General features: G+C 73.3%; 48 protein-coding genes and 1 pseudogene (1 of these 49 running past the window's edge). 20 read left to right on the plus strand and 29 right to left on the minus strand.

Going from position 1 to position 56,366, the window contains the following annotated elements; all coding sequences use genetic code 11:
* Positions 1–555: 555 nt before the first annotated feature.
* Positions 556–1,581, plus strand: coding sequence for a tryptophan--tRNA ligase (gene trpS / locus ACH4F6_RS36195; RefSeq protein ID WP_397964650.1), 1,026 nt, complete (start codon positions 556–558; stop codon positions 1,579–1,581).
* Here the strand turns inward: trpS and ACH4F6_RS36200 are convergent.
* Positions 1,521–2,528 (minus strand): GlxA family transcriptional regulator, encoded by a 1,008-nt coding sequence (locus ACH4F6_RS36200; protein ID WP_397964651.1) that lies wholly within the window; start codon positions 2,526–2,528, stop codon positions 1,521–1,523. The genes trpS and ACH4F6_RS36200 overlap by 61 nt on opposite strands.
* A 75-nt stretch (positions 2,529–2,603) precedes the next feature.
* Between ACH4F6_RS36200 and ACH4F6_RS36205 the strand changes: the two genes are divergently transcribed.
* Positions 2,604–3,188, plus strand: coding sequence for a cysteine hydrolase family protein (locus ACH4F6_RS36205; RefSeq protein WP_397964652.1), 585 nt, complete (start codon positions 2,604–2,606; stop codon positions 3,186–3,188).
* A gap of 19 nt (positions 3,189–3,207) precedes the next feature.
* On the opposite strand, the gene proC is transcribed toward ACH4F6_RS36205, so the two are convergent.
* From proC to ACH4F6_RS36225, 4 genes are all read right to left on the minus strand, one after another.
* Entirely contained in the window at positions 3,208–4,020 is an 813-nt protein-coding gene (proC, locus tag ACH4F6_RS36210; protein ID WP_397964653.1) for a pyrroline-5-carboxylate reductase, read from the minus strand.
* A gap of 202 nt (positions 4,021–4,222) precedes the next feature.
* Positions 4,223–4,993: a class I SAM-dependent methyltransferase gene (locus ACH4F6_RS36215; RefSeq protein ID WP_397964654.1), complete on the minus strand. Its 771-nt coding sequence runs from the start codon at positions 4,991–4,993 to the stop codon at positions 4,223–4,225.
* 183 nt (positions 4,994–5,176) lie between these two features.
* On the minus strand, positions 5,177–5,698 hold the full coding sequence (locus ACH4F6_RS36220) for an EamA/RhaT family transporter (RefSeq protein ID WP_397964655.1): 522 nt from the start codon (positions 5,696–5,698) through the stop codon (positions 5,177–5,179).
* Positions 5,699–5,744: 46 nt separating this feature from the next.
* A complete protein-coding gene (locus ACH4F6_RS36225) occupies positions 5,745–6,059 on the minus strand; it encodes an SH3 domain-containing protein (RefSeq protein ID WP_397964656.1) in 315 nt (104 codons plus the stop codon).
* A gap of 184 nt (positions 6,060–6,243) precedes the next feature.
* Between ACH4F6_RS36225 and ACH4F6_RS36230 the strand changes: the two genes are divergently transcribed.
* Entirely contained in the window at positions 6,244–8,427 is a 2,184-nt protein-coding gene (locus tag ACH4F6_RS36230) for a serine/threonine-protein kinase (RefSeq protein WP_397964657.1), read from the plus strand.
* 150 nt (positions 8,428–8,577) lie between these two features.
* On the opposite strand, the gene ilvD is transcribed toward ACH4F6_RS36230, so the two are convergent.
* The 3 genes from ilvD to ACH4F6_RS36245 all read right to left on the minus strand — a co-directional run bounded on the left by ilvD (position 8,578) and on the right by ACH4F6_RS36245 (position 12,844).
* Positions 8,578–10,431, minus strand: coding sequence for a dihydroxy-acid dehydratase (ilvD, locus tag ACH4F6_RS36235; protein WP_397964658.1), 1,854 nt, complete (start codon positions 10,429–10,431; stop codon positions 8,578–8,580).
* A 316-nt stretch (positions 10,432–10,747) separates the two neighbouring features.
* On the minus strand, positions 10,748–11,572 hold the full coding sequence (locus ACH4F6_RS36240; protein WP_397964659.1) for a sugar phosphate isomerase/epimerase family protein: 825 nt from the start codon (positions 11,570–11,572) through the stop codon (positions 10,748–10,750).
* Positions 11,573–11,911: 339 nt separating this feature from the next.
* The gene (locus ACH4F6_RS36245; RefSeq protein ID WP_397964660.1) at positions 11,912–12,844 is read right to left on the minus strand and encodes a Ppx/GppA family phosphatase; all 933 of its coding nucleotides are present in this window, start codon (positions 12,842–12,844) and stop codon (positions 11,912–11,914) included.
* A gap of 95 nt (positions 12,845–12,939) precedes the next feature.
* Here ACH4F6_RS36245 and ACH4F6_RS36250 point away from each other — a divergent pair.
* Positions 12,940–13,803, plus strand: a pseudogene (locus ACH4F6_RS36250) (hypothetical protein); the annotation flags it as partial.
* A 244-nt stretch (positions 13,804–14,047) separates the two neighbouring features.
* Here the strand turns inward: ACH4F6_RS36250 and ACH4F6_RS36255 are convergent.
* Positions 14,048–15,805 carry a hypothetical protein gene (locus ACH4F6_RS36255; RefSeq protein WP_397964662.1) on the minus strand — a complete coding sequence of 586 codons (1,758 nt, stop codon included), beginning with the start codon at positions 15,803–15,805 and terminating at the stop codon, positions 14,048–14,050.
* A gap of 249 nt (positions 15,806–16,054) precedes the next feature.
* Here ACH4F6_RS36255 and radA point away from each other — a divergent pair, with 249 nt between their 5' ends.
* Together radA and disA are read left to right on the plus strand one after the other, a co-directional pair.
* Entirely contained in the window at positions 16,055–17,464 is a 1,410-nt protein-coding gene (gene radA, locus ACH4F6_RS36260; RefSeq protein ID WP_397964663.1) for a DNA repair protein RadA, read from the plus strand.
* 81 nt (positions 17,465–17,545) lie between these two features.
* Entirely contained in the window at positions 17,546–18,670 is a 1,125-nt protein-coding gene (gene disA, locus ACH4F6_RS36265) for a DNA integrity scanning diadenylate cyclase DisA (RefSeq protein WP_397964664.1), read from the plus strand.
* 215 nt (positions 18,671–18,885) lie between these two features.
* Here disA and ACH4F6_RS36270 read toward each other — a convergent pair whose 3' ends face one another.
* On the minus strand, positions 18,886–19,731 hold the full coding sequence (locus ACH4F6_RS36270) for a hypothetical protein (protein ID WP_397964666.1): 846 nt from the start codon (positions 19,729–19,731) through the stop codon (positions 18,886–18,888).
* Positions 19,732–20,044: 313 nt separating this feature from the next.
* On the opposite strand from ACH4F6_RS36270, the gene ACH4F6_RS36275 reads away from it, so the two are divergent.
* From ACH4F6_RS36275 to cseC, 5 genes are all read left to right on the plus strand, one after another.
* Entirely contained in the window at positions 20,045–21,034 is a 990-nt protein-coding gene (locus ACH4F6_RS36275) for an A/G-specific adenine glycosylase (protein WP_397964667.1), read from the plus strand.
* Positions 21,035–21,336: 302 nt separating this feature from the next.
* On the plus strand, positions 21,337–21,879 hold the full coding sequence (locus ACH4F6_RS36280) for a SigE family RNA polymerase sigma factor (RefSeq protein ID WP_397964668.1): 543 nt from the start codon (positions 21,337–21,339) through the stop codon (positions 21,877–21,879).
* Positions 21,864–22,526, plus strand: a complete 663-nt coding sequence (locus ACH4F6_RS36285; RefSeq protein WP_397964669.1) for a hypothetical protein — start codon at positions 21,864–21,866, stop codon at positions 22,524–22,526. Before ACH4F6_RS36280 ends, ACH4F6_RS36285 begins: the two co-directional genes overlap by 16 nt.
* Positions 22,527–22,756: 230 nt before the next feature.
* Positions 22,757–23,458 (plus strand): two-component system response regulator CseB, encoded by a 702-nt coding sequence (gene cseB / locus ACH4F6_RS36290; protein WP_397964671.1) that lies wholly within the window; start codon positions 22,757–22,759, stop codon positions 23,456–23,458.
* Positions 23,459–23,470: 12 nt separating this feature from the next.
* Entirely contained in the window at positions 23,471–24,826 is a 1,356-nt protein-coding gene (gene cseC / locus ACH4F6_RS36295; protein WP_397964672.1) for a two-component system sensor histidine kinase CseC, read from the plus strand.
* A 314-nt stretch (positions 24,827–25,140) separates the two neighbouring features.
* Here the strand turns inward: cseC and ACH4F6_RS36300 are convergent, their stop codons facing one another.
* Positions 25,141–26,745 carry an MDR family MFS transporter gene (locus ACH4F6_RS36300; protein WP_397964674.1) on the minus strand — a complete coding sequence of 535 codons (1,605 nt, stop codon included), beginning with the start codon at positions 26,743–26,745 and terminating at the stop codon, positions 25,141–25,143.
* 184 nt (positions 26,746–26,929) lie between these two features.
* Between ACH4F6_RS36300 and ACH4F6_RS36305 the strand changes: the two genes are divergently transcribed.
* Complete coding sequence (locus ACH4F6_RS36305) at positions 26,930–27,511, plus strand: TetR/AcrR family transcriptional regulator (protein ID WP_397964675.1); 582 nt, start codon at positions 26,930–26,932, stop codon at positions 27,509–27,511.
* Positions 27,512–27,573: 62 nt separating this feature from the next.
* On the opposite strand, the gene ACH4F6_RS36310 is transcribed toward ACH4F6_RS36305, so the two are convergent.
* Positions 27,574–28,158 (minus strand): M23 family metallopeptidase, encoded by a 585-nt coding sequence (locus ACH4F6_RS36310; RefSeq protein WP_397964676.1) that lies wholly within the window; start codon positions 28,156–28,158, stop codon positions 27,574–27,576.
* Positions 28,159–28,670: 512 nt separating this feature from the next.
* On the opposite strand from ACH4F6_RS36310, the gene ACH4F6_RS36315 reads away from it, so the two are divergent.
* A complete protein-coding gene (locus ACH4F6_RS36315; protein WP_397964678.1) occupies positions 28,671–29,330 on the plus strand; it encodes an HAD family acid phosphatase in 660 nt (219 codons plus the stop codon).
* 120 nt (positions 29,331–29,450) lie between these two features.
* Here the strand turns inward: ACH4F6_RS36315 and ACH4F6_RS36320 are convergent, their stop codons facing one another.
* Complete coding sequence (locus ACH4F6_RS36320; protein WP_397964679.1) at positions 29,451–31,976, minus strand: ATP-dependent Clp protease ATP-binding subunit; 2,526 nt, start codon at positions 31,974–31,976, stop codon at positions 29,451–29,453.
* Positions 31,977–32,408: 432 nt separating this feature from the next.
* Between ACH4F6_RS36320 and ACH4F6_RS36325 the strand changes: the two genes are divergently transcribed.
* Positions 32,409–33,032, plus strand: coding sequence for an SCO3374 family protein (locus tag ACH4F6_RS36325; protein WP_397964680.1), 624 nt, complete (start codon positions 32,409–32,411; stop codon positions 33,030–33,032).
* Here ACH4F6_RS36325 and ACH4F6_RS36330 read toward each other — a convergent pair.
* From ACH4F6_RS36330 to ACH4F6_RS36375, 10 genes are all read right to left on the minus strand, one after another.
* A complete protein-coding gene (locus tag ACH4F6_RS36330) occupies positions 33,011–33,346 on the minus strand; it encodes an Lsr2 family protein (RefSeq protein WP_397964682.1) in 336 nt (111 codons plus the stop codon). The two genes, ACH4F6_RS36325 and ACH4F6_RS36330, sit on opposite strands and share 22 nt — an antisense overlap.
* Positions 33,347–33,571: 225 nt before the next feature.
* Positions 33,572–34,105 carry an amino-acid N-acetyltransferase gene (locus ACH4F6_RS36335; protein ID WP_397964683.1) on the minus strand — a complete coding sequence of 178 codons (534 nt, stop codon included), beginning with the start codon at positions 34,103–34,105 and terminating at the stop codon, positions 33,572–33,574.
* A gap of 9 nt (positions 34,106–34,114) precedes the next feature.
* Complete coding sequence (locus ACH4F6_RS36340; RefSeq protein ID WP_397964684.1) at positions 34,115–34,537, minus strand: BlaI/MecI/CopY family transcriptional regulator; 423 nt, start codon at positions 34,535–34,537, stop codon at positions 34,115–34,117.
* Between the two features lie 192 nt (positions 34,538–34,729).
* Positions 34,730–34,909 carry a hypothetical protein gene (locus ACH4F6_RS36345; protein ID WP_397964685.1) on the minus strand — a complete coding sequence of 60 codons (180 nt, stop codon included), beginning with the start codon at positions 34,907–34,909 and terminating at the stop codon, positions 34,730–34,732.
* Positions 34,910–34,984: 75 nt separating this feature from the next.
* A complete protein-coding gene (locus ACH4F6_RS36350) occupies positions 34,985–35,695 on the minus strand; it encodes a hypothetical protein (RefSeq protein WP_397964767.1) in 711 nt (236 codons plus the stop codon).
* A gap of 318 nt (positions 35,696–36,013) precedes the next feature.
* Entirely contained in the window at positions 36,014–36,811 is a 798-nt protein-coding gene (locus tag ACH4F6_RS36355) for a type III pantothenate kinase (protein ID WP_397964686.1), read from the minus strand.
* A 14-nt stretch (positions 36,812–36,825) separates the two neighbouring features.
* The gene (gene nadC / locus ACH4F6_RS36360; protein WP_397964687.1) at positions 36,826–37,818 is read right to left on the minus strand and encodes a carboxylating nicotinate-nucleotide diphosphorylase; all 993 of its coding nucleotides are present in this window, start codon (positions 37,816–37,818) and stop codon (positions 36,826–36,828) included.
* Positions 37,819–37,823: 5 nt separating this feature from the next.
* Entirely contained in the window at positions 37,824–39,539 is a 1,716-nt protein-coding gene (locus ACH4F6_RS36365; RefSeq protein ID WP_397964689.1) for an L-aspartate oxidase, read from the minus strand.
* Entirely contained in the window at positions 39,536–40,528 is a 993-nt protein-coding gene (gene panC / locus ACH4F6_RS36370) for a pantoate--beta-alanine ligase (RefSeq protein ID WP_397964691.1), read from the minus strand. The genes ACH4F6_RS36365 and panC overlap by 4 nt, the downstream gene beginning before the upstream one ends.
* Entirely contained in the window at positions 40,525–41,454 is a 930-nt protein-coding gene (locus ACH4F6_RS36375) for a Rossmann-like and DUF2520 domain-containing protein (RefSeq protein ID WP_397964692.1), read from the minus strand. The genes panC and ACH4F6_RS36375 overlap by 4 nt, the downstream gene beginning before the upstream one ends.
* A gap of 291 nt (positions 41,455–41,745) precedes the next feature.
* On the opposite strand from ACH4F6_RS36375, the gene ACH4F6_RS36380 reads away from it, so the two are divergent.
* Positions 41,746–43,026: a threonine aldolase family protein gene (locus tag ACH4F6_RS36380; RefSeq protein WP_397964693.1), complete on the plus strand. Its 1,281-nt coding sequence runs from the start codon at positions 41,746–41,748 to the stop codon at positions 43,024–43,026.
* Between the two features lie 48 nt (positions 43,027–43,074).
* Positions 43,075–44,181: a DUF5937 family protein gene (locus ACH4F6_RS36385; protein ID WP_397964694.1), complete on the plus strand. Its 1,107-nt coding sequence runs from the start codon at positions 43,075–43,077 to the stop codon at positions 44,179–44,181.
* Positions 44,182–44,229: 48 nt separating this feature from the next.
* Here ACH4F6_RS36385 and ACH4F6_RS36390 read toward each other — a convergent pair whose 3' ends face one another.
* From ACH4F6_RS36390 to ACH4F6_RS36400, 3 genes are all read right to left on the minus strand, one after another.
* Positions 44,230–44,862, minus strand: a complete 633-nt coding sequence (locus tag ACH4F6_RS36390) for an AAA family ATPase (protein WP_397964695.1) — start codon at positions 44,860–44,862, stop codon at positions 44,230–44,232.
* 50 nt (positions 44,863–44,912) lie between these two features.
* Positions 44,913–45,581 (minus strand): response regulator, encoded by a 669-nt coding sequence (locus ACH4F6_RS36395; RefSeq protein ID WP_397964696.1) that lies wholly within the window; start codon positions 45,579–45,581, stop codon positions 44,913–44,915.
* Between the two features lie 101 nt (positions 45,582–45,682).
* A complete protein-coding gene (locus tag ACH4F6_RS36400) occupies positions 45,683–46,885 on the minus strand; it encodes a sensor histidine kinase (protein ID WP_397964698.1) in 1,203 nt (400 codons plus the stop codon).
* 117 nt (positions 46,886–47,002) lie between these two features.
* Between ACH4F6_RS36400 and ACH4F6_RS36405 the strand changes: the two genes are divergently transcribed.
* Positions 47,003–48,067, plus strand: coding sequence for an SAM-dependent methyltransferase (locus ACH4F6_RS36405; protein ID WP_397964699.1), 1,065 nt, complete (start codon positions 47,003–47,005; stop codon positions 48,065–48,067).
* A gap of 65 nt (positions 48,068–48,132) precedes the next feature.
* Here the strand turns inward: ACH4F6_RS36405 and ACH4F6_RS36410 are convergent, their stop codons facing one another.
* Complete coding sequence (locus ACH4F6_RS36410) at positions 48,133–49,284, minus strand: NADH-quinone oxidoreductase subunit D (RefSeq protein WP_397964701.1); 1,152 nt, start codon at positions 49,282–49,284, stop codon at positions 48,133–48,135.
* 31 nt (positions 49,285–49,315) lie between these two features.
* Here ACH4F6_RS36410 and ACH4F6_RS36415 point away from each other — a divergent pair, with 31 nt between their 5' ends.
* Both ACH4F6_RS36415 and ACH4F6_RS36420 read left to right on the plus strand, forming a co-directional pair.
* Entirely contained in the window at positions 49,316–49,819 is a 504-nt protein-coding gene (locus ACH4F6_RS36415; RefSeq protein WP_397964702.1) for a PH domain-containing protein, read from the plus strand.
* A gap of 113 nt (positions 49,820–49,932) precedes the next feature.
* Positions 49,933–51,207, plus strand: coding sequence for a PH domain-containing protein (locus ACH4F6_RS36420; protein WP_397964768.1), 1,275 nt, complete (start codon positions 49,933–49,935; stop codon positions 51,205–51,207).
* Positions 51,208–51,844: 637 nt separating this feature from the next.
* Here the strand turns inward: ACH4F6_RS36420 and ACH4F6_RS36425 are convergent.
* Together ACH4F6_RS36425 and ACH4F6_RS36430 are read right to left on the minus strand one after the other, a co-directional pair.
* Positions 51,845–53,503, minus strand: coding sequence for a hypothetical protein (locus ACH4F6_RS36425; RefSeq protein WP_397964704.1), 1,659 nt, complete (start codon positions 53,501–53,503; stop codon positions 51,845–51,847).
* Positions 53,504–53,656: 153 nt separating this feature from the next.
* Positions 53,657–54,781: an alpha/beta hydrolase gene (locus ACH4F6_RS36430; protein ID WP_397964706.1), complete on the minus strand. Its 1,125-nt coding sequence runs from the start codon at positions 54,779–54,781 to the stop codon at positions 53,657–53,659.
* 233 nt (positions 54,782–55,014) lie between these two features.
* Between ACH4F6_RS36430 and ACH4F6_RS36435 the strand changes: the two genes are divergently transcribed.
* On the plus strand, positions 55,015–56,366 hold the 5' portion of the coding sequence (locus ACH4F6_RS36435; RefSeq protein WP_397964708.1) for a phosphatidylglycerol lysyltransferase domain-containing protein. 472 nt of this gene lie beyond the right edge of the window; only the first 1,352 of its 1,824 coding nucleotides appear in the window; the start codon lies at positions 55,015–55,017; its stop codon lies beyond the right edge, outside the window.

Genomic DNA, 56,366 nt, shown 5'->3' on the forward strand with positions numbered 1-56,366 from the left:
CGGCGCTTTCCAGGTTCCCGCTTTTGACTCGCGGTTTCCTTTCCGGCGGTTCCGACTCTATCAGATCCTTTCGGGCCTGATTCCCGGTCGGCGGGAGTCGTCTTCCCGGCCGTTGGGCCGTTCCGACGAGTGAGACTTTAGCGGATTCCCGGCTCCCGAAGCCAATCGGGGCCTGCGTCCTTTCGAACGCGGATTCCTCATTTCGCGAATACGCACGCCAATGACACGACGACAGTGCAATCGACTGTTCGTCGAGGAGTGGGTGGTACTTGCGGAATGGCTGTCCGGGGACCGACCGGAGTCGGCGCTCACGTCGGACAACCCGGAGAACACTACGGATCCGCCCGGGGCGTGTCAACTCACGCCCCGAGGGCACCCCCGAGGCGTACTCTGGTGCGCATGACTACGCGTACGTGCACCCAGCAGTGGTGGGCCGCCTGACGGCGGCCGGACTCACGTATGCACTCAACGGCCGCCGCCTCGGCGGCCGTTTCCGTATCTCCCTCCTGAGGGGCGGCCGGCCGGGCGCGGCGGCCTCGACCAGGAGGTGGAGAGATGAAGCGGGTCTTCAGCGGGGTCAAGCCGACCGGGCACCTGACGCTGGGCAACTACCTGGGGGCCATGCGGCAGTGGGCCGCGGTCGACCAGCACCGGGCGGACGCGCTGTTCTGCGTCGTCGATCTGCACGCGCTGACCGTCGACCACGACCCGGCGCGCGTGCGCCGGCTCAGTCGGCAGACGGCCACGCTGCTGCTGGCGGCGGGGCTGGACCCGCAGCTGTGCACGCTGTTCGTGCAGAGTCATGTGGACGAGCACGCGCGGCTGTCGTACCTGCTGGAGTGCGTGGCCACCGACGGCGAGATGCGGCGGATGATCCAGTACAGGGAGAAGGCCGCGCGGGAGCGCGCGCGGGGCGGGAGCGTACGGCTGTCGCTGCTGACGTACCCGGTGCTGATGGCGGCGGACATCCTGGCGTACGGGACGGACGAGGTCCCCGTGGGGGACGACCAGGCCCAGCACGTGGAGCTGACCCGGGATCTGGCGCTGCGGTTCAACCAGCGGTACGGGCACACGTTCGTGGTGCCCCGCGCCACGGTGCCGGCGGTGGCCGCGCGGGTGATGAACCTGCAGGATCCGGTGTCGAAGATGGGGAAGAGCGACGACTCCGGGCCGGGGATCGTCTATCTGCTGGACGAGCCGGACGTCGTGCGGAGGAAGGTCATGCGGGCGGTGACCGACAGCGGGCGCGAGGTCGCGTACGACCGGGAGGGACGGCCGGGGGTCGCGAACCTGCTGGAGATCCTCGCGGCCTGTACGGGTGGGGACCCGCAGGCCCTGGGCGGTGCGTACGAGTCCTACGGAGCGCTGAAGAAGGACACCGCCGAGGCCGTGGTGGAGGTTCTCCGTCCGCTGCGGGCCAGACATCAGGAGCTGTGCGCCGACCCCGCGTATGTGGAGGGGGTGCTGCGGGAGGGCGCGGAGAAGGCTCGCGGCATGGCCCGGCCGGTGGTGGACACCGCCTATCGCGCCATCGGGCTGCTGCCGCCGGTGGCGGAGCCGGCGCTGAACGCGGCCCGGTAGGCGCGGGGGCTGGTGGCGAGGCGCGACGCGAAGTGCTGGCGCATCGTGACCTCGCTGCCGAAGCCGGCCCGGCGGGCGACCTCCGGCATGGGGAGGTCGGTGCGTTCGAGGAGCTTCTGGGCCGCGGCGAGGCGCTGGTCGAGGAGCCAGCGCAGCGGGGTGGTGCCGGTCTCGGCGGTGAAGTGGCGGGCGAAGCTGCGCGGGGACATGCCGGCGTGGGCCGCCAGGCCGGCGACGGTGAGGGGTTCGTGCAGGTGCCGCAGGGCGTGCTCGCGGACGGCGGCGAGGGTGTCGGCGTCGCGGTCCGTGTGCGGGGTGGGGCGCTCGATGAACTGGGCCTGGGTGCCGGTGCGGAAGGGGGCGGTGACCATCGAGCGGGCGATGGTGGCGGCCGCCTCGGCGCCGTGCGCGGTGCGCACGAGGTGCAGGCAGAGGTCGATGCCGGCCGCGGTGCCGGCGGCGGTCCAGATGTTGTCGTCCTCGACGAAGAGGGCGTCGGGGACCACGGTGACGTGCGGGTGGTGCGTGCGCAGGAGGTCGATGAGGTTCCAGTGGGTGATCGCGCGGCGGCCGTCGAGGAGGCCGGCCTGGGCGAGGGTGAAGGCGCCGCCGCAGAGGGCGGCGATGGGGGTGCCGCGGGAGTGGACGCGGCGCAGGGCGTCCAGGACGGGGGCGGGTGCGGGGGTGAGGTGGTCGTCGAGGCCGGGGACCAGGACGAGGTCGGCGCGGGAGAGCCAGGCGAGGGTGCGGTCGGGGTGGAGGGCGAGTCCGCCGCGCATCGGGACGGGGGCGGAGTCGGTGGCCACGCGGCGGAGGTCGAAGGCGGGGGCGCCGCGGTCGGTGCGGTCGGGGCCCCAGACCTCGGTGATGACGGAGACGTCGAAGGCGCGGACGCCGGGGAAGGCCAGGAGGGCCACGCGGTAGGGCTGCTCGGCGGACGCCTTCATGGCTGGCAGTAAACCATCGATCGCTGTCTTCCCGCCCTCTGGGGCGGGTGCCGGTCCGGCGGCACGATCGTGGGCATGGAGATTTCACAGAACGCCGCGCTGCTGGTCGTGGACGTGCAGAAGGGCTTCGACGAGGCCGGTTTCTGGGGGCCGCGGAACAACCCGGGGGCCGATGACCACATCGCCGCGCTCATCGACGTGTGGCAGGGGTCGGGGCGGCCGGTCGTCTTCGTGCGGCATGACTCGTCGAAGCCGGAGTCGCCGTTGCGGACGGGACACGAGGGCAACGGCTTCAAGGACTACGTGGAGGAGCGGCGCGGGAGGGGGACGGGGCCGGAGCTGTTCGTCACGAAGACGGTGAACTCGGCGTTCTACGGGTCGCCGGACCTGGACGCCTGGTTGAAGGCGGAGGGGATCGCGCAGGTCGTGGTGGCCGGGATCCAGACCAACATGTGCGTGGAGACGACCGCGCGGATGGGCGGGAACCTGGGGTACGACGTCCTGGTCGCGTACGACGCCACGTACACCTTCGACCTGGTGGGGCCGTTCGGCTGGCGGCTGGGTGCGGAGGAGGTGGCGCGGGCGTCGGCGGTGTCGCTGCACGGCGGCGGGTTCGCGCGGGTGGTGACGACCGGGGAGGTCGTGGCCGCGGCGGGGTGACCGGCCGCGGCCGCGGGGGTCAGTCCTTCTTGCCGGAGGCGAGTTCGCGGCTGCGGTCGCGGGCGGCTTCGAGGGCGGCGATGAGGGCGGCCCGTACGCCGTGGTTCTCGAGTTCGCGGATGGCGTTGATGGTGGTGCCGGCGGGCGAGGTGACGTTCTCGCGGAGCTTGACGGGGTGTTCGCCGCTGTCGCGGAGCATGGTGGCCGCGCCGATCGCGGACTGGACGATGAGGTCGTGGGCCTTGTCGCGGGGCAGGCCGAGCAGGATGCCGGCGTCCGTCATGGCTTCGACCAGGTAGAAGAAGTACGCCGGGCCGGAGCCGGAGAGGGCGGTGCAGGCGTCCTGCTGGGACTCGGGGACGCGGAGGGTCTTGCCCACGGAGCCGAAGATCTCCTCGGTGTGGGCGAGGTCGGCCTCGCTGGCATGGGTGCCTGCGGAGATGACGGACATGGCCTCGTCGACGAGGGCGGGGGTGTTCGTCATGACGCGGACGACGGGGGTGCCGGCGGCGAGGCGCTCCTCGAAGAAGGAGGTGGGGATGCCGGCGGCGCCGCTGATGACCAGGCGGTCGGCGGGGACGTGGGGGGCGAGTTCGTCGAGGAGGGTGCCCATGTCCTGCGGCTTGACCGTGAGGATGAGGGTGTCCGCGGTCTTGGCGGCTTCGGCGTTGGTCACCGGGGTGACGCCGTAGCGGGCGCGGAGTTCCTCGGCGCGGTCGGCGCGGCGGGCGGTGACGAGGAGGTCGGCGGGGGGCCAGCCGCCGCGGAGCATTCCGCTGAGCAGGGCTTCGCCGATCTTGCCGGTGCCGAGGACTGCGACTTTCTGGGGCATGACGGGGTCCTCCGGGGGTGTGCGTCGTCCTGGGCCATCCTCGCACCGGCGGGTCGGGGTGCGGGTCGGGTGTCCGGTGGGCGGACCTCCGGGTCACGCCGTCCTGCGCCGCGGGGCCGCCGCTCCGAGGTCCGTGGAGGTGAGGACCTCGTTCGTGCCGTCGACGGCGCAGGGGACGGGGAGCGTGTCGGAGGCGGCTTCGTCAGGGGCGGGTGGCCAGCAGCAGTTCCACGTCGTAGGTCTCCTCGACGGTGCCGTCGGGGAAGGCGGCGTGGAGGTGGCGGCGCTCCTCGGCGAGGAAGGCGGCGGTGCTCTCCTCCCCGTGCACCAGGAAGATCGAGTGGCTGCTGACGTTGGCCAGGTGGGCGTCGACGGGGACGCGGCGGCTCCAGCGGACCCGGTGGCGGGCGACTTCGAGCCGTCCGGCGAGGGCGTCCAGGGCGGTGTGGGTGCCGTCGCCGTTCCTCCGGACGACCCGGTCGAGGCCGAAGTGGCGCTGGACGCGGTCCGTCTGCGCGTCGATCCACGGCACGTCGAGGGCGCTGGTGTTCCACCACAGCGCCAGCGCGCCGCCCGGCCGCAGCACGCGCAGGGCCTCCGGGACCGACCGTTCCGGGTCGGTCCAGTGCCAGGACTGGGCGTAGGTGAGGAAGTCGAGGGAGGCGGTGGCGAGGGGGAGGCGGTTTCCGTCGCCGCGGACGATCGGCACACCGGGCAGCTCGCGGCGGAACTGCGCCGTCATGCCCTCCCCGGGTTCGACGGCGATCACGTCGGCGCCGCGGGCCCGCAGCAGGGCGGTCGCGATGCCCGTCCCCGCGCCGACGTCGGCGACCCGGGCGCCGGCGAGGGGGTGGCCCGCCATGTCCTCGACCGCGTCGAAGAGGGCGCTCGGGTAGGAGGGGCGGTGGGCGGCGTACCGGGCCGCGGCGGAGTCGAAGGAACGGGCCCGGGCGGTGTGGGAGGGAGCCGTCATGCGGCCATGGTGACGCGGCGCGGATCGGGAGGGGAACGGCCTGGGGAGGTCCGGCCGGGCGGAGCGTGGGGTCCGCGGCTCGGGACACGGGTCGCGGACCCTCGGCGGGCGCCGGTGCGGGGCGGATCCCGGAGGGGACGGCGCCTCTTCGGCGGGCGCCGTGCCGCGCGGCCCCCGGAGGGGTCAGGAGCGGCGGCGCTTCTTCGACGGGTTGCCGGTGCGGCGGGTGGTGCGGCGCTCGTGCCCGGCGCGGGCCGTCTCGTACTCCTGGCGGTGGAGTGCCTCGCCGGGCGCCTCGGTGAGGGAGCGGAAGAAGTAGGCGAGCAGGGAGCCGACGAAGCCGATGGCCAGCAGGCCGCGCAGGGAGGCCTGGCGGTCCGGGTCGGGGCGCTTGCGGAAGCTCTCCCAGGTGTGTCCGAAGGCCAGGGCGCTGCACACCGCGAACATCACGACGACCAGCAGGGTCACGAAGCTGCCGGTGTCGGCGAGGGAGAGTCCCTCGTAGGCGAAGCGCAGGACGAGGCAGGAGACGGCGGCGGCGAGCAGCGATCCGGCGGCCGCGGCGATCCGGCGGGCCGTGTAGCCGTGGCCGTGCTCCACCCAGGTCGTGCCGAAGAAGCGGAGGGGCTCGGGGCGGGGACCTGCGGGGGCGCCCGGGTCCGGGGAGCCCGCCGGGGTCTGCGGGGTGCCGTTCTCGTCGCTCACGGGACGATTATGGCTCCGGGCGGCGGCGGGCTCCCCGGCGGGTGCGTCAGGCGCAGCGCGGCGCGATGTAGCCGTCGCTGCCCGTCCTCACGTACGCGTCCGAGACGAACTGGCTGTCGGCGATGTTGTCCCAGATGCTCGTCGTGCCGTAGGGGCCGGTCACCCTGGTGCCCGGGGTCTGGCAGAAGATCGGGACCTTGGTGCCCTCGGCCAGGACCTTGATGATCGGGTAGCTGGTGCCGGGGCCGCTGCGGACGTTCAGCTGGACGCCGGGCGCGATCGGGTAGTACGTCAGGGCGGCCGCCGCGACGGCCTCGGCCTCGTCGCCGCTCCGGACCTCGTCGACACGGTCTGCAGACATGGAAATTCCTCCCCCGTTGAGCCCCATGACTGCCATGGGGACACGTTGATTCCCCCGAATCACGACATGAAACACATGTGCGCAACTCGCACGCGGAGGCTAGCAAGCCTCCTCGGTCTCGTACGAGTCATCGACTAGGCTCCGTGCGTCGCGCGCGCGGCCGAAACAGCACGGGGGTTGTCCATTGACGCCACAGCGCAACACCGGGGCGGGGACGGAAGCGGAACTTCCGGAGTACGCCGGCCACTACCGCCTGGAGTCCCGCCTGGGCTCCGGCGGCATGGGCGTGGTCCACCTGGCCCGCAGCACCTCCGGGATGAAGCTCGCGGTGAAGGTCGTCCATGCCGAGTTCGCGAGGGACCCCGAGTTCAGGGGGCGGTTCCGGCAGGAGGTGGCGGCCGCCAGGAGGGTCAGCGGCGCCTTCACCGCGCCCGTCGTCGATGCCGACCCGGAGGCCGAACGGCCCTGGATGGCCACGTTGTTCATTCCGGGTCCGACCCTGTCGGATCACGTGAAGCGGAACGGGCTGATGGGGACGGGCGAGTTGCGGCGGCTGATGGCCGGACTCGCGGAGGCGCTGCGCGACATCCACCGGGTCGGGGTGGTGCACCGGGACCTGAAGCCCAGCAACGTGCTGCTCGCCGAGGACGGCCCGAAGGTCATCGACTTCGGCATCTCCCGGCCGAAGGACAGCGAACTGCGCACCGAGACCGGCAAGTTGATCGGCACGCCGCCGTTCATGGCGCCGGAGCAGTTCCGCCGGCCGCGGGAGGTCGGGCCCGCCGCCGACATCTTCGCGCTCGGGTCGGTGCTGGTGCACGCGGCGACCGGGCGGGGGCCGTTCGACTCCGACAGCCCCTACGTCGTCGCCTACCAGGTCGTGCACGACGAGCCCGACCTGACCGGCGTACCGGAGAACCTCGCTCCGCTGGTGCGGCGCTGTCTCGCCAAGGAGCCCGAGGAACGGCCCACGCCCGACGAGTTGATGCGCGAGCTGCGGTCGGTGGCGGCCTCGTACGACACGCAGGCGTTCATACCGGCGCAGCGGTCGACGGCCGCGCCGGAGGCGGACGAGGGGGAGCCCGGGGAGCGGGAGCCGGAGGAGCCGGAAGCCCCTGCGGCTTCGGCGGCCTCGGAGGGAGCGGAGGGCGGCGGCACCGGCTCGGCGGCGGCGGGCGCGCGCCGGCGCGGACGCCGACGGGTCGCCCTCGCCGTCGGCGCCCTGGTCCTGCTCGCGAGCGGGGGGATCGCCTCCGTCGCCCTGTTCGGCAGCGCCACGGACGGTGACGGCCGGGGACCGGGCGGTGCGCAGCCGGCCTCGGGCGGCTTCCGCCCCTGGGCGACACGGCCGGTCACCGGGGACGCGGGCGGCGGCATGCCCCGTTGCGCGTACGACGCCCAGCGGCTGGTCTGCGCCCAGTCGGGGCAGGTGTCCGCGCTCGACGCGTCGCGCGGGCGGGTGCTGTGGCGGCACCCCCTCTCCCCCGGCGACGGGCAAGGCGAGGCGCCGGTGCTCGTCGGCGGGCTGGTGCAGGTGGTCACGGACTCGGGCAAGCGCGTGGAGGCGCTCGACCCGGCGTCGGGCGCGGTGCGCTGGCAGCGGGACGTGTCGGCGTACGCGGGCGTCCGCCACGCCGGCGGCACGCTGCTGCTGACCGCCGCCGACGGCACGGTGACCGGCGTCGACGCCGCGACCGGCCGGACCGGGTGGAGCCGGCGGATCACGGGGGTGAGCCAGCCGTACTTCGTGTCGTTCCCCGGCGATCCGCTGGCGTACGCGACGAGCGCGTCGGGTGCGGGGCGCACCCGGATCACGGCCGTCGATCCCGCCACCGGTGACGTGCGCTGGGACGAGCGGCTGGACGGCACGCTGACGCCGGTGGGAACCGCGCGCGGCGATCTCGTGCTGCTGTCCGGCGGCGGGGAGTACGGCAAGGTCGACGCCGTCGTCCGGTTCTCCCCCGGGACCGGGGTGTCGCGGCGCGTCGCGCTGACGGTGTCCCTGCAGCAGGCCAGCGCGGCCGTGCACGGGGACCGTGTCCACCTGCTGACCTACGACGGGTCCCTCGTGGCCGTGGACACCCTCGCCGGGAAGCGGCTGTGGTCGCTGCAGACGGCCGTCAGCCGGGGCTCGGTGCCCACGGCCGACGGTGAGCACGTGTACTTCAGCGCCCCCGACGGCCGGCTGCTCGCCGTGGACGCCGACGCGGGCAAGCTCATCGGGCAGACGTCGCTGCGGCTCGGGGCGAACTCCGACGAGGTCGTCGCCACGCTGCCCGCGCCGGGGGTGGCCGGCGGCCGTGTCTACGCCGGCGCCCCCGACGGGACGGTGTTCGCCGTGGACGGGAGCGATCCCTCCGGCTGGTGAGCCGGCGGCCCGGGGCCACGACGAGGGGCCGCCCCCTGGGAGGCGGCCCCTACGGCGGTGGTGGCGCTGCGGGCCCGGCCGAAGCGGAACTCCGCCCGCGCGCCGGTGGTGTCGACGTGCTGCCCGCCGGGCCCCGACGACCGCGAGGCGTCAGCCCAGCTTCGACACGTCCCGGACCGCGCCCTTGTCGGCGCTGGTGGCCATCGCCGCGTAGGCGCGCAGGGCGGCGGAGACCTTGCGTTCGCGGTTCTTCGGGGCGTACACGCCGTTCGACGCCTGCTCGCGGCGCGCGAGTTCCGCGTCGTCGACGAGCAGCTCGATCGTGCGGCCGGGGATGTCGATGCGGATGCGGTCGCCGTCCTCGACGAGCGCGATCGTGCCGCCGGCGGCCGCCTCAGGGGAGGCGTGGCCGATGGACAGGCCCGAGGTGCCGCCGGAGAAGCGGCCGTCGGTGACCAGCGCGCAGGCCTTGCCCAGGCCGCGGCCCTTCAGGTACGAGGTCGGGTAGAGCATCTCCTGCATGCCGGGGCCGCCCTTGGGGCCCTCGTAGCGGATGACGACCACGTCGCCCTCCTTCACCTGCTGGGTGAGGATCTTCTGGACGGCCTCCTCCTGCGACTCGCAGACGACCGCCGGACCCTCGAAGGTCCAGATCGACTCGTCGACGCCGGCCGTCTTCACGACGCAGCCGTCGACGGCGAGGTTGCCCTTGAGGACCGCCAGTCCGCCGTCCTTGGAGTAGGCGTGCTCGGCGGAGCGGATGCAGCCGCCCTCGGCGTCCTCGTCCAGGGCCTCCCAGCGCTCCGACTGGGAGAACGCCTCGGCGGAGCGGACGCAGCCGGGGGCCGCGTGCCACAGCTCGACCGCCTCGGGGGACGGGGAGCCGCCGCGGACGTCCCACGTCTTCAGCCAGTCCGCCAGGGACGGGCTGTGCACCGCGTGCACGTCCTCGTTGAGCAGGCCGGCGCGGTGCAGCTCGCCGAGGAGGGCGGGGATGCCGCCGGCGCGGTGCACGTCCTCCATGTAGTACGTGCGGTCCTTGGCGACGTTCGGGGCCACCTTCGCCAGGCACGGGACCCGGCGCGAGACCGCGTCGATCTCGTTCAGGCCGAAGGGGACGCCCGCCTCCTGGGCCGCCGCCAGCAGGTGCAGGATCGTGTTGGTGGAGCCGCCCATCGCGATGTCCAGCGCCATCGCGTTCTCGAACGCGGAGAAGGTGGCGACGTTGCGCGGCAGGACCGTCTCGTCGTCCTGCTCGTAGTAGCGGCGGGTGATGTCCATGACCGTGCGCGCGGCGTCGACGTACAGCCGCTTGCGCGCGGTGTGGGTGGCCAGGACCGAGCCGTTGCCCGGGAGGGAGAGGCCGATGGCCTCGGTCAGGCAGTTCATCGAGTTGGCGGTGAACATGCCGGAGCAGCTGCCGCAGGTCGGACAGGCGTTCTCCTCGATGCGGAGGATGTCCTCGTCCGAGATCCTGTCGTTCACGGCGTCGGAGATCGCGTCGACCAGGTCGAGGGTGCGGACCGTGCCGTCGACGAGGGTGGCGCGGCCGGACTCCATGGGGCCGCCGGAGACGAAGACCGTGGGGATGTTGAGCCGCAGCGCGGCGTTCAGCATGCCCGGGGTGATCTTGTCGCAGTTGGAGATGCAGACCAGGGCGTCGGCGCAGTGCGCCTCGACCATGTACTCCACGCTGTCCGCGATCAGGTCGCGGGAGGGCAGGCTGTACAGCATGCCGCCGTGGCCCATCGCGATGCCGTCGTCGACGGCGATCGTGTTGAACTCGCGCGGGATGCCGCCGGCCTCCCTGATCGCCTCGCTGACGATGCGGCCCACCGGCTGCAGGTGCGTGTGGCCCGGCACGAACTCCGTGAAGCTGTTGGCGACCGCGATGATCGGCTTCCGGCCGATGTCCGCACCGGGTACACCGGAGGCGCGCATAAGGGCGCGGGCGCCCGCCATGTTGCGGCCGTGGGTGACTGTGCGGGACCTCAGCTCGGGCATCGTCGCTCGCTCCTTGAGACTGCTAGGGCTGCTATCAGACAGATAGGGCTGCTACCGAGCGTACGCCGGTCATCCAGGGGGCGGGACGAGGTGTCCGGAATGCGGGACGGGTGTCTCGTGTGGGGCGGGCGGCCGAGGTGCCCGTCCGGGGGGCGTCAGGGGGACGCCGGGGTGCGGTGGGGCGTCCCCGCGCCACCGGCGCCCGCCGCGCGACGGCCCGCTCTCCGTCCGCCGGCGCCGACGGCTCCGGCCCGGTCACGGCGCGCGGCGCGGGCGCGAACGCTCGTGCCGGGGCGGCGGCGGGCGCCGGTCCCGGTCACCGGCGGGGCACCCTCGCCGCCGAGGCGAGGTGCAGACGGGTGAAGGCCAGGGCCTCCGCGAGATCGGCCTCACGTTCGGCGCTGGACATCGCACGCCGTGTGTTGACCTCGATGACGACGTGCCCGTCGAAGCCGCTCAGCGCGAGCCGCTCCAGCAGTTCGGCGCAGGGCTGGGAGCCGCGGCCGGGGACGAGGTGCTCGTCCTTGGCCGAGCCGTTGCCGTCGGCGAGGTGGACGTGCCCGAGGCGGTCGCCCATGCGGTCGAGCATGTGGATCGCGTCCGTGCGGGCCGTCGAGGCGTGGCTGAGGTCGATCGTGAAGTGCCGGTAGTCGTCCTTCGTCACGTCCCAGTCCGGCGCGTACGCGAGCATCTCGCGGTCGCGGTAGCGCCAGGGGTACATGTTCTCGACGGCGAACCGCACATCCGTCTCGTTCGCCATCCGCCAGATCCCCTGGACGAAGTCACGGGCGTACTGGCGCTGCCAGCGGAAGGGCGGGTGGACGACGACGGTGGTCGCGCCGAGCTTCTCGGCCGCGGCGCGCGCCCGCTGGAGCTTCACCCACGGGTCGGTCGACCACACCCGCTGGGTGATGAGCAGGCAGGGCGCGTGGACGGCCAGGATCGGCACCTGGTGGTAGTCGCTGAGCCGGCGCAGCGCGTCGATGTCCTGACTGACCGGGTCGTTCCACACCATGACCTCGACCCCGTCGTACCCGAGGCGCGCGGCGATCTCGAAGGCCGTCGCCGTCGACTCCGGATAGACCGAGGCCGTCGACAGGGCGACCTTCGCATCCGGGATGCGCACCACTGGTTCTGCCACGAAGGACAGCGTACGGTCCCGCGCTTCGGGCCGGGGAGCGGGCCGCCGCGCCGGCCGTGCGGGGGCCGGCCACGCGCGGGTGCGGCGTCGTGCGGGGCGGAGCGGGCCTGAGGAGCGGTTTGGCGGCCGGGAGCGGGTGCGCGGCACGGGGGCGGGAGCGGGGGGACGGACGGCCCGGGGGTGGCGGGATTCACACGGGGGCGGTGTCCGGGGGGCCGGGGCGGAGGGGAGTGCGGGGCCAGGCGGAAGGGGGTGCGGCGCCGGGGCCCCGGCCGGCCTCGGGGGTCCGGCCGGCCTCGGGGGCCCGGTCGGCTTCGGGGCCCGGCGGCCCGCGTCCGCTCAGTCCGTCGGCAGGTGGTCCAGCCGCCGCAGGATCACGCCCTCGCGCAGCGCCCAGGGGCAGATCTCCAGCGTCTCGATCCCGAACAGGTCCATCGCGCCCTCGGCGACCAGGGCGCCGGCCAGCAGCTGGCTCGCGCGGCCCTCGGAGACGCCCGGAAGCTCCCCGCGCTGGGCCTCGGTCATGCCGGCCAGGCGCGGGACCCAGGCCTCCAGGGACTCCCGCTTGAGCTCGCGCTGGACGTACACGCCCTCCGCGGAGCGCGCGGCGCCGGCGATGCGGGCGAGCTGCTTGAACGTCTTCGACGTGGCGACGACGTGGTCCGGCGGGCCGAAGCGGCTGAACTCGCCCACCGTGCGGGCTATCTCCGCGCGCGCGTGCCGCCGCAGCGCCCGCACGGCCTCCGCGTCCGGCGGGTCCCCGGGCAGCCAGCCGGCCGTGAGACGGCCCGCGCCGAGCGGGAGGGAGACGGCTGCGTCGGGCTCCTCGTCGATGCCGTACGCGATCTCCAGGGAGCCGCCGCCGATGTCGAGGACCAGCAGCTTGCCGGCCGACCAGCCGAACCAGCGCCGGGCGGCGAGGAACGTGAGCCGCGCCTCCTCCTCGCCGGTGAGGACCCGCAGCTCGACGCCGGTCTCGGCCTGCACGCGCGCGAGGACCTCGTCCGCGTTGGTCGCCTCGCGCACCGCGGAGGTCGCGAACGGCAGCACCTCCTCGACGCCCTTGTCCTCGGCGGCCTGGAGGGCGTCCTGGACGACCGCGACCAGTTTGTCGACGCCCTCGGGGCCGATCGCCCCGGCCCCGTCGAGGAGTTGGGCGAGGCGCAGCTCCGTCTTGTGCGAGTGCGCGGGCTGCGGGCACGCGCCGGGGTGTGCGTCCACCACCAGCAGGTGGACCGTGTTCGATCCCACGTCGAGGACACCGAGTCTCATGTAGGGCACGCTACTGCCAGCCGTCCCGTCCTCAGCCCCTGGTGCGCATCCTGAGACGGTGCTGTGAGCAGGTCCGGGCGACTTACCCTGGACACGTGCCAAAGACGAAAAAGGCGAAGGACGAAAAGGCCGACAAAGCGCCCGGGGCGGCCGAATCCACCAAGGGCTCCGTGCGGCGGCCGACGTCATCGAAGCCGTCGGGGAAGACCCCCGTCGCGGACGAGAAGGGCCTCGACTTCGCGCGCGCGTGGGTGGAGTTTCCTGATCCGGCGGACGACGAGCAGGTGTTCCGCTGCGATCTGACATGGCTGACCTCTCGCTGGAACTGCATCTTCGGCAGCGGCTGCCAGGGCATCCAGGCGGGCCGCGCGGACGACGGCTGCTGCACGCTGGGCGCCCACTTCTCCGACGAGGACGACGAGAAGCGGGTCGCGGAGCACGTGGCGCGGCTCACGCCCGACATCTGGCAGCACCACGCCGAGGGCACCCGGGACGGCTGGGTCTCGGAGGACGAGGAGGGCTCCCGCCAGACCCGCCCGTTCGAGGGCTCGTGCATCTTCCAGAACCGCCCCGGTTTCGCGGGCGGCGCCGGCTGCTCGCTGCACATCCTGGCGCTCAGGGAAGGCCGCGAGCCGCTGGAGACCAAGCCGGACGTCTGCTGGCAGCTGCCGATCCGGCGCACGTACGACTGGATCGACCGGCCCGACGACACGCGCGTGCTCCAGGTGTCGATCGGCGAGTACGACCGCCGCGGCTGGGGTCCGGGCGGTCACGACCTGCACTGGTGGTGCACGTCGGCGACCTCGGCGCACGGCGCGGGCGAGCCGGTGTACGTCTCCTACCGGGCCGAGCTGACCGAGCTGATGGGCAAGGCCGGCTACGACCGGCTGGCCGAGCTGTGCGAGCAGCGGCTCGCGTCCCGGCTTCCGCTGGTGGCGCCGCATCCGGCGGATCCGGCCCGCGCCGGTGACGCGGCCGACGGCGCCGGTGCGGCCGGCGCCGCTGACGCCGTCGCCCCGGTCGGCCCCGCCGACCCGGTCGTCGCCGTCGACCTCCTCGGCCCCGACGCGCCGGTCGCCTGACGGTCCGGAGCGGCCCGCGGGACCGCAGGACACACCAGGCATGTGGGACGTGAGGGACGCGTGGGGTGCGTCAGGGCCCCCGGCCCCTGAGGTGTGTCCCCGGCTGCGGCCCACGGGACGCTCAGGGCGTCGCCGGGTCCGGGCCGCCGGTGTCGCCGGGCGGCGGCGCCGTGTCGTCCGGGCCGGACGGCGACGTGTCGGTGGGGGTCGGCTCCGGGTCGGACGAGGGCGGCGGGTCGCTCGGCGCGGGGTCGGTGGAGGGCGAGGGCGTGGGGGTCGGCTCCGGGTCCGGGCCGGGGCCCGCGGAGGTGGGCGACGGGTCGGGGGCGGCGGGGGTGGGCGCGGTGCCGTGGCCGTCGATGGAGACGACGGCGCCCGCGGGGGCGACCGCCACGCGCGCGTGCCAGGGGCCGGAGGGCTCGCGCAGGCGGTCGACGTACACCTTGATCGTCACCGACCGGCCGGGGCCGAGCGTGCCGGAGGAACGGCTCAGGCGGAGCCAGGAGGCGCCGGTCGTCGCCGACCAGCGGACCGGGTCGTGCGCGTCCGCGGACGCGGTGAGGGTGATCAGCGTGGTGTCGCCGCTGTTGCCGGCGGTCACGGAGAGGCTCGTCGCGCCCTTCCCGCCGAGTCCCGTGACGCTGACGACCTCGACGGAGACGTCCGGCTCGTCGTCCTCGGCGGAGCCGGAGCCCGGCCGGGCGCCGACGTTCCCGGCGTTCCGGTGGCCGCCGGCCGGCTCGCTGCCCAGGACGCCGGGATCCTGCGCCTCGCTCGCCGTGGCCGCGGGGCCGGAGGCCTCCTCCGCGGTCACCGTGCCCCGGTAGGCGGCCCACAGGGCGAGCACGGGCGCGGCGACGACGGTGGCGACGACCGTCGTCGTGACGGCCCGCGCGCGCAGCCGGTCCCGGCGGGCGGCGCGGTCCTTGGGGTCCATCGGGAAGCCGCGCCGGTCGAAGCGGGGCGCCGCGGCGCCCCGCGCGCGCGGGAGGTGCGCCAGGACGGCGTGCAGCTCCGGGCGGGGCGCCTCCAGGACGGGCAGTTCGGCGGGCGTGACGCCGGCGCCGGGCCACCGGCCGGGGACCGCGCGTTCGGCGGTCCGGCGGCAGCGCGGGCAGTCGTCGACGTGGCGGACGAGTTCGCGGCGCAGCGCGGCGCTGAGCACGAGCTGCCGGTCGCCGGTGAGACGGGCCACACCGGGGCAGCCGCCGGTCTCGACGACGGCGAGGGCCGCACGCGTGCGTTCGACCTCGCAGGCGGCGGAGGCGATCAGCTCACGGGCGGCCGCGTGGTCCAGGCCGAGGACGGCGGCGATCTCGTGGGCGGCGAGGTGGTGGCGTACGGCGAGCTCGAGCGCCTCACGCTGCTCCGGGGTGGTGCCGGCCGCTTCCGGCCAGGCGAGCCGGGAGAGTTCGCGCCGTCGCCGTTCCTGGTCCTCGCCGGACGGAGGAGCGGCGGCGACGGGTGCGGCGCCGGCGCTCCGGGGGCCGCCGGCGCGCCGGGAACCACCGGTGCGCCGGGACCCGCCGTGGCGTCCCGCCGCACGGGTGGCCTGACGTTTCTGCTTGGCTTCGGCCAGCTTGCGCAGACACGCCCAGCGGGCCAGCGCGTACAGCCAGGCCCTGCGGTCCCCGGCGGCGTCCGGGACGCGCTGTCCGCGCCGCTCGGCGAGCGCGAGGGCGTCCGCGAGCGCCGCCGTGGCCGCGTCGTGGTCGCACAGCACGGACAGGCAGTAGGTGAACAGGCCGTCCAGGTGGGGCTCGTAGCGCGCGGACGGCCGCTGCGCCAGCGTGCGCGCCGCAGCGCGGTCGCGCCCCTCCCGGTGCGCCCGGTGTGCGCCGGTCATGCGGATCGAAGTCTCCGGACTGCTGCTCATCACCCGTGCGACCGTAGGCGGCGCGGAACACCCACTTCTGCCCCCTGGAGTCCTTTTAATCCGTACGGGTGAAACGATCCCTCATAAGAGGAGCAGGCGGAGGGGTCCCGTGGCTCGTTCGCGAGGGGGTGGCCGATACGCAGGGGGCGCGTGCGCCCCGCCGGGCGTCCCGGCCCCGGTGCGCCCGCACGGGCCGGACCGCGACCCGAACCGGCAGGACCCGCTGTCAGTGGCGGCGGTTACGGTTTCCCCATGGCTGCCCGTACGAAGACCACCAAGGACCGCCCGTCCTACCGCTGCACCGAATGCGGCTGGCAGACGGCCAAGTGGCTCGGCCGCTGCCCCGAATGCCAGGCGTGGGGCACGATCGAGGAGTACGGCGCGCCCGCGGTCCGTACGACGGCGCCGGGGCGCGTCACCACCTCCGCCCTGCCCATCGGCCAGGTCGACGGCCGTCAGGCCACCGCCCGCCCCACCGGCGTGCCCGAGCTGGACCGCGTCCTGGGCGGCGGGCTGGTTCCCGGCGCGGTCGTCCTCCTCGCCGGCGAGCCGGGCGTCGGCAAGTCCACGCTCCTGCTCGACGTGGCCGCCAAGTCGGCGAGCGACGAGCACCGCACGCTCTACGTCACGGGCGAGGAGTCCGCGAGCCAGGTCCGCCTGCGCGCCGACCGCATCGGCGCCATCGACGACCACCTGTACCTCGCCGCCGAGACCGACCTGGCGGCCGTCCTCGGTCACTTGGACGCGGTGAAGCCGTCGCTGCTGATCCTCGACTCGGTGCAGACGGTGGCCTCACCGGAGATCGACGGGGCGCCCGGCGGCATGGCCCAGGTCCGGGAGGTCGCCGGCGCCCTGATCCGCGCCTCCAAGGAACGCGGCATGTCCACGCTGCTGGTGGGCCACGTCACCAAGGACGGCGCGATCGCCGGCCCCCGCCTCCTCGAGCACCTGGTGGACGTCGTCCTGCACTTCGAGGGCGACCGACACGCGCGCCTGCGTCTCGTGCGGGGCGTCAAGAACCGCTACGGCGCGACCGACGAGGTCGGCTGCTTCGAACTGCACGACGAGGGCATCACGGGCCTCGCCGACCCGAGCGGACTCTTCCTGACCCGTCGCGACGAACCGGTGCCCGGCACCTGTCTGACCGTCACGCTGGAGGGCCGCCGCCCGCTCGTCGCCGAAGTGCAGGCGCTCACCGTCGACTCGCAGATCCCCTCCCCCCGCCGGACGACGTCCGGTCTGGAGACGTCCCGCGTCTCCATGATGCTCGCGGTCCTGGAGCAGCGCGGCAGGATCAGCGCGCTCGGCAAGCGGGACATCTACTCCGCGACGGTCGGCGGCGTGAAGCTCTCGGAGCCCGCGGCGGACCTGGCGATCGCCCTCGCGCTGGCCTCCGCGGCGAGTGACACCCCGCTGCCCAAGAACCTCGTCGCGATCGGCGAAGTCGGCCTCGCGGGTGAGGTCAGACGGGTCACGGGCGTCCAGCGCAGGCTCGCCGAGGCCCACCGTCTGGGCTTCACGCACGCGCTCGTGCCGGGTGACCCCGGCAAGGTCCCGTCCGGGATGAAGGTGCTGGAAGTCGCGGACATGGGGGACGCGCTGCGGGTCCTGCCGCGCTCCCGTCGCCGAGACGCCCCACGGGACGAGGAGGACCGCCGGTAGACTTTGCCCTGGTCTCGCCCGTCCGTACGAACCGAGTGCGCGAAACGGGAGCGCCTCAGAACCTGCGACCGGAGGAGTGCAGTGGCAGCCAACGACCGGGCGGCAGCTCCCGGAAAGTCCGGTGGGAGTTCCGGTGCCGACGGCCTGATGCGCGCCTCGCTGAGCGCGGTGGCTCCCGGCACGGCGCTGCGCGACGGCCTCGAGCGGGTGCTCCGCGGCAACACCGGCGGCCTCATCGTTCTGGGCTCCGACAAGACGGTCGAGGCGATGTGCACGGGCGGCTTCGTCCTGGACGTCGAGTTCACGGCGACGCGCCTGCGCGAGCTGTGCAAGCTCGACGGCGGCATCGTGCTCTCGTCCGATCTGTCGAAGATCCTGCGGGCCGGTGTCCAGCTGCTGCCGGACCCCGCGATCCCGACGGAGGAGACGGGCACCCGCCACCGCACGGCGGACCGCGTCAGCAAGCAGGTCGGCTTCCCCGTCGTCTCCGTCTCCCAGTCCATGCGCCTGATCGCCCTCTACGTCGACGGCCAGCGCCGCGTCCTGGAGGACTCGGCGGCGATCCTGTCCCGCGCGAACCAGGCGCTGGCGACCCTGGAGCGCTACAAGCTCCGCCTGGACGAGGTCGCGGGGACGCTGTCGGCGCTGGAGATCGAGGACCTGGTCACGGTCCGGGACGTCTCCGCGGTGGCGCAGCGCCTGGAGATGGTGCGCCGCATCGCCACCGAGATCGCCGAGTACGTGGTCGAGCTGGGCACCGACGGCCGCCTCCTCGCCCTCCAGCTGGACGAGTTGATCGCGGGCGTGGAGCCGGAGCGCGGACTGGTCGTCCGGGACTACGTCCCCGAGCCGACGGCCAAGCGCTCCCGCACGGTCGACGAGGCGCTGCACGAGCTGGACGTCCTCACCCACGCCGAACTCCTCGAACTGTCCACGGTCGCCCGCGCACTGGGCTACACCGGCTCTCCGGAGGCACTCGACTCGGCGGTCTCCCCCCGCGGCTTCCGGCTCCTGGCCAAGGTCCCGCGGCTGCCCGGCGCGATCATCGACCGCCTGGTGGAGCACTTCGGCAGCCTCCAGAAGCTGCTCGCCGCGAGCGTGGACGACCTGCAGACGGTGGACGGCGTGGGCGAGGCGCGGGCGCGCAGCGTCCGCGAGGGACTGTCCCGGCTGGCCGAGTCGTCGATCCTGGAGCGGTACGTCTGACCGGGAGGTGCGGTCCTGGGGCCGAGCCGGGGACAGCGACAGGGCGACGCCCCCGTGAGCCTCGGAAGCCGACCGGTACCTCGTCGGCTCCGTGAGGCCTCAGACGTCGCCCGAGGACAACCGACGCCTCGTGGGGCGCCCCCGCCCCGGTCTCAGGGGCCCCGGCCGTTCCGGTCGTCTCTGCCGCCCCAGCCGTGTCCGTGACCTCAGCGGTCTCAGTCGTTCTTCAGCACGAAGGACGACTGCGCCTTCGCGAATCCCGGAGCCTTGGCCTCCAGCAGGTACGTCCCGGCTCCGGCCACCCCCGCCGGGGGCGTGGCGCACTCCGCCGCGCTGGGCCTGCGGTCCCACTTCAGCGTGTAGGTGAAGGTGCCGCCGGCCGGCACGCGGTACAGCAGGCTGCCGGACGCCTTCGGACAGTCCGCCGACGACCAGTAGTCGTCCGTGCCACCCGCCTGAGTGATCGTCAGCACCGTGACGCGGGGCCCGAGATCGACCTTGCAGTCGCTCCCCGAGGAGTTCTTCGCCGTCAGTTGGAACGTCGGCGTCTGGTCGGGGGAGTAGGTGTTGCGGACGCTGCGCAGGCTCAACGTCACCACGCTGGCGGTGCAGTCGGGCAGGGTGGTCCCCGCCGGCAGCGTCGCCGCCGAACCGCTCCCGCTGGTACCGCCACCGCCGCCGCCGACGCCCTCCGAGCCGCCCCCGCCGCCCGTGCCGCCCGCTGCGGAGCCGCCGCCCGAGCCCGAACCCTCGTCCGCGCCGGAGCCCGCGTCCGCGCCCGAACTCGATCCCGAACCGCCGGAGTCCCCGTCGTCCGACTCGTCGCGCCCGCCCGGGTGTTCACTGATCGCGGGCCCGGATCCGGACGGCCCCGGCGTGATGGAGGACGCCGGGTTCTTGCCGTCGCCCCCGTCCGCGCCGTTCTTGCCGCCGCCTCCGCCCGAGGTGACGATCCATGTGATCAGCAGCGCCAACAGGGCGACCACAGACACGAGTACGACCCTCCGTCGCCAGTAGATGGAGGAGGGAAGCGGCCCGACCGGATTGCGCAGAGATCCCACGGCGCAAACTGTACGAGAGATCGCCGCGTTCCCCGGCCCCACCCGCCGCCAGGACGACAACTTTTCCGGATCATCATCCCGGATACGGCTTCCAGGCCCCCGACTTGTGCCTCCCCCACACACGCACCGTCGCAGGACGTGACGACGCCGCCCGCACCGCACACCGTCCGTAACCGTGATCACCTTTCGCATTCGCGTGCCTTGCACCTCTGGCCATGGCTCGGGTGCGCACTCCGGGGACACTCCGGCGTCCCACGCCGCCGGGCGGCGGTACGCGCGCGTGCCCGGGTGCGCATGGCAGGATCGAAGAGTCATGACTGCGCCCACGAAGCCCCCCCACAGCAGCCCCGCCGACGCCGCCTCCGGCCCCCGCCACGGAGAGCGGCCGTCCTGCGCACCCGCCCACGGAACCCCCGCCGGGGAGATCTCCGGCATCCACCTGCACTCCCCCGTCATCGACTGGTTCGACGACCACGCCCGCGACCTGCCCTGGCGACGCCCCGAGGCCGGCGCCTGGGGTGTGATGGTCAGCGAGTTCATGCTCCAGCAGACGCCGGTCAGCCGGGTCCTGCCGGTCTACGAGGAGTGGCTCGCACGCTGGCCCCGCCCCGCCGACCTGGCCGCGGAGGCCCCCGGTGAGGCCGTCCGCGCCTGGGGCCGGCTCGGCTACCCGCGGCGCGCCCTGCGGCTGCACGGCGCCGCGGTGGCCATAACGGAACGGCACGGCGGCGACGTGCCCTCGGACCACGCGCAGCTGCTGGCGCTGCCCGGCATCGGCGAGTACACGGCCGCCGCCGTCGCGTCCTTCGCGTACGGCCAGCGGCACGCCGTCCTGGACACCAACGTGCGCCGCGTCTTCGCGCGCGCGGTGACCGGCGTGCAGTACCCGCCGAACGCCACCACGGCCGCCGAGCGCAAACTGGCCCGCGCGCTGCTCCCCGAGGACGAGGGGACGGCCGCCCGCTGGGCCGCCGCCTCCATGGAGCTCGGCGCGCTCGTGTGCACGGCCAGGAACGAGAGCTGTCACCGGTGCCCGATCGCCGCGCAGTGCGCCTGGCGGGTCGCGGGCAAGCCGGAGCACGACGGCCCGCCCCGGCGGGGCCAGACGTACGCGGGCACGGACCGGCAGGTGCGCGGCAAGCTGCTCGCCGTCCTGCGGGACGCGCACGCGCCCGTGCCCCAGGCGGCCCTCGACCGGGTGTGGCACGAGCCGGTGCAGCGCGCGCGGGCGCTGGACGGTCTCGTCGCGGACGGTCTGGTGGAGCCGTTGCCGGGCGGTCTGTACCGCCTGCCGCTGACCTGACCGACAGTCACCTCACAGGAACATGGGCCCTTTTCCCGGCCCCCGCCGGGCCTTCGTCACGTCCACCCGCCGGACACACCACGTCAAACCATCACCATTCGGCTCGATCCTTTACCCCGAACCCCCTTCCGTTACACAACCGACGGACAGCCGAGGGCTAGCCGCAGGCTGCCTCGGACAGTGCCGTGACAACACCTCCGTAGCTTCTTCTGCGTGGCCGACAGCGGCACGAGGGCCACGGACCACAGGCGGTGAACCGGCGGCGGCAGCCGCTCGGAACGGGGACACGGAGGCGGTTGACCATGGCGCAGGGCGAGGTGCTCGAGTTCGAGGAGTACGTCCGCACCCGGCAGGACGCGCTGCTGCGCAGCGCCCGCCGGCTGGTGCCGGACCCGGTCGACGCGCAGGACCTGCTCCAGACGGCGCTGGCGCGGACCTACGGCCGCTGGGAGGGCATCGCGGACAAGCGCCTGGCCGACGCCTACCTGCGCCGCGTCATGATCAACACCCGGACCGAGTGGTGGCGGGCCCGCAAGCTGGAGGAGGTGCCCACCGAGCAGCTCCCGGACGCCTCCGTGGAGGACTCCACCGAGCAGCACGCGGACCGTGCCCTGCTGATGGACGCGATGAAGGTGCTCGCTCCGAAGCAGCGCAGCGTCGTGGTGCTGCGACACTGGGAGCAGATGTCCACGGAGGAGACGGCCGCCGCCCTCGGCATGTCGGCCGGAACGGTCAAGAGCACGCTGCACCGGGCGCTCGCCCGGCTCCGCGAGGAGCTGGAAGCCCGCGATCTGGACGCACGCGCGCTGGAGCGTGAGGAGCGGGAGCGTTGCGCGGCGGCCTGACCGAGGCAGGGCCCACAGCGGCCCGGGGGTCCCTCCAGGCGGTGATCACGGCGGCGGCCGTGCTCGCCGCCCTCGCCCTTTTCACCTCCGCCTGCGCCACCGGCGGCACCGGCGCCCGCGACGAGGGGCCGGCCCACTCCGACGCGGCGGCCGGCGCCGCCACGGCCTCGCCGTCGGCCGCCTCCACCGACACCCCCGACCGTGTGGACGCGGTCCGGCTCGTCAAGGAGGACCCCGCGGTCTCGGCGGAGGTCAAGCGGGGGCTGAAGCCGTGCGTCGGCGACGAGTACCCGGTCGACGTGTCCTACGGCGACCTCACCGACGGCTCCCGCAGCGACGTCGTGGTGAACGTGCTGACCTGCGGTGACGCCGTAGGGGTCGGCTCGTACGTGTACCGGCGCGAGGACGGCCGGTACGAGAACGTGTTCCGGACCGAGGAGCCCCCGGTGTACGCGGAGATCGACCGCGGCGACCTCGTGGTCACCAAGCAGGTGTACGAGAAGGGCGACCCCGTCTCCAGCCCGTCGGGGGAGAACGTGATCACCTACCGCTGGGCCGACGACCGCTTCGTCAAGGAGTACAGCTGGCACAACGACTACAGCAGCGTCGTCGGCGAGGACGCGTCGCCGGAGCCGGAGGACGGCTGAGTCCGGAGGATCCCGGAGGGAAATCCCCCGGCGCGTGAACCGTTCGGGCCGCCCGGACCGATGAGTGAGTGAACGCACCGAGCGCTCCGGACGTCCCACCAAGGGGCGGCCCGACAGCGAACCGACAGCCGGTTCACAGCGCCGCGGCCGACAAAGGGGCCGGCGGGCGGCCGGCAGACGCACGACCGACAGACACACGCACGACACCCACGAGGACTGAGAGCACCGGGATGGCAGACCAGACCCACGTCCTGTTCGTCGAGGACGACGACGTCATCCGCGAGGCCACCCAGCTCGCACTGGAGCGGGACGGCTTCGTGGTCACCGCGATGCCCGACGGCCTGTCCGGCCTGGAGGCGTTCCGGGCCGACCGCCCCGACATCGCGCTGCTGGACGTCATGGTGCCCGGCCTGGACGGGGTGAGCCTGTGCCGGCGCATCCGGGACGAGTCCACCGTGCCGGTGATCATGCTCTCCGCGCGCGCCGACTCCATCGACGTCGTCCTCGGTCTGGAGGCCGGCGCCGACGACTACGTGACCAAACCGTTCGACGGCGCCGTCCTGGTCGCCCGCATCCGCGCCGTCCTGCGCCGCTTCGGCCACGCGGGCGGCGGCGACCGGACCGAGCCGGACGCCTCCCCGGCGGGCGGCGTGCTGACCTTCGGCGACCTGGCGATCGACACCGAGGGCATGGAGGTGCGCCGTGCCGGACAGCCCGTGGCCCTCACCCCGACCGAGATGCGGCTGCTGCTGGAGTTCTCCTCCGCCCCGGGCACGGTGCTGTCGCGGGACAAGCTGCTGGAGCGCGTGTGGGACTACGGCTGGGGCGGTGACACCCGTGTGGTCGACGTCCATGTGCAGCGGCTGCGCACGAAGATCGGCCAGGACCGCATCGAGACGGTCCGTGGCTTCGGCTACAAGCTGAAGGCCTGAGCGGGCAGGGGTATGCGGGGGATGTTGCGGCACCTGGTTCCGGCCCGTGTGGAGCGTGCGGGCATGCGCACCGGCCTGCGGTGGAAGCTGAGCGCGGCCATCGCCCTGGTCGGCGCGCTGGTGGCGATCGCGCTCAGCCTGGTCGTGCACAACGCGGCCCGGGTGTCCATGCTGGACAACGCGCGCGACCTCGCCGACGAGCGCGTCCAGATCGCCCAGCGCAACTACGACGCGTCCGGGCGCGCGAACTTCCCCAGCATCAAGATCGACGACCCTGATCTGCCGTCGGAGCTGCGAAGGAAGGTCGGGGAGGGCCGCCGGGCGACCTTCGTCTCCGACCGCGCGGGCGGTGTGCCGGACATCTGGGCGGCCGTACCGGTCAAGGGCGGCCACGTGCTCTCCCTGCACACCGGCTTCACCGACCGCAGCACCGACATCCTCAACGACCTCGACCAGGCCCTGGTGATCGGCTCCATCGCGGTCGTCTTCGGCGGCAGCGCGCTCGGCGTGCTCATCGGCGGGCAGTTGTCCCGCCGGCTGCGCAAGGCGGCGGCCGCCGCCAACCAGGTCGCCAAGGGCGAGCCGGACGTGCGGGTGCGGGACGCCATCGGCGGGGTCGTGCGGGACGAGACCGACGACCTGGCGAGCGCGGTGGACGCCATGGCCGACGCGCTCCAGCAGCGGCTGGAGGCCGAGCGCAGGGTCACCGCCGACATCGCGCACGAGCTGCGCACGCCCGTGACGGGGCTGCTCACGGCCGCCGAGCTGCTGCCGCCCGGCCGGCCCACGGAACTGGTCCTGGACCGGGCCAAGGCGATGCGCACCCTCGTCGAGGACGTGCTGGAGGTGGCCCGCCTCGACGGCGCCTCGGAGCGCGCGGAGTTGCAGGACATCCTGCTGGGCGAGTTCGTCACCCGGCGCGTCGCGGCCAAGGACCCGCAGGCCGAGGTCCGGGTGGTGCACGAGTCGATGGTCACCACCGACCCCAGGCGCCTGGAGCGCGTGCTGTTCAACCTGCTCGCCAACGCCGGCCGGCACGGCAGACCGCCGATCCAGGTCACCGTCGAGGGCCGGGTCATCCGCGTCCGCGACCACGGCCCCGGTTTCCCCGGGGACCTGCTCGCCGACGGTCCGAGTCGCTTCCGCACCGGCAGCAGCGACCGCGCCGGTCGCGGCCATGGACTCGGTCTGACCATCGCCGCGGGCCAGGCCCGCGTCCTGGGCGCCCGGCTGACGTTCCGCAACGTACGGCCGGCCGGGGCGCCGGAGCACCTACCCGCCGAGGGCGCCGTCGCCGTCCTGTGGCTGCCGGAGCACGCGCCGACGAACACGGGAAGCTATCCGATGCTGCCGCTGCCGGGGCAGTAGCGGCCGGATCCCGGTGTCGCGGGCGGCCGGGCCCGGCCCCGGCAGGCGTCCCCGGAGACGCCGGTTCCCCGCCGCGACCGGTCGGCGAGGGCGGGGTGCCGTCGTCGTCACGGAAGACCGCCTCGATGCGGCAGGGGCGCGCCCGCGGCGGCTCCTGGACGGACTCCGCGCCACGCGCCCCGAGGGTCTCGCGGCCGCCACGGCGTCGTCCGCGCGGAAGGCCCCCGGGGCGGACACCGCCGGGGGCCTTGGGTCGCGGATCGGGGTGGGCCTCCGCGCTCAGCGGCGGAAGGCGGCTCTCCCTGACGGCCGGGTCAGACCGCCTCCACCACGGGCATCTTGGGCGCGTCGGCCTCCTCCGTGGTGCCCTCCGCCTTCGGGCCGGCTCCCCGCAGCGGGACCTCCTTGACGAACAGGGAGGCCACGAACGCGATCACGGCCACCACCGATCCGAGGAGGAACGCCCCGTGGGTGCCGTCGGAGACCGCGTACTGGTACGCCTCCCGGGCCGCCGCCGGAAGCTTGGCGAGGCTGGCCGCGTCCAGTTGCGCGGACTGCTCGGTGATCTTCGAGCCCAGCGCGCCGGCCCGCTCGGACATGACGTCCTGGACACGGCTGTTGAACAGCGCACCCATGATCGCCACGCCGAAGGACGAGCCGAGCGTCCGGAACAGGGTGGTCGACGAGGAGGCGACGCCCATGTCCTTCATCTCCACGCTGTTCTGCGCGACCAGCATGGTGACCTGCATCAGGCAGCCCATGCCGAGGCCGACGACGGCCATGAAGACACCGGAGGTGAAACGGGAGGTGCCGGTGTCCATCGTGGACATCAGGTACAGCCCGACGATCATCAGGGCGCCGCCGACGATCGGGAAGACCTTGTAGCGGCCGCTGCCGGTGGTGATCCGGCCCGCGACCATCGAGGTGACGAGCATCGCGCCGAGCATCGGCAGGAGCAGCAGACCCGAGTTGGTGGCGGACGCGCCCTGCACGGCCTGCTGGTACAGCGGCAGGAAGAGCGTCGCGCCGAACATCACGAAGCCGGTGATGAAGCCGATGACGGACATCAGGGTGAAGTTGCGGCTGCGGAAGATGTGCAGCGGCACGATCGGCTCGGCGGCCCTGGTCTGCCAGAACACGAACCCGATCAGCGCGGCGACGCCGATCCCGATCAGCTCCATGATCCGCGCGGAGCCCCAGGCGTACTCGGTGCCGCCCCACGTGGTGACGAGCACGATCGAGGTGATGCCGACGGTCAGCAGCGCGGCGCCCAGGTAGTCGATGCGCGCTTCGGCCCGCTTCTTCGGCAGGTGCAGCACGGCGGTGATCAGACCCAGGGCCATCACGCCGAGCGGCAGGTTGATGTAGAAGGCCCAGCGCCAGCCCCAGTGGTCGGTGATGGTGCCGCCGACCAGCGGTCCGCCGATCATGGCGATGGCCATCACGCCGGCCATCATGCCCTGGTACCTGCCGCGCTCCCGCGGCGGCACGAGGTCGCCGATGATCGCCATGACACCGACCATCAGACCGCCGGCGCCCAGGCCCTGGACGGCGCGGAAGGCGATCAGCTGGCCCATGTCCTGCGCCATCCCGCTCAGCGCCGAACCGGCCAGGAAGATCACGATCGAGCTGAGGAAGGCGCCCTTGCGCCCGTACATGTCACCGAGCTTGCCCCAGATCGGGGTGGAGGCGGCGGTCGCCAGGGTGTACGACGTCACCACCCAGGACAGGTGCTCCAGGCCTCCGAGCTCACCGACGATCGTCGGCATCGCCGTGCCCACGATCATGTTGTCGAGCATCGCGAGCATCATCGTGATCATCAGCGCGAGCATGACGACCCGTACGCTCTTGGGTTCCCGTACGTCCGGTGCGTCCGGCGCGCCGCCGGCACCCGTTCGCACAGCTGTTGTGTCCGCCATCGTTTCCCACTCCCCCTGGGCCGCCTACTTACTTGCCGCCCGGCTAGTTCACTACACTGGGAAGGTAGACCCGCAACTAGCCGGGCGTCAAGTAAGTTTCCCCGCCGGGCGGCAGGTAAGTTTTTCTTACCGATCGACGGGGGAATCTCGCGGGAGCGCGAAGAACACGAGGACGGACGTCACGATGGACGGCATCAGGCAGCAGCGCCGCGGCAACACCCGCCAGCGCATCCAGGACGTGGCCCTCGAACTCTTCGCCGAGCAGGGCTACGAGAAGACCTCGCTGCGCGAGATCGCGGAACGGCTGGAGGTCACGAAGGCGGCCCTGTACTACCACTTCAAGACCAAGGAAGAGATCCTCGTCAGCATCTTCACGGATCTGACGAAGCCGATCGAAGAGCTGATCGAGTGGGGCAAGGACCAGCCGCACACCCTCGAGACCAAGCACGAGATCGTACGGCGCTACGGCCAGGCCCTCACCGACGCCGCCCCGCTCTTCCGCTTCATGCAGGAGAACCAGGCGACGGTGCGGGAGCTCCAGATCGGCGACTCGTTCAAGCACCGCATGCGGGGGCTGCGCGACATCATCATCGACCCGGACGCCCCGCTCGCCGACCAGGTCCGCTGCGTCAGCGCCATCTTCACGCTGCACGCCGGCACGTTCTTCCTGCAGGACGTCGAAGGCGACCCCGAGGAGAAGCGCGCAGCCGTCCTCGAGGTCGCCATCGATCTGGTCACCCAGGCCCACCAGGGCTCACGTCCCTAGGGGTGTCCCGAGCGGGGCCGCCCCGGCCGGGCCGAAGCCGCGCCGGCCGGGGCATCGTCGTGTCAGACGAGGAGACCCTTGCCCCGCAGGAACTTGACCGGGTCCACCGCTGAGCCGTAGTTGGGGGTCGCGCGGATCTCGAAGTGCAGGTGCGGACCGCTGGAGTTGCCGGTGTTGCCGGACAGGGCGATGCGCTGGCCGGTCTTGACGACCTGACCGATCCGCACGTCGACCTCGGACAGGTGGGCGTACTGGGAGTACGTGCCGTTGCCGTGCTTGATGACGATCGCGTTGCCGTAGGCCGGACCGTCGCCGGCGCCGTTGCCGCCGGCCTTGACGACGGTGCCGCCGTGGGCCGCGACGACCTTGGTGCCGGTCGGCACGGCGAAGTCCTGGCCGCTGTGGGTGTGCTGCCACATGCCGCCGGCCTGCGCGAAGCTGGCCGACTTCGTGTAGTGGGCGACCGGCTTGACCCAGGAAGCGGTCGCGGCCGTCTTCGCCGCCGCGGGCTTGGCGACGACCGGCTGGACGGCGGACGCCACTCCGCTCCCCAGCACGACCGAGGCGCCGAGGGCGGCGGCCCCGACGGCCACGCGGGAGCGGATCAGGGACGTACGGGAAGAACGGGACGTGACGCGCTGGAACATCGAAACCTCGTGGGGCAGGAGACAGAGAAAACCACCCGACGCACAAACGTCCGCCGGACGGCCATTCCTTGGTAACCCGTCGGCCCGGTAAGTCTCAAACGTGTGACCTACGACGGTAGCTAGTACCTCGTCACCAAAAACACCACTTCTTGACAGTCAACCTTTTCGTCCCTTTTGCTCCATCACCCCTGCCAGGGACCCCTTCCGCTGCGCAGAAGCATGCCTTTTGTCCGTTTCGCCGGACCGCCAGACATCACTATCCCGGTTAGTACCGGATAAATCCCCTGTGCGTCACATCACCGCCGAGCCGCTCGGGAGACTTCGAATGTGACCGCGGTTACTTTCCTTTTCCGAGGTAATTTGTGACCCCCGTCACGACTGAATGCACGAGTCTGTGAGCGGCCTCTCATGTCCCGCTACCGTCCAGTAACCCGCTGGTTCCCCTCAAGCCATCCCCATCGATGAGCATGCCCACGACACCCGCAGCGCCATGGACGCGAGAGGACCCCCACATGACCAGAGGCACCTGGACGACAGGCACCTGGACGCGCCGCATCGCCATGACGGCCGCCACCACGGCCGCCGTCACCGCGATGGCCGTCCCGGCCGGCGCCCAGGCTGCGACGGCCGCCGGCACCTCCACCGTCGCCTCAGCCGCCGCCACGGCCGCCGCGGAGGACGTCGACTACGACACCTGGCAGGCCGACTGCCAGGCCGTGATGGACCAGGCCCTGCCCTACCTGAGGCAGCGCATCGCCGCCACGAAGCCGGGCGAGAAGCAGGCGATCGTCCTCGACGTCGACAACACCGCGCTGGAGACCGACTTCGGCTTCAGCTACCCGCAGCCGGCCAACCAGCCGGTCCTCGAGGCCGCCGAGTACGCCCAGGAGCACGGCGTCTCGCTGTTCTTCGTCACCGCCCGCCCGGGGATCATCGCCGGGGTGACCGACTACAACCTCGAGCACGTCGGCTACGAGGTCGCCGGCCTCCACGTCCGCGGCTTCCTCGACCTCTTCAAGGACGTCGCCGCCTACAAGACCGCCCAGCGCGTCGCCATCGAGAACAAGGGCTACACGATCATCGCGAACATCGGCAACAGCGCCACCGACCTGTCCGGCGGCCATGCCGAGAAGACGTTCAAACTGCCCGACTACGACGGGCAGTTGTCGTGACCCGGTGACGCGCTGAGCGTCACCGGGAAAGCAAGAGGGGCCGGTGCTCGGGAGAGCACCGGCCCCTCTTGCTCGAGGATCCGTCTTCCTCGGGGGTCCGTCAGACGAACCCCCGCGGGATCACGCGTCCTTGCTCAGGTTCGGCCCGGCACCGCCGGCCGCCTGCTCGATCGGCGGGACGTCCGGCAGCGCCGACTTCTCCTCACCGCGGAAGGTGAAGGTCTTGGCGTCGCCGTCGCCCTCGGTGTCCACGACCACGATGTGACCGGGGCGCAGCTCGCCGAAGAGGATCTTCTCCGAGAGCGTGTCCTCGATCTCGCGCTGGATGGTGCGGCGCAGCGGACGCGCACCCAGCACCGGGTCGTAGCCCTTCTTGGACAGCAGCTCCTTGGCGGACTGGGAGAGCTCGATGCCCATGTCCCGGTCCTTCAGGCGCTCGTCCACCTTGCTGATCATCAGGTCGACGATCCGCAGGATGTCCTCCTGCGTCAGCTGCGGGAAGACGACCACGTCGTCGACGCGGTTGAGGAACTCCGGCCGGAAGTGCTGCTTGAGCTCGTCCGAGACCTTGTTCTTCATGCGCTCGTAGTTGGTCTTCGTGTCACCCGCGGCGGCGAAGCCGAGGTTGAAGCCCTTGGAGATGTCCCGGGTGCCGAGGTTGGTCGTCATGATGATGACCGTGTTCTTGAAGTCCACGACCCGGCCCTGGGAGTCGGTCAGGCGACCGTCCTCCAGGATCTGCAGCAGCGAGTTGAAGATGTCCGGGTGGGCCTTCTCGACCTCGTCGAAGAGGACGACGGAGAACGGCTTGCGGCGGACCTTCTCGGTCAGCTGGCCGCCCTCTTCGTAGCCCACGTATCCGGGCGGGGAACCGAAGAGACGCGACACCGTGTGCTTCTCGCTGAACTCCGACATGTCGAGGGAGATCAGCGCGTCCTCGTCACCGAAGAGGAACTCGGCGAGCGCCTTGGACAGCTCGGTCTTACCGACACCGGACGGCCCGGCGAAGATGAACGAGCCACCCGGACGCTTCGGGTCCTTCAGACCGGCGCGCGTACGGCGGATCGCCTTCGACAGCGCCTTGACGGCGTCGTTCTGGCCGATGACCCGCTTGTGCAGCTCCTCCTCCATGCGGAGCAGGCGGCTGGACTCCTCCTCGGTCAGCTTGAAGACCGGGATGCCCGTGGCCGTGGCGAGGACCTCGGCGATCAGCTCGCCGTCGACCTCGGCGACGACGTCCATGTCGCCGGCCTTCCACTCCTTCTCCCGCTTGGCCTTGGCGGCCAGGAGCTGCTTCTCCTTGTCGCGCAGGGAGGCGGCCTTCTCGAAGTCCTGCGAGTCGATCGCGGACTCCTTGTCGCGGCGGACGCCGGCGATCTTCTCGTCGAACTCGCGCAGGTCCGGCGGAGCGGTCATCCGGCGGATACGCATCCGGGAGCCGGCCTCGTCGATCAGGTCGATGGCCTTGTCCGGCAGGAAGCGGTCCGAGATGTACCGGTCGGCCAGGGTGGCGGCCTGGACCAGCGCCTCGTCGGTGATGGAGACGCGGTGGTGCGCCTCGTACCGGTCGCGCAGACCCTTGAGGATCTCGATCGTGTGCGGCAGGGACGGCTCGGCGACCTGGATGGGCTGGAAGCGGCGCTCCAGGGCCGCGTCCTTCTCCAGGTGCTTGCGGTACTCGTCCAGCGTGGTCGCACCGATGGTCTGGAGCTCACCGCGGGCCAGCATCGGCTTCAGGATGGAGGCCGCGTCGATGGCGCCCTCGGCGGCGCCCGCACCGACCAGCGTGTGGAGCTCGTCGATGAACAGGATGATGTCGCCGCGGGTGCGGATCTCCTTGAGCACCTTCTTCAGGCGCTCCTCGAAGTCACCGCGGTAGCGGGAGCCGGCGACCAGGGCGCCGAGGTCCAGGGTGTAGAGGTGCTTGTCCTTGAGGGTCTCGGGCACCTCGCCCTTGACGATGGCCTGGGCGAGGCCCTCGACAACGGCGGTCTTGCCGACGCCGGGCTCACCGATCAGCACCGGGTTGTTCTTGGTGCGACGGGACAGCACCTGCATGACCCGCTCGATCTCCTTCTCGCGCCCGATGACCGGGTCGAGCTTGGACTCGCGAGCGGCCTGGGTGAGGTTCCGGCCGAACTGGTCGAGGACCAGGGACGTCGAGGGCGTGCCCTCGGCAGGCCCGCCGGCGGTGGCGGTCTCCTTGCCCTGGTAGCCGGAGAGCAGCTGGATGACCTGCTGCCGCACCCGGTTGAGATCGGCGCCCAGCTTGACCAGGACCTGGGCGGCGACGCCCTCGCCCTCGCGGATCAGGCCGAGCAGGATGTGCTCCGTGCCGATGTAGTTGTGGCCCAGCTGAAGGGCCTCGCGGAGCGACAGCTCCAGGACCTTCTTGGCACGGGGGGTGAAGGGGATGTGGCCCGAAGGGGCCTGCTGGCCCTGGCCGATGATCTCCTCCACCTGCTGGCGGACCGCCTCGAGCGAAATCCCGAGGCTCTCAAGGGCCTTGGCGGCGACACCCTCACCCTCGTGGATCAGGCCCAGGAGGATGTGCTCGGTGCCGATGTAGTTGTGGTTGAGCATCCGGGCTTCTTCCTGAGCCAGGACGACAACCCGCCGCGCGCGGTCGGTGAACCTCTCGAACATCGTTAATCGCTCCTCAGAGCGGTCAGGCAGTGGGGGGAACTTCCCCTCCCTGTCCTTCCGCAGCTTAGTCCCGCAAGCGGGGACCGCTCATTCCAACTGCCGACACCGTCGATGGCCTCCTGACCCCGCTCACGCCGACATCTGCTCCAACCCGATGGTGCGAGACGATGTTCCCGCAGGCCAGGTGGTTACCCTCACCATCACTACGCCGATGGCGAACGTGAGACGTCCTTCCCTGCGTGTCGCCCCCTCCCACTAGGGATGTCTTACCCGCTGGGACGGAGACTCCATGCCGCGCGCACCGGTTCCCTCCGCTATGGGCGAACAACCTTGCGCCTCCCCACCGCCCCGCGCGCTCCCCCGTCGCACACCGTGCGCATTCGCGTGAACACGCAGCGTGACTTTCCGGACTCGCGGGCGGTTGCGCCGGACATGGTTGGCTCAGTCCCCTCGGTCGTTCCCCCGGCCGCCTCTCCGGCATCCGCGCTCCCCTTCCCGCGCCGGCCGCTCGCCCCGGCCCGTCCGGGGCGTCCGGCCGACCCCGTCCGCGGCTGGTACGAGAACGAACTGGGGTGGGCGACGGTGCCCGGGGAGCCGGTACGGCTTTCGGTGGGCCTGCGGTTCGACGTCCTGGACGTGCCGGTCGAGGCCGGCCGTGCGGCGCTGCGGCGCCTCGCGCCGGGCTCTCCGGTGGCCGTGGCGGGCGACCGGATGCGGCTGCTGGTGGCCGCGGGCGGCGCGGAGGAGCTGCCGGGGATCCTCCAGTGGCTGGAGTGGGGGCGGCTGCCGCTGGATCTGGGGGCCGTCGGGGCGGGCGGCGTCATCGAGGCGCCCTGGCCCCCGGGCCCGCGGGCCGCTCCGCCCGCACAGGGGGCCGCCGTGTGGGTGCGGCCCCCCGGGACCGGGCGCGAGGTCGAGGCCTCGCTGCCGGCGATGCCGGCCGTCGGGGGCGGTGGGGGTGCCCCCGACCTGGTGCGGTGGGTGGACACGCTGGCGACGCAGTGCCACCGTGTCCGGCTGCGGCGCGGGTGCGCTCAGCCGTTGGCCTGCTCGTAGGCCTCGCGAATGGTCGCCGGGACGCGGCCACGGTCGTTGACCTCGTAACCGTTCTCCTTCGCCCATGCGCGGATCTGCGCGGTGTCCTGGCTGCCACCGGAAGCGGCGCGCGCCTTTCCGCGTCCACCAGAAGCGCGGCCTCCGGTTCGACGACCGCCCTTCACATAGGGGTCGAGAAGGCCGCGCAGCTTGTCCGCATTGGCCGTCGTGAGATCGATCTCGTAGGTCTTGCCGTCCAGCGCGAACGTCACGGTCTCGTCCGCCTCGCCGCCGTCGAGGTCGTCGACAAGAAGGACCTGAACCTTCTGTGCCACCGGATTTCCTTTCATCGATAACGTGAGGGCCGGGGGTCTGCGGCGTCCGCCGTTTCGCCGCCCCTTGTTATATGCAGTACTGCAGTACGTCGGAAAGCAAACCGCTTTTGCTGGGAAAACACAAACCCCCGGGAGAGGCCCACGCCCCGGCCCCGCCGGGAAACATGCGCGTTTCGGACATAGGGGTACCCGGCAGGGCCGGGCGGCCCGGAATGGGCTCGACGATCACAGATGCAGAAGCATCCGGCTGTTGCCCAAGGTGTTCGGTTTCACTCGTTCGAGTCCGAGGAACTCCGCGACGCCCTCGTCATAGGAACGCAGCAGCTCCGCGTAGACATCGGTGTCGACCGGCGTCTCGCCGATCTCCACGAAGCCGTGCTTGCCGAAGAAGTCCACTTCGAAGGTCAGGCAGAAAACCCGCCGAACGCCGAGCCAGCGGGCGGTGTGCAGCAGCTTCTCCAACAAGCGGTGACCGACGCCGGCGCCCTTGAGCCCGGGCTTCACCGCGAGAGTGCGGACTTCCGCGAGGTCTTCCCACATCACGTGCAGCGCGCCGCAGCCGACCACCTCGGCGTTGTCGTCCCGTTCGGCGACCCAGAACTCCTGGATGTCCTCGTAAAGCGTCACCGTCGCTTTGTCGAGCAGGATGCGGTCGCGGACGTACGCGTCAAGGAGACGGCGCACCGCGGGAACATCGCTGGTCCGGGCCCGGCGGACGGTGATGGCTTTAGCGCTGACTTCGGGGCTCTGTGCTGACATGTACGGACGCTATCGCCCGCCGGTCTCCGTTGCCGAGCCGGGGTTCTCGCCGGGACTCCCCGCTTGTGCGGGTTCGGAAGTTTCCGGACCTTGCACGATGCGTACCGCGTCGCGCAGTGCCCGGCGCTGTTCGTCGCTCATCATCCCGAAGAAGGCGACGAGAGCGGCGGCGGGGTTGTCGCTCTGCGCCCAGGCGTCGTTCATGAGGGCGGCGGCGTAGGCGGCGCGGGTGGAGACCGCCTCATATCGATAGGCCCGGCCTTCCGCCTCGCGGCGCACCCAGCCCTTCTGATGGAGATTGTCCAAAACGGTCATCACGGTGGTGTAGGCGATGGACCGTTCCTGCTGAAGGTCTTCCAGGACTTCTCGAACGGTCACCGGGCGGTTCCACTTCCACACCCGCGTCATGACCGCGTCTTCGAGTTCTCCCAATGGGCGAGGCACACCTCAGAACAGTAGTGGGAGATCCGGGCGATCGCGTGCCGGACAGGCACATTAATCAGTAAACATGAACAAAAGGGGCGTACGGCTCCGGGGAGGGGGCCGTACGCCTCGAGGACGCGTGCTCACGGGGGTGCGCCCGAGGGCGCGCCCCTGGAGGCGCGCCCTCGGGTCGGGGCCGGGTCAGACGTCGGTGCCGGCGGAGGCCGGGCGGCCGCCCTCGGCGCGTGCGAGGGCGGCGTCGACGGCCGCGTCCTCCTTGGCCTTGTTGGCCCCGCCCTGGGTCTTCACGATCACCCTGATCACACCGATGAAGAACACCGCCATGACGACGGGGGGCACGAGCGCGGAGACGTAGTCCATGGATCCAGGGTAGCCAGGGAGGAAGGGGACACCGGGACGGGGTCGGCCCGGGTGTGCGGCGTTCGGGTGACGTCCCTAGCCCACGGCGAGCCTCCGCCGTCCGGCGCCCGCGGACGGGGGAGCCGGCTTGCGGCGCGGGAAGACCTCGCCCGGCGTGGGGACGGGCCGGCGGACCGGCTCGGGGGCGGCGGGCTCCACGGGGACGGGCCCGGGGCCGGGACGGGGTGCGGCGGGCTTCTCCGCGGGCTTCTTCTCCGGCTCCCGGCCCGGACCGCCGGCGGCGACGGCGGTGGCGGCGGCGACACGGCCGGCGGCAGGCCCCTCCCCCGTCGCGGAGAGGCCTCCCGGCAGGGCCAGCAGGCGCGTGCGGGCCGCCGGGACGACGGGGGCGGCAGGAGTGCCCCGCTGGGCCGCACGGCGCGCGAGACGGGCGCGCACGTCCTCCTCGGCGAGCACCTGGCAGCGTTCCAGGAGGGCGGCGGCCGTCGGGTTGCCCCGCAGGGCGCGCAGGGCGGCGAGGTCGTCGGGCACGGGCCGGTGGCCGGCCTCCAGGACCTCCTCCAGGAGCGTGATGTAGCCGGACGCGGTGCCGGGGAGGGCGGCGCGGTACCGGCCGAGGTCGGCCACCAGGAAGGCCCGCAGCCGGGCGGCCTCCCGCATCGCCTCGTCGAGGGACTCGGCGAGGCGATGACAGTCCTGGACGTCCTCGGTCGAGGCGTGACCGGGGTGGAGGGCGAGGGCGAGGGCGCGGCGGAGCACACGCAGCTCCTCCGCGCCGAACGCCATGCCGCCGCGGGATCCGTAGGGCGTGGGCATGCGGCGACGATACGCGCTAATCGGACAAACTTGACATAAGTGGTTGTTGTGACGCGCCTGATTCCATCGGATGGGCTGGTGGGGGTCACCCGGGTGGGGTCGCGGCGGCCGGGCGGGCGTGGCGGTGGGGCGGGGTCCCGGCCGGGGACCGCGGGGTGCGCGCCGTGCGCGCCCGCGGGGGTCCGGGCCGGACGGGCGGGGAGCCCGGGGCCGGAAGGGCGGCCGGAGGTGTCCGCGTGCGGCGGGAGCGCCGCGGGCGGGCGGGTGGGCCCGCCCGCGGGTCGCTCCTCACATGCGGGACACGTTGCGTTCGTAGACCAGCCGCAGCCCGATCAGGGTCAGCCACGGCTCGTGCTCGTCGATCACGGAGGACTCGCCCAGGACCATCGGCGCCAGGCCGCCCGTCGCGATCACCGTCACGTCGTCCGGGTCGTCCGCCAGCTCGCGGGCCATCCGGCCGACGACGCCGTCGACCTGGCCGGCGAAGCCGTAGACCACGCCGGACTGCATCGCCTCGACCGTGTTCTTGCCGATCACGCTGCGGGGACGGGCCACCTCGATCTTGCGGAGCTGCGCGGCCTTGATCCCCAGGGCCTCGACGGAGATCTCGATGCCGGGGGCGATGACGCCGCCGACGTACTCCCCGCGCGCGCTGATCGCGTCGAACGTCGTCGCCGTGCCGAAGTCGACGACGATCGCGGGACCGCCGTAGAGCTCGTTCGCCGCGACGGCGTTGATGATGCGGTCGGCGCCGACCTCCTTGGGGTTGTCGAAGAGGATCGGCACGCCCGTCTTGACGCCGGGTTCGACGAGCACCGCGGGCACGTCGCCGTAGTAGCGGCGGGTCACCTCGCGCAGCTCGTGCAGCACCGACGGGACGGTCGCGCAGATCGCGATGCCGTCGATGCCGTCGCCCAGCTCCACCCCGAGGAGGGGGTGCATGCCCATCAGCCCCTGGAGGAGGACCGCGAGCTCGTCGGCCGTACGGCGGGCGTCCGTCGAGATCCGCCAGTGCTCGACGATGTCCTCACCGTCGAACAGGCCGAGCACCGTGTGCGTGTTCCCCACGTCGATCGTCAGCAGCATGGCCGGTCCCGCCCCTACTCCGCCGCTCGCAGGTCCAGGCCGACGTCGAGGATCGGCGAGGAGTGGGTCAGGGCGCCGACGGCGAGGAAGTCGACGCCGGTGTCGGCGTACGCCTTCGCGTTGTCCAGGGTGAGCCGGCCCGACGCCTCCAGCAGCGCGCGTCCGCCGACGATGCCGACGGCCTCCGCGCACTCGCTGGGCGTGAAGTTGTCCAGCAGGACCAGGTCGGCGCCGGCGTCCACCACCTCGCGCAGCTGGTGCAGGGTGTCGACCTCGACCTCGATCGGCACGTCGGGGAAGGCCTCCCGGACCGCCTCGAAGGCCTGGGCGACGCCGCCCGCGGCGACCACGTGGTTGTCCTTGACCAGGGCCGCGTCGGACAGCGACATGCGGTGGTTGACGCCGCCGCCGCAGCGGACGGCGTACTTCTCCAGGGCGCGCAGGCCCGGCGTGGTCTTCCTGGTGTCCCGCACGCGGGCCCGGGTGCCTTCCAGGACGTCCGCCCACGCGCGCGTGGCGGTGGCGATGCCGGACAGGCGGCACAGCAGGTTGAGGGCGCTGCGCTCGGCGGTGAGCAGGTCGCGCGTGCGCGTGGTGACCGACAGCAGTTTCTGGCCGGCCTCCACGCGGTCGCCGTCCTCCACGTGCCGCTCGACCTCGAACTCGTCCGTGCAGACGACCGAGATCACCGCCTCGGCGATCCTGAGGCCGGCGACCACGCCCGTCTCGCGCGCGGTGAAGTCGGCGGTGGCGACCGCGTCCTCGGGGATGGTCGCGACGGTGGTCACGTCCACGCCGTTGTCCAGGTCCTCCTGGATGGCGACGTTGGCGATGTCCTCGACCTCCAGCGGGTCGAGCCCCGCGTCGGCCAGGAGCTGGGCGAGCGCGGGGTCCAGCCCGCACTCCAGGTACTCCTCGTCGCCGTCGATGCCGGCGTCGGCGCCACAGGCACAGCCGTCGCCGCAGCCGCCGTTCTGGACGAGGGGAAGGTCCTCGGGGGTGCTCACTTCTGTCACTGCTCCTGCTGGTGCTGCCGGGTAGGGGGGAAGTCTGCGGTATCGGTGGTGTGTACGGCGAGGGTCCGGTCCGGATTCAGCCGTACGACGATGTGGCGGCGCCAGTTCGTGTCGTCGCGCTCGGCGCGGTCCTCGCGCCAGTGGCAGCCGCGGGTCTCCTCGCGCAGCCGCGCGGCGGCGACCAGGACGCGGGCCACGCACATCAGGTTGGTGGCCTCCCAGGTGTCGACGCCGGGTTCGGCGGTCTTGCCGTTCTCGTCGAGGGCGTCACGGGCCTCGGCGTGCAGCCGCTGCAGCTGGTCGGCGGCCTTCTCCAGCGACCCGGCGGAGCGCAGGACGCCCGCGCCCTCGGTCATGATCCGCTGGACGGCGAACCGGGCCTCCGCGGCGAGGAGCGGGTGCGCGGGCTTCTCGGGCTGCTCGACCGGCGCGGGCACGCGCGCGTGGAGGCCGTCGTCCGCGCGGCTCGCCGCGATGTCGGCCGCGATGCGCTCGGCGTAGACCAGGCCCTCCAGGAGGGAGTTGGAGGCGAGCCGGTTCGCGCCGTGCACGCCGGTGCAGGCGACCTCGCCGCACGCGTACAGGCCCGCGACGGTCGTCCGGCCGTGGGAGTCGGTGCGCACGCCCCCGGAGGCGTAGTGGGCGGCCGGGGCGACCGGGACGGGCTCGGTGACCGGGTCGATGCCGTGCGCGCGGCAGGCGGCCAGGATCGTCGGGAAGCGGTGTTCCCACATCTCGGCGCCGAAGTGGCGGGCGTCGAGGAACATGTGTTCGGCGTCCCGCTCCTGCATGCGGCGCATGATGCCCTTGGCGACGATGTCGCGGGGCGCGAGTTCGGCCAGCTCGTGCTGTCCGAGCATGAAGCGCACGCCGTCCGCGTCGACCAGGTGGGCGCCCTCGCCGCGCACCGCCTCGGAGACGAGCGGCTGCTGGCCCTCCGCGTCCGGGCCGAGGAACAGCACGGTCGGGTGGAACTGCACGAACTCGAGGTCGCTCACCTCCGCGCCCGCGCGCAGGGCGAGGGCCACTCCGTCACCGGTGGACACGGACGGGTTGGTGGTGGCGGAGAAGACCTGGCCCATGCCGCCGGTCGCGAGGACGACCGCGGGGGCGTGCACGGCACCCACGCCGTCGTGCTGGCCCTCGCCCATGACGTGCAGGCTCACCCCGGCCGTGCGGCCGTCCGCGTCGGAGAGCAGGTCCAGGACCAGCGCGTTCTCGATCGTGCGCAGTCCCCGCGCGCGTACCGCCTCGACGAGCGCGCGGGAGATCTCCGCGCCCGTCGCGTCGCCGCCGGCGTGCGCGATGCGGCGGCGGTGGTGGCCGCCCTCGCGCGTGAGTTCCAGGCCGCCTTCGGAGGACTCGTCGAAGTGGGCGCCGGTGTCGATGAGGCGCCGTACGGCGTCGGGGCCCTCGGTGACCAGGATCCGCACGGCGTCCTCGTCGCACAGGCCCGCGCCCGCCACCAGCGTGTCGTCCAGGTGCTGCTCCGGGGTGTCGCCCTCGCCGAGGGCCGCGGCGATGCCGCCCTGCGCCCAGCGGGTGGAGCCGTCGTCCAGACGGGCCTTGGTGACGACGACCGTCGTCAGCCCGGCGGCCTCGCAGCGCAGGGCGGCGGTCAGGCCGGCGACGCCGGAGCCGACGACCACGACGTCCGCGGAGATGGCCCACCCGGGCGCGGGCGCGTGCAGTCGTATGCCTGTGCTGGTCACGAGGCGGCTCCGAAGACGAGGGGAAGGTTGTCGATCAGCCGGGTCGACCCGACGCGGGCGGCGACGGCGAGGACGGCCTCGCCGGTGAAGTCGTCCCCGATCTCGGTGAAGTCGGACGGGTCGACGAGTGCGAGGTAGTCCAGCTCCAGCGGCGGATGCGTCCGGGCGGCCTCGTCGAGGACGAGACGGGCGGCGGCGCGGACGGCCGCGGCCGAGCCGGGGACGGCCTTGGCGACGGCGTGCGCGTCGGCGGCCGCGCGGGACTCGCCGAGGGCGCTGAGCGCCTCCGCACGCGCGTGCGTGGCGGGCACCTCACGCGCGCGGGCCCGCAGCGCCTCCTGTGCGGCGTGCCGGTCGCGGCCCGCGAACAGCGCCTGGGAGAGCGCGAGCGCGGTGCGCCGGTCGGCCTCGGAGAGGTAGCGGTTGCGGCTGGACAGGGCCAGTCCGTCGTCCTCGCGCACGGTCGGCACGCCGACGATCTCGACGCCGAAGTTCAGGTCCCGGACCATGCGGCGGATCAGGGCGAGCTGCTGGGCGTCCTTCTGCCCGAACAGGGCCACGTCGGGCCGGGTGAGGTGCAGCAGCTTGGCGACGACGGTGAGCACGCCGTCGAAGTGGCCGGGGCGCGAGGCGCCCTCCAGCCGCTCCCCCATGGGGCCCGCGCTGACGCGGACCTGGGGCTCGCCGCCCGGGTAGACCTCGTCCACGGCGGGGGCGAACACGACGTCCGCCCCGGCCTGTTCGGCGATCTTGACGTCGGCGTCCAGGGTGCGCGGGTAGCGGTCGAGGTCCTCGCCGGCGCCGAACTGGAGCGGGTTGACGAAGACCGTGACGACGACCTCGCCCTCCGGTCCGGCGATCTCGCGGGCGGCGCGGACCAGGGTGGCGTGGCCTTCGTGCAGGGCGCCCATCGTCATCACGACGGCCCTACGGCCCGCACGCGTGCGGGCGTGCAGTTCGTCGGCGGTGCGCAGCAGGGTCGTGGTCATCCGGCATCTCCCTCGGCGCCGTCGGTCCCGTTGGCGAGTACCCCGAGGAGGTCCTCCGCCAGCTCCGGCTTGAGCAGTCCGTGGGCGAGCGCGCGGTCGGCGGTCGCCCGCGCCATCGCCAGGTAGCCGTCCACGGTCTGCGGGGCGTGCTCGCGCAGTTCGGCGACGTGCGCGGCGACGGTGCCCGCGTCCCCGCGCGCGACCGGGCCGGTGAGCGCCGCGTCGCCGGAGCGCAGGGCGTTGTCGAGGGCGGCGCCGAGCAGCGGGCCGAGCATCCGGTCGGGGGCCCCGACGCCGGCCGCGCGCAGCAGCTCCATGGCCTGCGCGACCAGCGTGACCAGGTGGTTGGCGCCCAGGGCGAGGGCCGCGTGGTAGAGCGGCCGGTTCTCCTCGGCGATCCACTCCGGCTCGCCGCCCATCTCGATGACGAGGGCCTCGGCGGCCAGGCGCAGTTCCTCGGGCGCGGTGACGCCGAAGGAGCAGCCGGCCAGACGCTGGACGTCCACGGGCGTCCCGGTGAAGGTCATCGCCGGGTGCAGCGCGAGCGGCAGCGCGCCCGCGCGCAGGGCGGGGTCGAGGACGCGTGCGCCGTACCGTCCGGAGGTGTGCACCAGCAGCTGCCCCGGCCGCACGGCCCCGGTCTCGGCGAGGCCCTCGACGAGACCGGGCAGGGTGTCGTCGGGGACGGTCAGCAGGACCAGGTCGGCGCGCTGGAGGACCTCGGCGGGCGGGACCAGCGGGACGTCGGGCAGCATCGCGGCGGCCCGGCGCCGGGAGGCGTCCGAGACGCCGGAGACCGCGACCGGGCGGTGTCCGGCGAGCCGGAGGGACGCGGCGAGCGCGGGGCCCACGCGGCCGGCGCCGACGACGCCGACGGTGAGCCGCGCGGGGCGGTCCCTGGGATCTGGCTGTTGGCTTGTACTCACGCGACGGCGGCCTTCCCGTTCCAGTCCGCTCCGGGTACCGGACGATTTCTCGTCATGTTAACGCGATCGGTTCCCGGGGCGTCCCGTCATCCACAGGCTGTGGGTCGCCGACGGCGGCGGCCGGGGCCTCGGTCGGGCGCGCGGCGGCCGCGCGGCACCACCTCGCGCGCCTCGCGCGCCTCGCATCGTCTCGCGCGCCCTCCGGCACGGCGGTGGCTCGCCGGCGCCGGGCGGTCCGCGGGCCGGGGACGGGCGTACCGCGCGCGGGCGGGGCGCGGCATGATCCGGGGCATGACGGAGACAGCGGAACAGGACAGCGGGCGAGGCGCCGTGCGGAGCACGGGGGACGGTGCGGGGGACGGCGCGGGACACGGCACGGAGGAGCCGGCGCGGCAGCGGCTGCGGGAGCGGCGGACGGCGGCCTTCCGCGAGGCGGAGCGGGTCCTGTGGCGCCCCGGCTTCCTGGGCACGCTCCGGGAACGGCTGACGCAGCTGTACGAGGCCGCCCCCGAGGTCCACGACCTGGACGAACGCGCGGACGCCTACGGCAACGGCGTCGTGGAGGTCCTGGAGGAGCGGGTCGCCGCCCTGCTGGGGACGGAGGCCGCCGCCTTCTTCCCGACCGGCACGATGGCCCAGCAGGTCGCCCTGCGCTGTTGGGCGGGCCGCACCGGGACCCCCACGGTCGCCCTGCACGCGCTGGCCCATCCGGAGGTGCACGAACGAGGAGCGTTCGGCGCGGTCAGCGGGCTGCGCACGGTCCGGGTGACGAGCGAGCCCCGGCTGCCCACGGCCGACGAGGTGCGCGCCGTCGAGGAGCCCTTCGGGGCGCTCATGCTGGAGCTCCCCCTGCGGGACGCCGGTTTCGTGCTGCCCTCCTGGGAGCAGCTGACGGAGGTGGTGGAGGCGGCGCGCGAGCGGGACGCGGTGGTGCACTTCGACGGCGCGCGCCTGTGGGAGTCCACCGTCCACTTCGGCCGCTCCCTGGCGGAGATCGCGGGTCTCGCCGACAGCGTCTACGTGTCCTTCTACAAGTCCCTCGACGGGCTCGGCGGCGCCGCCCTGGCCGGCCCGCGGACGCTGGTGGAAGAGGCCAAGGTCTGGCGCCACCGCTACGGCGGCATGGTCTTCCAGCAGTTCCCCACGGCGCTGTCGGCCCTGATCGGCCTGGAACGGGCGCTGCCCCGGCTGCCGGAGTACGTCGCCCACGCGCGCGTGGTGGCCCGCGCGCTGCGCGAGGGGTTCGCCGAGGCGGGCGTGCCGTGGGCACGGGTGCACCCCGAGGTGCCGCACACCCACGAGTTCCAGGTCTGGCTGCCGTACCCGGCGGACGTCCTCGGCGAGGCGGCCGCGCTCCAGGCCGAGGAGACGAAGACGATGCTCTTCTCCGCCCCCTGGGACCGCGGCGGGCCGGGCCTGTCCTTCACCGAGGTCACCGTCCGCGCCCCCGGTCTGGAGTGGACCGCGGACGACGTGAGGGCGGCGGTCGCCGACTTCGTCGCCCGGGTGACGGCGGTGGCCGACGGAACCGACGGAACCGACGGGATCAGCGAGGTCGGCGGCCAGGAGTGACGGGACGTGGGCCGGCCTGCTGTCGGTGGCGGGGTGCACCATGTGGGCATGAGCGTGAGCATCGACATCACGGGCCTGCGGCCGGAGAGGGTCGCGATCGTGCCCTCTCCCCTGGCCGAGCTCGGCATGGCGCTGCACGCGCTGTCCGAGCCGGGGCACCACCCCGGCCTCCAGGGCTGGGTCACGAGCGTCACCGCACGTCTGGACCCGCATCTGGCCGACCGGATGTGCGAGGCCGACTTCCTGTGGCGGACGACGTTCTCGGACCTCTTCCTGCCGTACGCCGGCATGCCGGACCGGAGCACGCTGCCGGGCGCCACGTTCGCCGAGGACCTGGACCTCCTGGACAAGCTGACGGACGAGCAGTTCGTCGACTCGGCCCTGGAGTTCACCTGCGCGCCCGGTTACGACCTGCCGGGTTCCGGCGTCCTCTCCGACCCGGCGCTGCACCGCCGCGCCCTCGACCTGGCCGCGTCGCGCGGTCCCCGCCAGGTGCGCTTCACCCGCCGGCTGCTCGACGACCCGCCCCGCGTGCGCGCCTGGCTGAGACGGTTCCTGGAGGACTGCGACGAGGCCTTCTTCGCCGACGTCTGGGCCCGGGTCCGCCATCCGCTCGCCGCCGACGCCCGCCACAAGACCGAGCTGCTGCACCGCAAGGGGCTGGCCGAAGCTCTCGCCTCGGTGTCCCCCGCCGTGACACTGGACGAGCGCACCGCGCGGATCACCGTGGACAAACTGGCCGAGGGCCGCACCGCCACCGCGGACGGCGGCCTGCTGTGCGTCCCGACGAGCCTCGGCCGGCCGCATCTGATGGTGCTGCACCGGTACGGCTGGCAGCCGGTGCTGCACTACCCGGTCGGCTCGCCGGAGTCGGTCTCGCCGCCGTCGGTCGAGCAGCTGGCGCTGCGGATGACCGCGCTGTCCCACCCCGTGCGCATGCGGATCTGCCGCCTCCTGGCCCGCAGCGCCTACACCACGACCGAACTGGCCCAGGCGCACGGCATGACGGCGCCGGAGATATCCCGGCACCTCGGCGTCCTCAAGAAGGCGGGCCTGGTCACCACCCGCCGGCGCGGACGGTACGTGCTGCACCAGCTGGACGTGACGGTGGTGGCCCGGCTGGGCAGCGACTTCCTCGAGGGGATCCTCCGCTAGGACGCGGTACGGCACCGCACCGGACCTCCCGCCGCGCCACGCCGGGCCTCAGTCGAAGCGGATGTGCCGCAGTCCCACGCGCGCCTGCCGCAGCCGCGTGCGCAGGGGGCCCTCGGTGTTCGGCCGCAGGGTCAGCCCGGCCAGGACGGCGATGCGGTCCGCCGTCTTCGGCACGGTCGCGTGGTCCGTCCACAGGTGCTCGGCGAACTCCGGCTCGCGCAGCCGCTCCAGGCAGTGGTCGAGCCGCTGGACGGCCCAGCTCTCACGGCGCCGGGCGGTGTTCCGTCCGGCGACGCGGCCGAGGAGACGCCCGAAACCGCGCTCGCGCAGCCGCCCCAGGACGGTCTCGCGCTCGGCCAGGAGCGTGAAGTGCCGCACGTCGTGGCCGAGTTCCCGCAGCCGGCCGACCGTCTCGGCGAAGTAGCCGGAGTCCGTGACGGTCATGGGGGCGATGACCACGCCGTCGTGCCGGGTCAGGGCGAGGTCCAGCACCTCGACGACGCCCTGCCGCCAGGACACCAGGTCCTGGAAGTCGCCTCGGAGCTCCGGCGGCAGCATGCGGCGCAGGCCGAAGCCCGCGTGCTCGGGGTCGCAGACGACGCTTCCGGGCAGCCGGCGCCGGATCTCGTGTGCGATCTGTGTCTTGCCGCCCCCGAAGGGGCCGTTGATCCACAGGAGCATGCGCAGACCCTAGTGGGCACGCGTCGCGCGCGGGTGACGTTCCGCGGGGTTCAGCGCCCGCCGGCCCGCACCAGGCCCGTCTCGTACGCCAGGACCACCACCTGCACCCGGTCCCGCAGCCCCAGCTTGGTCAGGATGCGGCCCACGTGGGTCTTGACGGTCGCCTCGGAGAGCACCAGCCGGGCCGCGATCTCGCCGTTGGACAGGCCCTGCGCGACCAGCACCATGACCTCGCGCTCCCGCTCGGTGAGCCGCTCCAGCTCCTTGTGCTGCGGCTCCTTGCCCGTACTGGGCAGCATCGGCGCGAACCGGTCGAGGAGCCGGCGGGTGGTGGACGGCGCGACCACCGCGTCACCGCTGTGCACGGAGCGGATGGCGGCGAGCAGTTCGCCGGGCGGCACGTCCTTGAGCATGAAGCCGGAGGCCCCCGCCTTCAGCGCGGAGAAGGCGTACTCGTCGAGGTCGAAGGTGGTCAGGATCAGCACCTTCGGCGGCTCGGGCGCCGCGCAGATGCGCCGGGTCGCCTCCACGCCGTCCAGCTTGGGCATGCGCACGTCCATGAGGACCACGTCGACCGCCGTGGAGCGCACCACCTGGAGTGCCTCGACGCCGTCGCCCGCCTCCGCCACGACCTCCATGTCCGGCTGGGCGGCGAGCACCATCCGGAACCCGGTGCGCAGCAGCACCTGGTCGTCGACGAGCATCACGCGGATCGTCATCGGGTCCTCTTCCGTCTGTTCGGTCTCGGTGGGCGGGGGTGCCGGTGGGCCGTGGCCGGCCCGGGGTCGTGACAGGTGTCAACGCGGGGCGCGCGTCGACGTCAGTGCGCCGGTTTGAGCGGGAGGAGAGCGCTGATGCGGAATCCTCCGCCGGGACGCGGGCCCGCGTCCAGGGTGCCGCCGACCATGCCGACCCGCTCGCGCATGCCGATCAGACCGTGGCCCCGGCCGTCCGCGCCGCCCTCCTCGTACAGCTCCTGCGGGGCGCCCTTGCCGTCGTCCTCGACGAGCAGGCCGAGGCCGTCGTCGAAGTAGACCAGGCGCACGCTGGCGCCCGCGTGGGGTCCGCCGTGCTTGCGCGTGTTGGTCAGCGCCTCCTGCACGATGCGGTACGCGGTGAGCTCGACGCCGCTGGGCAGCGGCCGCGGGGTGCCCTCGATCTTGAAGTCCACGGGCAGTCCGGAGCCGCGGCACTGCTCCACGAGGTCCTCGATCTGCTCGACGTCCGGCTGCGGCACGTACTCGCCGCCCTCCTGGTGCTCGCCGGTGCGCAGCACGCCCAGCAGGCGGCGCATCTCGGCGAGGGCCTGGCGGCCGGTGGAGGAGATCGTCTCCAGCGCCTTCTTCGCCTGGTCGGGGGCGGCGTCGAGGACGTAGGCGGCGCCGTCGGCCTGCACCACCATCACCGACACGTTGTGCGCGACGACGTCGTGCAGTTCGCGGGCGATGCGGGCGCGCTCCGCGGCGACCGCGACCTTGGCCTGCGCCTCGCGCTCCTTCTCCAGGCGCGCGGCGCGCTCCTCCAGCTGCGCGAAGTAGGCGCGCCGGGTGCGCATGGAGTCGCCGAGGACCCAGGCGAGGGCGAACGGGACCGTCTGGAAGACGACGATCGCCATGTTGCCCGCCACGCTCGTCTGCTCGTTCGGCCAGCGCAGCTGCGCCAGGGTGGCGGCGATCAGCCCCATGCCCAGCGCGAGCCGGGACGCCCAGCGGGCGCCGGTCGCGGCGACCGTGTAGACGATCACCAGCAGGGCGAAGTCGGCGGCCGTCGTCGAGACGTCGAGGACCAGTTGCGCCAGCCCGAGCGCGCAGGCCAGCAGCAGCATCTTGTCGGGCATGCGGCGGCGCAGCGCGATCACCAGGCACAGCAGGATCACCACCGGGACGATCCGTGCCGGGGCGTCCGTCCCCGTGGCCTCCTGTCGCGTGGTCTCCGCCGTGAGCGAGATCCCGAGCAGGACGACGGCCCAGAAGCCGTCGACCCCGGTCGGGTGCCTGCGGAGGAAGTCATAGAGGCGCTGCACGTAACCCAGCGTAGGGAAGCCTGATGCGTGCAGGGTCAACCGGAGGGCCGATCCGCAGCCGACGCGTGTACTCCGCAAGGTGGAGGACGTGATCAGTTGTGCGCATAGTCTGACCAGGTGGAGGAGAAGGTGACGGCTCCCGGCGCGTGGCGCGGCTGGCGGGCGGCGGCGCAGGCGGCCCTGTACGGCCCGGACGGCTTCTACCTGCGACCCGAGGGTCCGGCCGGGCACTTCCGTACGTCCGTGCACGCCTCCCCGCTGTTCGCCGCCGCGGTGGCCCGGCTGCTGTGCCGGGTCGACGAGGCGCTCGGCCGGCCCGTGTCGCTCGACTTCGTCGACATGGCCGCCGGCCGCGGCGAGCTGGTCACCGGGGTGCTCGCCGCGCTCCCCGCCGACGTGGCCGCCCGCACGCGCGCGTACGGCGTCGACCTCGCCCCCCGGCCGGAGGGGCTCGCTCCCGGCGTCGCGTGGCGGTCCGCGCCTCCGCCGCGGGTCACGGGGGTGCTGTTCGCCAACGAGTGGCTGGACAACGTGCCCGTCGAGGTCGTCGAGGTCGACGCCGCCGGCGTGGCCCGGCGGGTGCTCGTCCGGGACGACGGGACCGAGCGGCTCGGCGAACCGGTGTCCGGGGCGGAAGCGGAGTGGCTCGCGCGGTGGTGGCCGCTGCCGGGCGAGGAGGGGCTGCGCGCGGAGATCGGCCTGCCCAGGGACCTCGCCTGGGCGGCCGCCGCTTCGTGCGTCACGCGGGGGCTCGCGGTGGCGGTGGACTACGCGCACACGGCGGACGCGCGCCCCCCGTTCGGCACGCTCACCGGTTTCCGCGAGGGGCGCGAGACGGCGCCCGTGCCGGACGGGTCGTGCGACATCACGGCGCATGTGGCACTGGACGCCTGCGCGGCGGCGGGGGCGGTCGCCGTCCCGGGAGCGGCCGTCAGGGCTCACGCGCCGGCGTGCGCGCCTGCCGGTGCGCTCCTGCTCAGCCAGCGCACCGCCCTGAGCGCCCTCGGCGTCTCGGGCGCACGCCCCCCGCTCGCGCTCGCGTCCACGGACCCCGCGGCGTACGTCCGCGCCCTCACGAGCGCCGGGGAGGCCGCCGAGCTCACCGCGCCGGGCGGACTGGGCGACTTCGGCTGGCTGATCCAGCCGGCCGGGATCCCGAACCCGCTCGGGCTCCCCGGCTGACCCGCCCCCCGCACGTCACCGGGCCGCTTCCGCCGGCCCGCTTCCCGTCGCCCGCCGGCGTCCCGTCACTTGTCGATGTCCCCGACCACGAAGAACATCGACCCCAGGATCGCCACCATGTCCGCGACCAGCGTGCCCGGCAGCAGCTCGGTGAGCGCCTGGATGTTGTTGTACGAGGCCGAGCGCAGCTTCAGCCGGTACGGGGTCTTCTCGCCCTTGCTGACCAGGTAGTAGCCGTTGATCCCGAGGGGGTTCTCGGTCCACGCGTACGTGTGTCCCTCGGGCGCCTTGAGGACCTTGGGGAGCCGCTGGTTGATCGGGCCGGGCGGGAGGTCGGCCAGGCGGTCCAGGCAGGCGTCCGCGAGGTCGAGCGCGTTGTGCGTCTGCTCCAGCAGGCACTCGAAACGGGCGAGGCAGTCGCCCTCGTCGCGGGTCACCACCTTCAGCACGTCCTGGAGCTCGCCGTACCCGAGGTAGGGCTCGTCGCGGCGCAGGTCGAAGTCGACGCCGGAGGCGCGCGCGATCGGCCCGCTCACGCCGTACGCGTGCACGGCCCGCGGCGTCAGGGTGCCCACATCGCGGGTGCGGCCCCGGAAGATCTCGTTGCCCAGCACCAGGTCGTCGAAGACGTCCATGCGCGAGCGCACCGCGGCGACGGCGCCACGCGCGCGTGAGGCCCATCCGGCCGGCAGGTCCTCCTTGAGGCCGCCGACGCGGTTGAACATGTAGTGCATGCGCCCGCCGGACACCTCCTCCATGACGTTCTGGAGGACCTCGCGCTCGCGGAAGGCGTAGAAGACGGGGGTGATGCCGCCCAGTTCCAGCGGGTAGGAGCCGAGGAACATCAGGTGGTTGAGCACGCGGTTCAGCTCCGCGAGGAGCGTGCGCGTCCACACCGCGCGCGCGGGGACCTCCATGCCGAGCATGCGCTCCACGGCGAGGACCACGCCCAGCTCGTTCGAGAAGGCCGAGAGCCAGTCGTGCCGGTTGGCCAGCATGATGATCTGGCGGTAGTCGCGCGCCTCGAACAGCTTCTCCGCGCCGCGGTGCATGTAGCCGATCACCGGCTCCGCGTGCCTGATGCGCTCGCCGTCCAGCACGAGCCGCAGCCGCAGCACCCCGTGCGTGGAGGGGTGCTGGGGGCCGATGTTGAGCACCATGTCGGTGCTCTCCGCGGCGCCGCCGATCCCGACCGTGGTCTCCGTCGTGGGAGTCATGGACCCAGTCTCCCCTACGTACGCTGACCGTATGGAGACGGGGAGCGCGGGAGACGTGGAGACGAGGGGGGCCGGGCCCGTGTGGACCGGGCTGCCTCCGGGGCTGCTGCGGATGCGGCGGCTGTTGCTGGTGGTGTGGCTCGGGGCGGCGGCCGTCGGCACCGGCCTCCCGCTCGGCCTGCTCGCCGGCCCGGCGTGGGCCGCGTTCGCGCTGCTGCCACTGGCGGGGATCGCGTGGGGCTGGGTGATGCTGGAGCGCAACTGGCGCTCCTGGCGGTACGCGGAGCGCGCCGACGAGCTGCTGATCAGCCGGGGTGTGCTGTGGCGCGAGGAGACGGTCGTGCCGTACGGGCGGATGCAGCTCGTCGAGGTGACCTCGGGCCCCGTGGAGCGGCACTTCGGGCTGGCCGGCGTCCAGTTGCACACCGCGGCCGCCGCGACCGACGCGAGGATCCCGGGCCTGGACCCGGCCGAGGCGGAACGGCTGCGGGACCGGCTCACCGAACTCGGCGAGGCCCGATCGGCGGGGCTGTGACGACGCCGGGCGTCGAGGACGGCGTACCCGGCGGGGGCGGCGCACGCGGAGGGGGCGGCGTACGCGCCGCGGAGGGCGCACGCGGCGGGGAACGGGCCGTCACCGAGCGCCGGCTGCACCCCGTGACGCCGTTCCGGCGGGCGTGGGCGCCCGTCGCGCTGCTCGTCGGCTGGGCGGCGCACGACCCGAACCGGGCGCAGGAGCAGCTGACCCGGCTGACCACGACGACCCTGCTGATCGCGCTCGCCGTGGTCGTCCCGGCGGCCGCCCTGTACGGGTTCCTGTCCTGGTGGTTCACGCACTTCGCGGTCACGGACACCGAGCTGCGCATACGGACCGGCCTGCTGTTCCGGCGCGCCGCGCACATCCGGCTGGAGCGCATCCAGGCGATCGACGTCACCCGGCCGCTGCTCGCGCGGATCGCGGGCGTCGCGAAGCTGCGGCTCGACGTCGTCGGGGCCGACAAGAAGGACGAGCTCGCCTTCCTGGGCGAGGACGAGGCACGCGCGCTGCGGGCCGAACTGCTCGCGCGCGCGGCGGGCTTCGCGCCCGAGACGGCGCGCGAGGTCGGTGAGGCGCCGGCGCGCGAGCTGTTGCGCGTGCCGGCGCGCGATCTCGCGGTGGCGCTGCTGCTGACCGGCGCGACCTGGGGCGCGCTCGCCGCCGCACTCGTCGTACCGCCGGTGCTGTGGCTGGCCACCCACAGCGTGTGGACGGTCCTCGCGACCGGCGTGCCTCTGCTCGGCGCGGCGGGCGCGAGCAGCGTGGGCCGGTTCGTGGGCGAGTACGACTGGACGGTCGGCGAGTCGCCGGACGGGCTGCGGATCGACCACGGCCTGCTCGACCGCGCGCACGAGACCGTGCCGCCCGGCCGGGTGCAGACCGTGCGGATCGTCGAGCCGCTGCTGTGGCGGCGACGCGGCTGGGTGCGCGTCGAGCTCGACGTGGCCGGCTCGGCCAACTCCGTGCTCGCGCCGGTCGCCCCGCGCGCGGCGGCGGAAGCCGTCGTCGCGCGCGTGCTGCCCGGGGTGGCCGTCCCGCGGGCGGCCGCGCTGTCCCGGCCCCCGCGCCGCGCCGGGCGCTGCGTCCCGCTCTGGTGGCGGGGCCACGGCATCGCCGTCACGGACACGGTGTTCGCCGCGCGGCACGGACTGCTGCGCCGGAGCGTGGCCCTCGTGCCGCACGCCAAGGTGCAGAGCGTACGGCTGCGGCAGGGACCCTGGCAGCGGCTCTGGCGCGTCGCGGACGTCCACGTGGACAACGGGGCCGGCAAGACGGTGACGGCGCGCCTGCGGGACGCGCAGGAGGCCGCCGAGCTGCTACGGGGCCAGGCCGAACGGTCCCGGACCGGCCGCCGGGACGCGCGGCCCGACCGGTGGATGGCGTAACCGCCCCGACGAAGAGGCCCCCCAGCGACCCGCCCGACACCGGAGCCCTGCCGCACCGGAACGCCGAGTGCCTGCCCCTCGGGGACGCCCAGGGCCTGCCGTACCGGAGACGCCGAGGTTGCCGAGCGCCCGCCGCGCCGGAGATGCCGAGGCCGCCGAGCGCCCGCCGCGCCCGGGACGCCTAGCGCCTGCCGCGCCCGGGACACCGAATGCGCCTACCGCCTGGAGACGCCGAGGTTGCCGAGCGCCCGCCGCACCGGGACACCGAATGCGCCTACCGCCTGGAGACGCCGAGGTTGCCGAGCGCCCGCCGCACCGGGACACCTAGGACGCCCAGCGCCCGCCGCACCCTGGACGCCGAGGACACCTGGCGCCCGCCGCGCCCCGGACGCCGAGGACGACCGTGCTGGAGGCGCCGACGGTGCGCGGGGGTGGGTGAGTCCGGCGCGGGCGCGTCACCCGTCCGGGCGGGCACCGCTGTCGGCAGGCGCCGTCGCCTGTCGGCAGCGGTGTGCCCGGGCCGGGGAGATGTTCGCCCACGGGACCGGCCGGCCCGCGGCTCCTCGCCGCCGGAACGGACGCGGGCCCGTCGCGCCGTACGGTGACGGCGGGACGGGCCCGGTGCGGCGTGGGCCGTTCAGGAGGCGGCGCTGCGCAGCCTCTGGACGTCGATCTGCTCGGTCTCGTCGTGCGCGGTCAGGTCGATCACCTGACCGGCGCCGCGCGCCGCCTCGTCCGCCGGCTTGAACTCCGCCTCGGACTCGGCCTTGTGCAGTGCGAGCGCCTCCTGCCCGACCACGTCGGCGAGGTCCTCGTTCTGCACCGCCTCCAGCGCCTCGGAGGCCGACGGCCTCTTCGTGCCGAAGAAGTCGAACCCGCCCTCGGCCGTGGGACGCCGCACGGGCTGCGCGGCCGGTACGACGGCCACGGCGGTCGGCACGGTGAAGTGCCCGGACGGACGCTGCACGGGACCGGCCGGGCGCGGGACGAGCGCACCGGCCTCGAGGGCGGCCTCGGAGGCGGTGGACGAGCCGGCCGTGGGGGCGGCTTCGGCGGCGGCTTCCGGGGCCGCGGCGTGACCGGCCTCCGCCGACGGCCCGGCGCCCGGCTCCTGCCCGGCGCCCGGCTCCTGCCCGGCGGCCGGCTCCTGCCCGGCGGCCGGGTCCTGCGCGGCGGCCGGCTCCTCGGCGCTCTCCGGGCGGACGGCGGCCTCCTCGCGCTCCGCCCGCTCCGCCGGGGTCCCGCTCTCCTCGTCGGCCGGGGGGAGGGCGGTCGCGCGCGCGTGCTCGTCGACCGCCTCGGGCTTCCCCTTGGCCTCGTCCTCCTGCGCCGTCCGCGCGGCGCCGCCGTTCTCGGCGGGAGCGGTCCGCGCGGTCCCGGTCCCGGCGGGCTCGCCGGCCTTCGCCGGTTCCGCGCTCGCCTTCGCCGACTGCGCCGTCACGGGCTCCGCCGCCGACTTCGCGGACTCCGGCTTCACCGACTCCGCCGCCCCTTCCGGCTTCACCGGGCTGGTTCCGTCGCCGTCGAACCGGGCGAGCGCCGCCTGGGCCCGCAGGAAGAGCTGGGAGCCCTGCGGGGAGAAGACGGCGGGAGCCTCCCGCTCACCCTCGCCCTCTCCGGTCCCGGTGTCACCGGTGGCCTCGGGCACGACGTCCCCGGCCGCCTCGGTCCCGGACGCCTCCGCCTCGGACGCCTCGTCCGTGAAGGCCTCCGCGTCGGCGGTGTCGGCCACGGCGGCCTGCCGCGTGGCGGCCACGCCCCTCTCCGCGGTCTCCGCGGTCCCGGCGGACTCCGCGCTCCCCTCGGCGGACCGCGCGGGCGGCAGGGCGCGCGCGGGGGCCGTGGTCTCTATCTCGAGCAGACGGCGGCCCTCCAGGGCGCTCGCCCGCTCGGTCTCCGCCGTGGCGTAGCGGCGCAGCAGTGCCGCGTGCTCGTTGCGCAGGCCGGCCAGTTCGGTGCGCTTGGCCCGCAGGCGCTGCTCCAGCTTGACGCGCAGCTCACGTGATTCGTCGAGGTCGCTCTCCAGCTCGGCGACGCGCTCCTCGAAGCGCCATTCGTCGCTCGTACGCGCGCGCGTGAGGTCGGCGACCTGCTTGCCGGCCTGGATGTCCCAGCGGCGCATGACGACCGCGCCGGCGACCGCCGTCACCGCCGCGGCCGCGGCCAGACCTCGGAGCAGCAACGGCTCCGTGAACACCCAGGGGCCGAGGGCGCAGACGAGGGAGACGCCTGCGATCGCCGACGGAGGCAGCAGCCTGTGCAGAGGCGGGGAATGGCGGTGACGTCCACGTGGCATGGCCAGAAACTTACCGCGCGTAGACGAATGTTGGCGCCCCGCCCCGCAAAAACACAGCCGTCCCGAAGTCTTCACAGGACATCAGGAATCGGATCCCCCGCCGAATTCGACAACAATCAAGATCATTCATGGTCGGGCGCCCGTCGCCCGACGTCACCGGCCGCCCAGCCGCCCGCTGATCCACTCCAGCGCCGGCGGGATCTCGCGCCGCCAGGTGTTGAAGTTGTGCCCGCCGCTTTCGAGGATGATCGACGAGATCCGGGTCTTCTTCGTGGCCTTCACCTGATCGATGAACTTCAGCGTGGCCCGGTAGTTGGATTCCCCGACCTTGCTGCTGGTGACGAGCAGCGAGGTGTCCGGCGCGGGCCGGTTCTTCATGAACCACCGCAGGTCGGCCTCGTTGCGCAGGGTCTCGTCCCCGTGGAACAGATCGCCGGTGGTCGGGTCGGTCGGCGCCTTGTAGTACGGCGACAGGCCGGCGCCCGCCGCGAAGACCTCGGGGTGGTGCACGGCCAGCTTCAGCGCGCAGTAACCGCCCGTGGAGTCCCCGATGACCCCCCAGCTGCCCGGCTCCCTGGCCACCCGGTAGTGGGCCGTCACGGCCTCCGGCAGGTCCTTCGCGAAGAACGACTCGGTCTGCGGCCCCTTCGGTATGTCCACGCACTCCGTGTCCCGCGGCGGCGCCACCGTCGGCCGCAGCATCACCAGGATCATCGGCTCCATCCGCCCGTCCGCGGCGAGCTCGCGCGCGGTGCGCGGGAAGTGCAGCTTGTCCACGAGCGCCTCCGCCGTACCGGGGTAGCCCGTGAGGACCACGGCCGCCGGGAACGTGCGCGTGCGGTGGCGCGGATCGAAGTACTCCGGCGGCAGGTAGACGAACGCGGGCGTGGCGATGTGCGTCGTACGGCCCCTGACGGCGACCTTCTGTATCTGGCCGCCGGACTCCGGCCGCCCGCCCCCGCCCGCCACGCGCCGCGTGTCGACCACCTGGAGCGGCGTCGCCGGGCCGCCGCCCGCCGCGTGGTCCACCACGACACCCGGTTCGGTCTCCCGGCCGAACAGGTCCGCCCAGCTGGCGTAGAAACCGAAGGCCTGGTTGGCGGCGATCCCCACCGACGCGAAGAGCGCCAGCTGGGTGGCCAGCAGCAGACCGATCCGTCCGCTGACGGCCCGCCAGTTGCGCCCCGCCAGGCGCGGCCACTGCCACACGGTGCCGGCGAACAGCAGCACGGCGGAGAGGACTGCCAGCAGCAGAACTGTGTTGCTCGTGAGACCCATGCGGTGTTCCTGCCTGTCCTTCCCCCGTCCGGTCTCCCGCGCCGCCCGCTCCGTCGCGAGGGCTCGTCCCGGACTTTCCCCGGCCTTTTCCGTGGCTTTGGGAAGACGAATGAACCTCTCCCCCCGAGACACCGTCCTAGAGGGCGCAATGTCGCCGGATGCCCGAATCGGCACCGGGTCCAAGCTCTCTCGCGGAACTACGGGATGCGATGTCTGTCAGGGAAGATGGGGAAATGTCGGGCGGGGTTCCGAGCCGATCAAGCCGGGTGCGCACGCTGATCCGGGGCCCGCGCCCCGAGTCCGTGCCCGTTCTCGTCGGCAGGGCCTGCGCCCTGGTGGGTCTGCTGGACGTCGCCGCGGGCGTCTTCCCGCGGTTCCGGCACAGCCGTATGCACACCCTGGCCGAAGTGCTGCCCGGCGCCTTCGGCCCGTTCGCGGCGGCACTCTCGCTCAGCGCCGGCGTCCTGCTCCTGCTCCTCGCGCACGGCCTCAAGCGCGGCAAGCGGCGCGCGTGGCGCGCGGCGGTCGCCCTGCTCCCGGCGGGTGCCGTCGCCCAGTTCACGTACCGGCACTCGGTCGTCGGCGTCCTGCTCTCCCTCCTGCTCCTGGTGCCCCTGCTGGTCCACCGCGACCAGTTCACGGCCCTGCCCGACCCGCGCAGCCGCTGGCGCGCCCTCGCCAACTTCGTCCTCATGGGCGCGGGATCGCTCCTGCTGGGCCTGGTCATCGTCAACGCCCACCCCCGCCGGCTGGTCGGCGACCCCAGCCTGGCCGACCGCATCACCCACGTCCTGTACGGCCTGTTCGGCTTCGAGGGACCGGTCGAGTACCAGGGCAACACCTCCTGGACCGTCGCCTTCTCCCTCGGCGCGCTCGGCTGGATCACCGCGGTCACCACCGTCTACCTCGCCTTCCGCCCCGAACACCCGGCCGCCCGCCTCACCGAGGAGGACGAGGCACGGCTGCGCGCCCTGCTGGAGAAGCACGGCGGCCGCGACTCCCTCGGCCACTTCGCCCTGCGCCGCGACAAGGCCGTCGTCTTCTCCCCCAGCGGCAAGGCGGCCGTGACCTACCGCGTGGTCTCCGGCGTGATGCTCGCCAGCGGCGACCCCATCGGCGACGTCGAGGCCTGGCCCGGCGCCATCGAGCGGTTCATGGACGAGGCCAAGGCGCACTCCTGGACCCCCGCCGTCATGGGCTGCTCGGAGACGGGCGGCGAGGTGTGGACCCGCGAGACCGGACTCGACGCCCTCGAACTGGGCGACGAGGCGGTGGTGGACGTCGCGGATTTCTCGCTGGCCGGCCGCGCGATGCGCAACGTGCGCCAGATGGTCAAGCGCATCGAGCGCGCCGGTTACGAAACCCGGGTCCGACGTGTCCGTGACCTCGGCGGGGCCGAACTGGAGCGCATCCGGCGCGCCGCCGAGGACTGGCGCGGCACCGACACCGAACGCGGCTTCTCCATGGCCCTGGGCCGGGTGGGCGACCCCGCCGACGGCGACTGTCTCATCGCCACCGCCCACAAGGCGGACGCCGAACCCGGCCCCTACGGCGACCTGAAGGCGATCCTGCACTTCGTGCCCTG

Origin of the sequence: Streptomyces sp. NPDC017936, assembly GCF_044328485.1 — a bacterium.
Classification (GTDB): Bacteria; Actinomycetota; Actinomycetes; order Streptomycetales; family Streptomycetaceae; genus Streptomyces.

Excerpts from the sequence above, each read along its gene's own strand:
- cseB (WP_397964671.1), top strand. The coding sequence starts at position 22,757 with ATGGCAGACCAGACCCACGTCCTGTTCGTCGAGGACGACGACGTCATC.
- ACH4F6_RS36245 (WP_397964660.1), bottom strand. The coding sequence starts at position 12,844 with ATGAGACTCGGTGTCCTCGACGTGGGATCGAACACGGTCCACCTGCTG.
- ACH4F6_RS36320 (WP_397964679.1), bottom strand. The coding sequence starts at position 31,976 with ATGTTCGAGAGGTTCACCGACCGCGCGCGGCGGGTTGTCGTCCTGGCT.
- ACH4F6_RS36385 (WP_397964694.1), top strand. The coding sequence starts at position 43,075 with ATGAGCGTGAGCATCGACATCACGGGCCTGCGGCCGGAGAGGGTCGCG.
- ACH4F6_RS36410 (WP_397964701.1), bottom strand. The coding sequence starts at position 49,284 with ATGACTCCCACGACGGAGACCACGGTCGGGATCGGCGGCGCCGCGGAG.
- ACH4F6_RS36390 (WP_397964695.1), bottom strand. The coding sequence starts at position 44,862 with ATGCTCCTGTGGATCAACGGCCCCTTCGGGGGCGGCAAGACACAGATC.
- ACH4F6_RS36430 (WP_397964706.1), bottom strand. The coding sequence starts at position 54,781 with ATGGGTCTCACGAGCAACACAGTTCTGCTGCTGGCAGTCCTCTCCGCC.
- ACH4F6_RS36395 (WP_397964696.1), bottom strand. The coding sequence starts at position 45,581 with ATGACGATCCGCGTGATGCTCGTCGACGACCAGGTGCTGCTGCGCACC.
- ACH4F6_RS36200 (WP_397964651.1), bottom strand. The coding sequence starts at position 2,528 with ATGAAGGCGTCCGCCGAGCAGCCCTACCGCGTGGCCCTCCTGGCCTTC.
- ACH4F6_RS36355 (WP_397964686.1), bottom strand. The coding sequence starts at position 36,811 with ATGCTGCTGACGATCGACGTGGGGAACACGCACACGGTGCTCGGCCTG.
- ACH4F6_RS36325 (WP_397964680.1), top strand. The coding sequence starts at position 32,409 with ATGGTTGGCTCAGTCCCCTCGGTCGTTCCCCCGGCCGCCTCTCCGGCA.
- ilvD (WP_397964658.1), bottom strand. The coding sequence starts at position 10,431 with ATGCCCGAGCTGAGGTCCCGCACAGTCACCCACGGCCGCAACATGGCG.
- cseC (WP_397964672.1), top strand. The coding sequence starts at position 23,471 with ATGCGGGGGATGTTGCGGCACCTGGTTCCGGCCCGTGTGGAGCGTGCG.
- ACH4F6_RS36310 (WP_397964676.1), bottom strand. The coding sequence starts at position 28,158 with ATGTTCCAGCGCGTCACGTCCCGTTCTTCCCGTACGTCCCTGATCCGC.
- ACH4F6_RS36380 (WP_397964693.1), top strand. The coding sequence starts at position 41,746 with ATGACGGAGACAGCGGAACAGGACAGCGGGCGAGGCGCCGTGCGGAGC.
- ACH4F6_RS36345 (WP_397964685.1), bottom strand. The coding sequence starts at position 34,909 with ATGGACTACGTCTCCGCGCTCGTGCCCCCCGTCGTCATGGCGGTGTTC.
- ACH4F6_RS36225 (WP_397964656.1), bottom strand. The coding sequence starts at position 6,059 with ATGTCTGCAGACCGTGTCGACGAGGTCCGGAGCGGCGACGAGGCCGAG.
- ACH4F6_RS36300 (WP_397964674.1), bottom strand. The coding sequence starts at position 26,745 with ATGGCGGACACAACAGCTGTGCGAACGGGTGCCGGCGGCGCGCCGGAC.
- ACH4F6_RS36335 (WP_397964683.1), bottom strand. The coding sequence starts at position 34,105 with ATGTCAGCACAGAGCCCCGAAGTCAGCGCTAAAGCCATCACCGTCCGC.
- ACH4F6_RS36415 (WP_397964702.1), top strand. The coding sequence starts at position 49,316 with ATGGAGACGGGGAGCGCGGGAGACGTGGAGACGAGGGGGGCCGGGCCC.
- ACH4F6_RS36350 (WP_397964767.1), bottom strand. The coding sequence starts at position 35,695 with ATGGCGTTCGGCGCGGAGGAGCTGCGTGTGCTCCGCCGCGCCCTCGCC.
- proC (WP_397964653.1), bottom strand. The coding sequence starts at position 4,020 with ATGCCCCAGAAAGTCGCAGTCCTCGGCACCGGCAAGATCGGCGAAGCC.
- panC (WP_397964691.1), bottom strand. The coding sequence starts at position 40,528 with ATGACCACGACCCTGCTGCGCACCGCCGACGAACTGCACGCCCGCACG.
- trpS (WP_397964650.1), top strand. The coding sequence starts at position 556 with ATGAAGCGGGTCTTCAGCGGGGTCAAGCCGACCGGGCACCTGACGCTG.
- ACH4F6_RS36315 (WP_397964678.1), top strand. The coding sequence starts at position 28,671 with ATGACCAGAGGCACCTGGACGACAGGCACCTGGACGCGCCGCATCGCC.
- ACH4F6_RS36425 (WP_397964704.1), bottom strand. The coding sequence starts at position 53,503 with ATGCCACGTGGACGTCACCGCCATTCCCCGCCTCTGCACAGGCTGCTG.
- radA (WP_397964663.1), top strand. The coding sequence starts at position 16,055 with ATGGCTGCCCGTACGAAGACCACCAAGGACCGCCCGTCCTACCGCTGC.
- ACH4F6_RS36205 (WP_397964652.1), top strand. The coding sequence starts at position 2,604 with ATGGAGATTTCACAGAACGCCGCGCTGCTGGTCGTGGACGTGCAGAAG.
- ACH4F6_RS36215 (WP_397964654.1), bottom strand. The coding sequence starts at position 4,993 with ATGACGGCTCCCTCCCACACCGCCCGGGCCCGTTCCTTCGACTCCGCC.
- ACH4F6_RS36275 (WP_397964667.1), top strand. The coding sequence starts at position 20,045 with ATGACTGCGCCCACGAAGCCCCCCCACAGCAGCCCCGCCGACGCCGCC.
- ACH4F6_RS36305 (WP_397964675.1), top strand. The coding sequence starts at position 26,930 with ATGGACGGCATCAGGCAGCAGCGCCGCGGCAACACCCGCCAGCGCATC.
- ACH4F6_RS36280 (WP_397964668.1), top strand. The coding sequence starts at position 21,337 with ATGGCGCAGGGCGAGGTGCTCGAGTTCGAGGAGTACGTCCGCACCCGG.